The organism is Stenotrophomonas sp. Steno-Z2 (assembly GCF_056393235.1).
The window spans coordinates 395,635-451,698 of record NZ_JBWJOY010000001.1 but is presented as its reverse complement, the minus strand read 5'-3'; the positions used below and the strand labels follow the sequence as shown (position 1 = coordinate 451,698).

The window sequence follows — 56,064 nt, the reverse complement described above, 5'->3', positions numbered from 1 at the left end:
TGTGGGTCAACCTGTCCAGCAACACCACTCTGCGCCTGGGCGGCCAGCCGCTGGCGATGCAGGACGACCTGGCCAACTTCCCGCTGCCGTTCTTCGACCCGCGCGACAGCGCGCGGCTGGAACTGCCGGTGGTGTTCGCCGGCTCGCCGTCGGTGGCGCAGCAGCGCGCGGCCGCGCTGATGGCCTCGTACTTCGGCAGCATGGCCGGCTGGTGGCGGCAGGCGCGGTTCCCGGTCAGCTTCGACCGGCTGCCGGCGCAGGGCCACGCGGTGGTGATGGCGGTCAACGGCAGGTTCCCGTCGGTGATCGCCCGGCACGCGCCGGTGCAGGGGCCGGTGATCGAGCTGATGTCGCTGCCCGAGGACCCGCAGCGCAAGCTGCTGCTGGTGCTGGGCCGCAACGACGAGGACCTGCAGACCGCGGTGTCGGCCATCGCCGCCGGCAACGTGCTGTTCCGCGGCACCCGCGTGCAGGTGGACGAGGTCAAGCCGCTGGCGCCGCGCAAGCCCTACGACGCGCCGAACTGGGTGCGCACCGACCGCGCCGTGCGCTTCGGCGAACTGCTCGACTACCCGCAGCAGCTGCGCGCCAGCGGCATCGCGCCGCAGCCGATCGTGCTCAATCTCAACCTGCCGCCGGACCTGTTCATCTGGCGCAACCAGGGCATCCCGCTCAACCTGCGCTACCGCTACACGCCGCCGTTCAGCAGCGACGAGTCGCGGCTGAGCGTGGGCATCAACGACCAGTTCATTTCCAGCTTCCCGTTGATCCGCCGCTCCGGCAAGCAGGGCCTGGAGGAAATCCGCCTGCCGGTGCTCAGCGGCGATGCCGGCGCCGGCGACGGCAAGCTGCTGATCCCGGCGCTGAAGATCGGTGACCGCAACCAGCTGCGCTTCGACTTCAACTTCGCCAGCGTCATGGGCAGCGCCCAGCGCGACCACTGCCAGACCGTGCTGCCGCCCAACCTGCAGGCGGCGATCGAGGAAGACTCCACGATCGACTTCTCCGGCTTCCACCACTACATGGGCCTGCCGGACCTGTCCGCGTTCGCGCTGAGCGGCTTCCCGTTCACGCGCATGGCCGACCTGTCCGAAACCGTGGTGTTGATGCCGCCGCGCGCCAACGAGGCGCAGGTCGGGCTGCTGCTGAACCTGATCGGCGGCCTCGGCGTGCAGAGCGGCTACCCGGCCTACGGCCTGCGCGTGAGCGAGGACTGGAAGCAGGCCGCGCGCCTGGACGCGGACGTGCTGATGCTGGGCGAGCTGCCGCAGGAACTGCGCGGCAGCGACAGGCTGTCGCTGATGATCGACAACCAGCGCACCACGCTGCGCAACGGCCGGGTGAACTCGCCGCAGGAAGCGGTGATCGAGGCGCGCCTGGGCAATACCGGTGGCGATGCGGCGATCAACCGCGTCGGCGTCACCGCCGATGCGCCGTTCGCCGCCATCATCGGCATGCAGTCGCCGCACCACGCCCAGCGCAGCATCGTGTCGCTGGCCGCCAGCAAGGACGCGGACTACGCGCTGCTGGACGAAGCGCTGAGCGACATCGGCAAGCGCGAGGCCATCGCCGGCTCGGTGTCGATCCTGCGCAGCTCCGGCATCCACAGCCAGTTCGTGGGCGAGCACTACTACGTCGGTTCGCTGCCGTGGTGGCTGCTGCTCTGGTACCACCTGGCCGACCACCCGGTGCTGCTGGCGGTGCTGGCCACGGTGGTGGTGCTGATGGTGGCGTTCCTGCTGTGGCGCGCGCTGCGCTGGGTGTCGCGGCGCAGGCTGGAAGCGGCCGAACACTGATGCCGCGCCGTCTTCCCCTGTCGGTGGCGCTGCTGGTCGGCCTGGCCGGAGTCGGCCAGGCTGCCGCGCAGGCGCTGCCGCCCACGCCGGCCGGCAGCGTCGCCTCGCAGCGGCAATGGCTGCTGCAGCAGGTGCGCATCGGCGAGGCCACCGGCCGCCAGCGGCTGATCGAGGACGCGCTGGCGCGGCTGCGCCTGCTGGCCCCGGACGACCGCGCCACCATGGTGGCGATCCTGGAAGTGCAGCTGTCGCAGCAGAAGCTCGACGACGCCAGCGAAACCCTGCGGCGCCTGCGCCAAGCCGGCGCCGGCAGCCGCGAACTGGCCGCCGGCGAGCGGCTGTGGGCGGCCTACCGCGGCGACATGCAGGCCGAACTGCAGCAGGCGCGCATGCTGGCCACCGGCGGGCGCAACGCTGAGGCGCTGGCGATCTACCGGCGCCTGTTCAACGACGACCCGCCGGGCATGCAGCTGGGCCTGGAATACTGGCGCCTGCGCGGCGCCGAACCCGCCGGCCGGGCGTTGGCGATCCGCCGCCTCGCCGCGCTGGACAACGACTACCCCGGCAACACCGTGCTGCTGCAGACGCTGGCGCAGTTCCTGTTCGCCGCCGGCCGCGACGGCGAGGCGCTGGCGGCGCTGCAGCGCATGGGCAACAACCCCGAAGCGCGCACCTACGCCGCCGACGCGGAGTGGGACTACCTGTCCTCGCGCCAGGCCGATGCCGCCAACGTGCGCCGCCTGCAGTCCTTCATCGCCCGCTATCCCGGCTGGGTGCACATGGACGATGCGCGCAGGCTCTACGACGAACAGCGCGGGCGCGTGGGCAACCCGGCCTGGCGGGCGGGACTGCGCGGCGCGCAGCTGCTGGACGCCGGCCGCAACGCCGAGGCCGAAGCCGCCTTCCGCCAGGCCCTGCGCGGTTTCCCGGGCGAGGCCGATTTCCAGGGCGGGCTGGGGCTGGCGCTGATGCGCCAGGGCCGCCGCGCGCAGGCGCTGGAACAGTTCCAGAAGGCCGTGCAGCTGCAGGCCGATACCAGCAACAGCGACAAGTGGCGCGACCTGGTCGCCAGCACCCGCTACTGGCTGCTCATCGAACAGGCCGACGCCGCGCTGGAAACCGGCGAACTGGAGCGCGCGCAGTCGCTGTACGCGCAGGCGCGGCGCCAGCAGCCGCGCGAGATCAACGCCCGGCTCGGCCTGGTCGACGTGGCGGTGGCGCGCGGCGATGATGCCGCCGCCGGCCGCGAGCTGCAGGCCGCGCGGCGCATCGCGCCGAACGACGCCAACCTGATCCGCAAGCTGGTGCAGTTCTACGGACGCACCGACCCGGCGCAGCTGGAAAGCTACATCGCCGGCCTGCCGGCGGCGCAGCGCGGGCTTTACGCCGGCGAGCTGCGCAACCTGCGCCTGGCGCGGCTGCGCGAACAGCGCGAGCGCGCGCTGGCCGCGGGCGACACCGCCGGCGCGATCGAACTGGGCCGCGAACTGCGCCGCGAGCAGCCCGGCGACCCGTGGCTGGCCTATTCGCAGGCCAACGCGCTGCGCGCCAGCGGCGCGGCCGAAGAGGCCGACGCGGTGATCGCCGACATGGCCGCCAGGGCCGGCAACACGCCCGAGTCGCGTTACGCGCAGGCCCTGTACCTGTCCGGCTCGGACCGCCTCGGGCCGGCGCTGGCCGCGCTGGACGAGCTGCCCGCCGCGCAGTGGGACGAGGACATGCGCGCGCTGGCCGTGCGCCTGCGCCGCCAGCAGGCCACCACGCGCGCCTGGGAACTGCGCGCCGCCGGCCGCGAGGACGAGGCCATCGCCCTGCTGCGGCAACTGCCGCAGGACACGGACATCCAGCTGACGCTCGCCGACTGGGCGCGCCTGCGCGGCGACCATGCCCAGGCGCTGCAGCTCTACGACCAGGTGCTGGAAGCGCAGCCCGGCAACGTCGACGCGCAGCTGGGCAGCGTGCGCACGCTGATCGACAGCGGCGACCTGGCGGCCGCGCGCGCGCGCATGGCCGCGGCGCCGCCGGCGGTGGAACCGGGCGACATCGGCCAGCAGCGGCAGCTGGCCGCGATCTGGTCCGGCCTGCAGGACGATGCCAGGGCGCTGGAAATCCTGCGTGGCGTGCTGGCCGCCAAGACCGGGCCGGACCCGCAGGCCTGGCGCGATGCCGCGCGGCTGCTGCGCGCCGGCGATCCGGAACAGGCGCTGGACATGTACGCCCGCGCCATGGAGGAGAACGGCCTGCTCGCACCGCAGCAGGCGCAGCCGCGCGACAACCGCGCGCTCACCCGCGCCAGCCGCGAGACGGCCGGCGACGACTGGCTGCGGCGCAGCCTGCGCAGCGACGTGGAGACGCTGTACCAGCAGCAGAACCCCACGCTGACGGTGATGCAGGATTCGGGGCGGCGCAGCGACGGCACGCCGGGCATCTCCAGGCTGTCGCGCGACACCCGCATCGCCCATCTCGACGCGCCGTTCGCCGGCGGGCTGGGCTGGGCGCGGCTGGAGCAGGTGCGGCTGGACGCGCGCCGTTTCGAGACCGACGCCAACGGCTTCCACGACCAGGACTTCGGCAGCTGCGAGCTGTACCTGCTGCGCGAGGACGGCAGCCGCCTGCAGGCGCCGGGCTGCAATACCCGCCTGCACCAGCGCATGGATTCCGGTGCCGGCCTGGCGGTGGGCTGGCGCGCGCTCGACGACCGCTGGAACTTCGATATCGGCCATACGCCCGCCGGCTACGCGGTCGGCAACTGGCTCGGCGGCGCCACCGTCAACGGCGACCTGGGCCGCTTTGGCTGGGGCGCCACGCTGTCGCGGCGGCCGATGACCAACTCGCTGCTGTCCCAGGCCGGCGCGGTCGATCCGCGCAGCGGCATCGCCTGGGGCGGGGTGACCGCCAACGGCGTCACCTTCAGCCTCGGCTACGACCAGGGCGGCCGCAACGGCATGTGGTCGAACTGGAGCTGGCACCGCCTGACCGGCCGCAACGTGCTGGACAACACCCGCGCGCGCGCGATGGCCGGCTGGTACCACAAGCTGGTGCAGCGACCGGACCTGCGCGTGGACGTCGGCCTGACCGGCATGTACTGGCGCTATGCGCACGACCTGGGCGGCTACTCGCTGGGGCAGGGCGGCTACTACAGCCCGCAGCGCTATGCCTCGCTGAGCGTGCCGGCGAGCCTGGCCTGGCGCAACGACGACTGGTCGGTGCGCGTGGATGCCTCGCTGAGCGTGTCCCGCGCGCGCAGCGCCTCGATCAGCCGCTTTCCCGAGCAGTCGCTTGTCGAGCGCGTGATCGAGCAGCTGCAACCGCTGTATGGCCCGCTCACGCTGGACCCGGCCGGGCTGCATACCGCCGATTCCAGCAGCAGCGGAACCGGCCACCGCCTGTACATGGCGGTCGAGCGCCGGCTCGGCGACCACCTGGTGCTGGGCGCCGCCGGCACCCTGCAGCGCAGCCAGGACTATTCGCCCAACACCTTCCAGCTCTACCTGCGTTACACCCTGGCACCGTGGCAGGGCAACCTGCCGCTGCCGGTCGCCCCGCTGGTGCCCTATGGCGAGTTCCGCTGACCCCGCGCGCCGCGCGCTGCTGCGGGCGCTGGCGGCCGCGCCGCTGCTCGGCGCGCTGCCGGCCGCCGGCGCGGCGGACGGCTGGCCGCGCTGGCGGGTGCTGGTGGACAGCAGCCTGAGCGCCGACGGGCGCATGATCGACCGCAGCCAGGACGACCTGCGCTCGACCTCGGAAGGCCAGTCCTACGCGCTGTTCTTCGCCCTGGTGGACAACGACCAGGCGCTGTTCGACCGCATCCTGGCCTGGACGGTGGACAACCTCGCCGACGGCGACATGGGCCGGCGCCTGCCGGCGTGGCTGTGGGGGCGCAGCGCCGGGGGCGGATGGGGCGTGCTGGACGACAACCCCGCCTCCGACTCGGACCTGTGGCTGGCCTACGACCTGCTCGAAGCCGGCCGCCTGTGGCATCGCCCGGCGCTGACGCGCATCGGCCAGGACATGCTGGCGCAGGTGCGGCGCACCGAGATCGTCGACCTGCCCGGGCTCGGCCCGATGCTGCTGCCCGGCCCCCAGGGCTTCGTCGAGGACGACGCGACCCGGGTCAATCCCTGCTACCTGCCGCTGCCGCTGCTGCGCCGTTTCGCCGCGGTCGATGGCCAGGGGCCGTGGGCGGCGCTGGCCGCCAACACCGTGGAACTGCTGCGGCAGACCGCGCCGCACGGCTTCGCCCCGGACTGGGCGGCGTGGCGCGATGGCGCCTTCGTCGTCGATCCGGTCAGGGGCGCGACTGGCAGCTACGACGCGATCCGCTGTTACCTGTGGGCGGGGCTGCTGTCGCCGCGCGACCCGCTGTTCCGCGCGCAGCTGCAGGCGCTTTCCGGCCCGCTGCGGCGGCTGCGCGACGGCGCGCCGATGTGGGAGAAGGTCGACACCCGCAGCGGCGCGGGCGAAGGCGAGGGCGGTTACGGATTCCGCGCCGCGCTGGTGCCGTACCTGCTGGCGCAGGGCGAGCGCACGCTGGCGCAGGCATTGCAGTCCAGCCTGCCCACGCACGAGCAGCAGCGCGGCGACGCGCCCGCCTACTACGCGCAGATGCTGACCCTGTTCGCCGACGGCTGGGCGGAAGGGCGCTACCGCTTCGCCGCCGACGGCCGCCTGCAGCCGCGCTGGCGCTGACCGCGGCGCGTCCGTGGCGGGGCGGGGCCCGGTGCAGCGTCGTGCCCCGCTTCCCCGCGCCCTCCTGCGGCGCCGCGCCCGGCGATGGTCGCCGCCGGCGGCGCCGTTCTAGAATGCCTGCCTTCCACGGGGGCGAGGCATGGGGATGCACGACAACAGCCACTGCATCAACTGCAGCCTTGCCGTGGCCGGCCCCGGCCAGAAGTTCTGCCCGGGCTGCGGCCAGCCCACGCCGGCCCATCGCATCGACTGGCATTTCCTCGGCCATGAGCTGGAGCACAGTGTGCTGCACATGGACCGCGGCATCCTGTATTCGCTCAGGCAACTGATGCTGCGCCCCGGCAGGCTGATGCGCGACTACATCGACGGGCGTCGCGGCAATCACGTCAAGCCGTTGCTGCTGATCATGGTGAGCGCGGCGGCCGTCGTGCTGTTCAACCGTTTCTTCGTCGGCGGCATGGTGATGGGCGCGGGCACGCCGGTGGGCGCCGCCGGGCCCCTCGAGCCGGGCCTGGCGGCATCGGCCGTGGCGGCGCGTTACGTCGCTGCCAGCCAGGCCGTCGCCGGCTGGGTCGACGCGCATTTCGCCGCGTTCACGCTGGCGCTGCTGCCGCTCGAGGCATGGGTGCTGCGGCTGGTGTTCGGCCGCTACGGCCGGCTGAACTATCCCGAATGGCTGGTCGTGACCGCGCTGCTGACGGTGCAGGTGTTCGTCATCTGGATGGTGCTGATTCCGTTCCACCGCTGGATCCCGCACACGCAGTTCTGGGCCGGACTGGTCGGGGTGGCCTATGCGGTGTATTCGCTGCTGCAGTTCTTCGAGGGGCGCCCGGCGTGGTCGACGATCTGGCGCAGCCTGGTGGGCTACGGCGTGTTCTCGGTGCTGAGTTCGGTGGCGGTGGCCGTCGCCGTCTTCGTGGTGATGCTCGCGACCTGACGTGCCGCAATGCCGGCCGGTGGCTGGCGGCGGCCCACGCTCACTCCAGCGCGAAGCGCAGCACGAACAACCCCGCCACCAGCCACAGCGCCGGCCGCGCCTCGCGCCAGCGGCCGGTGCCGGCCTTGAGCGCGGCGTAGGCGATGAAGCCGAACGCCAGGCCGTTGGCGATGGAGTAGGTGAAGGGCATCGCCAGCGCGCACAGCGCGGCGGGCACCGATTCGGTCAGATCGCTCCATTCCACGTTGACCAGTTCGCGCAGCATCAGCCCGGCCACGAACAGCAGCGCCGGCGCGGTGGCGTACGCCGGCACCATCGCCGCCAGCGGCGAAAACAGCAGCGCGGCCAGGAACAGCGCGGCGACCACCAGCGCGGTCAGGCCGGTGCGGCCGCCGGCCTGCACGCCCGAAGCGCTCTCGGCGAAGGCGGTGGTGGAACTGGTGCCGAGCAGCGAGCCGGCGACGATCGCGCTGCTGTCGGCCAGCAGCGCGCGGCCGAAGCGTTTGCGACCGTCGGCCAGCTCCAGCAGGCCGGCGCGGCCGACCACGCCGTACAGCGTGCCGGTGGCATCGAACACCTCCACCAGCACGAACACCAGCACCACCTGCAGCAGCACCGCCAGCGGCGTGCCGCCGTCGTGGTGCAGCAGGCCGGGCAGGTCCAGCTGCAGGAAGGTCGGCGCCAGGCTCGGCGGCAGCGATACCAGCCCGTGGTACTGCACGTCGCCGGCCAGCCAGCCGGCGGCGGTAACAGCCAGGATGCCGATCAGGATCGCGCCGCGCACGCGCCGCGCTTCCAGCACCGCGATCAGCAGGAAGCCGGCCAGCGCCAGCAGCGGCGGCACGGTGTCCAGCGGCCCCAGCGCCAGCATCGTGTCCTCGTTGGCGACGATCACGTTCGATTTCTGCAGCGCGATGATCGCCAGGAACAGGCCGATGCCGGCGACGATGGCCGAGCGCAGCGACGCGGGGATGCCGGCCACCAGCCAGGCGCGCACGCCGCTGAGCGACAGCACCAGGAATACGACGCCGGAAATGAACACCGCCGCCAGCGCCTGCTGCCACGGCAGCCCGGCCGAGCCGACCACGGTGAAGGCGAAGAAGGCGTTCAGGCCCATGCCCGGCGCCATGCCGACCGGGAAGTTGGCCGCCAGCGCCATCACCGCCGAGCCGATCGCCGCGGCCAGGCAGGTGGCCACGAACACCGCGCCCGGGTCCATGCCGGTGGTGCCGAGGATGTCGGGGTTGACGAAGACGATGTAGGACATCGTCAGGAAGGTGGTCAGCCCGGCCAGCACCTCGGTGCGGACGTCGGTGCCGTGCTGGCGGAGCTTGAACAGGCGGTCGAGCAGGGGCATGGCGGAATTCGGGATGCTGGGGAAGTAACCCTTCTGCCATCGGGAGAAGGTGCCCGAAGGGCGGATGAGGGGAGAACGGAGTCCATGATGGTTGAACCAACGGGACTCCATTGCCCCTCACCCCAACCCCTCTCCCGATGGGAGAGGGGCCAAAGCAGGGTGGGAGGCGCTTTGAAAAGCGGACGGCCGCATCGCTGCGGCCGTCCGGGTGCTGCTTACTTCAGCGCCTTGAAACGCAGGCGCTTGGGACCGGCGTCGTCGCCGAGGCGGCGCTTCTTGTCCTCCTCGTACTCGCGGTAGTTGCCCTGGAAGAACTCCACGTGCGAGTCGCCCTCGAAGGCGATGATGTGCGTGGCGATGCGGTCCAGGAACCAGCGGTCGTGCGAGATGACGAAGGTGTTGCCCGGGAACTCCAGCAGCGCGTCTTCCAGCGCGCGCAGGGTCTCGATGTCCAGGTCGTTGGACGGTTCGTCGAGCAGCAGCACGTTGCCGCCCTGCAGCAGGGTCTTGGCCATGTGCAGGCGGCCGCGTTCGCCGCCGGACAGCGAGCCGACCATCTTCTGCTGGTCCTGGCCCTTGAAGTTGAAGCGGCCGATGTAGGCGCGCGACTGGATCTCGATGCCGTTGATGTTGAGGATGTCCAGGCCTCCGGAGATTTCCTGGAAGACGGTGTGGTTGCCTTCCAGCTTCTCGCGGCTCTGGTCCACGTAGGACAGCTGCACCGTCGGGCCGATCACGATCTCGCCCGAATCCGGCTTCTCCTGGCCGGTGATCATCTTGAACAGGGTCGACTTGCCGGCGCCGTTCGGGCCGATGATGCCGACGATGGCGCCCGGCGGGATGATCATCGACAGGTTGTCGATCAGCAGGCGGTCGCCGAACTTCTTGGAGACGTTCTTGAACTCCATCACCGAGTTGCCCAGGCGCTCGCCCGGCGGGATGAAGATTTCATTGGTCTCGTTGCGCTTCTGGTAATCGACCGACTGCAGCTCTTCCAGCCGCGCCAGGCGCGCCTTGCCCTTGGAGCGGCCGCCCTTGGCGTTCTGCCGCGACCACTCCAGTTCCTTGGCGATCGCCTTCTGGCGGGCCTTTTCCTGGTTCTCTTCCTGCTTGAGCCGCTCTTCCTTCTGCTCCAGCCACTGGGTGTAGTTGCCCTTCCACGGAATGCCGCGGCCGCGGTCCAGTTCCAGGATCCACTCGGCGGCGTTGTCCAGGAAGTAGCGGTCGTGGGTGACGGCCACCACGGTGCCGGTGTAGCGGTGCAGGAACTGCTCCAGCCATTCCACCGACTCGGCGTCCAGGTGGTTGGTCGGTTCGTCGAGCAGCAGCATGTCCGGCTTCTGCAGCAGCAGGCGGCACAGCGCCACGCGGCGCTTTTCGCCGCCGGACAGCTTGCCGATCACCGCGTCCCACGGCGGCAGGCGCAGCGCGTCGGCGGCCACGTCCAGCTGCTGTTCGACGGTATGCGCGTCGCCGGCGGCCAGGATCGCCTCCAGGCGCTCCTGTTCCTTGGCCAGCGCGTCGAAATCGGCGCCTTCCTCGGCGTAGGCGGCGTAGACCGCTTCCAGCGCGGCCTGCGCCTGCAGCACGTCGCCCACGCCTTCCTCGACGGCCTGGCGCACGGTGTGCTCGGGGTTCAGCTCCGGCTCCTGGGCCAGGTAGCCGACCTTGATGCCGGGCTGCGGGCGGGCCTCGCCCTCGAAATCGGTGTCCACGCCGGCCATGATCTTGAGCACGGTGGACTTGCCGGCGCCGTTCAGGCCCAACAGGCCGATCTTGGCGCCCGGGAAGAACGACAGCGAGATGTCCTTGATGATCTGCCGCTTGGGCGGGACCACCTTGCTGACGCGGTTCATGGTGTAGATGTATTGCGAGGACATGACGTCTCCGTAGCGCACGCCCGCGCCCGGTCCGCAAGGCGGACGAGCCCGAGGCAAAAGGGAATGGGCGATTATAGCGGGAAGCCGCCCGGCGCCGGCGGCCGCGCGCGGCTGGCCGCTGGATGAATGGCGCCGGCGGTAAGCGTTTCCAGCCGGAAACCGTTCAGATCGCGTGAGCATGATGGAAACCGTCCATCAACACCGCGAGGGCCACCATGAAGATGCACCGACTTGCAGTCGCCGCGATGACCACCCTGCTGGCCTTCGGCGCCGCCGCCCCGGCCTTCGCCGCCGGCGACCGCGACCATGACCGCGGCCGCCACGGCTGGGACGACCGCGGTCGCGGCCACGGCCACGACCGGGGCTGGCGGGGCGACCGCCGCGACTGGCGCGACGACCGCCGCCATTACAACGCCGGCTACCGCGAGGGCTACCGCGACGCCCGCCACAACGACCGCCGCTACTACGCCCCGCCGCCGCGCGTGGTCTACCGCCCGTACGGGTTCGAGCGCGGCTACCGCTACAGCAACTACTACGGCGGCCCGGTCTACGTGGTCAACGACTACGACCGTTATCACCTGCGCCGCCCGCCGCATGGCCACCGCTGGATCCGCGACGACCGCGGCAACCTGCTGATGGTGGCCATCGCCACCGGCATCATCGCCGACATCGTGTTCAACCACTGAGCCGGCGAAGTGTCCGCGACGAAGGCGCCCCAGGGCGCCTTCGTCGTTTCCGCGCGCCTGCGGGGGGCGGGGTGGGGCGGTGAAGGAAGCGCTACAATCGGCCCTTCCCCCCGCCCCCTTCCAGGAGCCGAGATGTTCCCGCGTGACGCCCGTATCGAGTCCTACGACCCCGAGTTGGCCCAGGCCATCGCCGCCGAATGCCAGCGCCAGGAAGACCATGTCGAGCTGATCGCCAGCGAGAACTACGCCAGCCCGCGGGTGATGGAAGCGCAGGGCAGCCAGCTCACCAACAAGTACGCCGAGGGCTACCCGGGCAAGCGCTACTACGGCGGCTGCGAGTACGTGGACATCGCCGAGAAGCTGGCCATCGACCGCCTCAAGCAGCTGTTCGGCGCCGATTACGCCAACGTGCAGCCGCACAGCGGCTCGCAGGCCAACCAGGCCGTGTACTTCGCGCTGCTGCAGCCGGGCGACACCATCCTGGGCATGAGCCTGGCCCATGGCGGCCACCTGACCCACGGCGCCAAGGTCAATGCCTCGGGCAAGATCTTCAACGCCGTGCAGTACGGGGTGAACGAGCAGGGCCTGATCGACTACGACGAAGTCGAGCGGCTGGCGCTGGAACACAAGCCGAAGATGGTGGTGGCCGGTTTCTCGGCCTATTCGCAGATCGTCGACTGGGCGCGCTTCCGCGCCATCGCCGACAAGGTCGGCGCCTACCTGTTCGTGGACATGGCGCACGTGGCCGGCCTGGTCGCCGCCGGCGTCTACCCCAACCCGATCGAACACGCCCACGTGGTCACCTCGACCACCCACAAGACCCTGCGCGGCCCGCGCGGCGGCATCATCATCGCCAAGGGCGCCGGCGAGGAGATCGAGAAGAAGCTGCAGTCGATCGTGTTCCCCGGCATCCAGGGCGGCCCGCTGATGCACGTCATCGCCGCCAAGGCGGTGGCCTTCAAGGAAGCGCTGGAGCCGGAGTTCAAGGCCTACCAGCAGCAGGTGGTGAAGAACGCGCAGGCGATGGCCGAGACGCTGATCGCGCGCGGCTACAAGATCGTCTCCGGCGGCACGCAGAACCACCTGATGCTGGTGGACATGATCGGCAAGGACGTGTCCGGCAAGGACGCGGAAGCCGCGCTGGGCAAGGCCCACATCACCGTCAACAAGAACTCGGTGCCCAACGACCCGCGCTCGCCGTTCGTGACCTCGGGCCTGCGCCTGGGCACACCGGCCATCACCACCCGCGGCTACAGGGAGCCGGACTGCGTGGCGCTGGCCAACTGGATCGCCGACGTGCTGGACAACCCGAACGACGAGAACGTCATTGCCGGCGTGCGCGAGAACGTCACCCTGCAGTGCCGGCAGTTCCCGGTTTACGGCTGAAGAGCCGGGAGCGGGGAAGTGGGAACAGGGAATGACAGGCCGCAGCGGCCTGTCGGTGGCGACAGGGAGTTGTCATGGCGGCGGATTTCCGTGAATTGAGGGTCTGGGAAGAAGCGATGGTGATGGTCGAGAAGGTCTACGCGCTTGCCGCTGCATTTCCGGTCGAGGAGCGGTTCGGTCTGGGCAGCCAGATCAAGCGTGCGGCCGTTTCCGTCCCCTCCTGCATTGCCGGAGGCAATGCAAGGCATTCGACACGCGATTACCTGCGTTTCCTTTCGATGGCCTCCGGTTCGATGGCGGAGGTGTTGACCCAGGCGTTGTTGGCCGCGCGGCTGGGATTCGCAGGGCAGGTTGCGGTCGACGCGTTCCTGGCGCAGCATCGGGCCGTTTCCCTGCAGTTGCAGGCATTACGGAAGTCGCTGCAACGCAGGAGTGCGCAAAGCGCGGGGAATTCGTGTTCCCCGTTCCCCGTTCCCTTCTCCCCGCTCCGCTGATGCACTGCCCGTTCTGCCAGCACACCGACACCCGCGTGATCGATTCGCGCGTTTCCGAGGATGGGGCGACCATCCGCCGCCGGCGCGGCTGCGAGGCCTGCGGCGAGCGTTTTTCCACGCTGGAAACCATCGAGCTGAAGCTGCCGGTCATCGTCAAGAGCGATGGCGGGCGCGAGGCGTTCGACGCGCGCAAGCTGCGGGTCGGTTTCGACCGCGCGCTGCAGAAGCGGCCGGTGGCGGAGGAGCGGATCGAGGCGGCGGTGCGCGCGGTGGTGCACCAGCTGCGCATGAGCGGCGAGCGCGAAGTGCCGTCGATCCGCGTCGGCGAATTCGTGATGGACGAACTGCGCAAGCTCGACCACGTCGCCTACGTGCGCTTCGCCTCGGTCTACCGCAGCTTCGAGGACGTGGCCGATTTCCGCGACGAGATCGAGAAGCTGGAGCGCGACCACCCGGCCGGCGACGACCAGCTGTCGCTGCTCGACGCCGGCGCCGCGCGCCGCGGGCGCAAGGCGCCGCGCTGAAGCCGTTGCGTTTCGTCGGCCTGCAGGCGCGGCCTGCGCTGCTGCCCGCCCTGGCGCGGGCGCATGTGCAGGCATTCGGCGCGCTGCTGCCGGAGTGGACCTGCGAACAGGCCGAAACCGAGCTGCGCGCGCAGCGCGACGACACGATTCCCTGCACCTGGATCGCCGAGGACGACGCCGGCTGGCTGGGCTCGGTGAGCCTGCTGCACGACGACCACGAGCAGATCCGCGGCTGGTCGCCGTGGCTGGCCTCGCTGTACGTACGCCCGCAGGCCCGCGGTCAGGGCGTGGGCGAGCGGCTGGTCGGGCATTGCGTGGCGCGCGCCGCGCGGCTGGGCGTGCCGCGCCTGTATCTTTACTGCGAGGCGGCGATGGTGCCGTGGTACCGCGCGCTGGGCTGGGAGGAACACACCCGGCTGCAGCTCGGGCCGCTGGCCGTCACCGTGATGCGGATCGACCCGCCGCCGCCCTGAGCGGGCGCGGCCGCTGTTTCCACGAGGTTTTCCATGCAGGAATTCACCGCCACCGACCACCAGATGATGGCGCGCGCGCTGCGCCTGGCCGAGCGCGCGGCATGGACCACGCGCCCCAATCCGATGGTCGGCTGCGTCATCGCCCACGGCGAGGAGATTGTCGGCGAGGGTTTCCACCAGCGCGCCGGCGGCCCGCATGCGGAGGTGTTCGCGCTGCGCGCGGCCGGCGCGCGTGCGCGCGGCGCCACCGCCTACGTCACCCTGGAGCCCTGCGCGCATTACGGGCGCACGCCGCCCTGCGCGCTGGCGCTGATCGAGGCCGGCGTGGCGCGGGTGGTGGCGGCGATGGGCGATCCGTTCCCGGATGTCGATGGCGGCGGCTTCGCGCTGCTGCGCCAGGCCGGGATCGAGGTGGCGGTGGGGCTGATGGCGGACAAGGCGCGCGAACTCAACCGTGGTTTCCTGTCGCGCATCGAACGCGACCGGCCGTGGGTGCGGGTGAAGCTGGCCGCCAGCCTGGACGGGCGCACCGCCATGGCCAGCGGCGAGTCGAAGTGGATTACCGGCGCGGCCGCGCGCGCCGACGTGCAGCTCTGGCGCGCCCGCGCCGGCGCGATCCTGACCGGCGCGGCGACGGTGCTGGCCGACGACCCGGCGCTGACCGCGCGCCCGGAGGCAGGCGAGTTCCTGCCGCCGCTGCGGGTGGTGCTCGACGCGCGGCTGCGCACGCTGGCCTGCGCGCGGGTGCGCGAAGGCGGGGCACCCACGCTGTACCTGCACGATCCGGCGGTGGCGCCGCCCGCGCTGGAAGGCGCGCAGTTCGCCCCCGCGCCGCTGCAGGCCGATGGCCGCTTCGACCTGGCGGCGGTGATGGCGCTGCTGGCCGCGCGCGGCATCAACGAGGTCCACGTCGAGGCCGGACCGACCCTGTGCGGGGCGCTGCTGCGCGCCGGCCTGGCCGACGAGCTGCTGCTGTACATGGCGCCGCTGCTGATGGGCGAGGGCGCGCGCCCGCTGCTGGCCGGGCTGGGCATCGAGACGATGGCGCAGGCGCGGCCGCTGGAGGTGCGCGACCTGCGCATGGTCGGCAGCGACCTGCGCCTGCTGCTGCGCCCGGCCACCGCGTAGGTGCGGGGCCCCCGCCCGGCGCGTTCCTGCCGTGGTGCGCGGCAGACCATGCCGGGCAAACGCGGCGCCTGCGGGGCGCCACTGCTGCAACACTGCTGTCCATCCGCCAGACAGGTCCGCCGGGACCCGGCTGGTACAATGCGCCGGCCGGTTCGCCGGCAACCACGAACGTCTTCAGGGCGGGGTGTAATTCCCCACCGGCGGTAGGTGCGCGGTTCCCCCGGGAGCCCGCACGAGCCCGCGAGCGCCGAGGCCGGCACGCGAGGTCACTCGCGGGAACCGCACACCCCGTGTGGATTCCAGCGGCCGAGGGTCAGCAGATCCGGTCCGATGCCGGAGCCGACGGTTGGCGATGCCGCGCACGCGGTGCCGCCTAGAGTCCGGATGAAAGAAGACGGCCCGCGCGCGGCCCCGCCGTGCGTGCGCCTGTTTGCCTTGTGGCGTTTTTCGCTCTCCAACCGCGGGAAACGTTCATGAAAACCCTCTGCAGTTCCCTTCCGGTCGCCCGGCTCCTGTCCATGCGGGAGGCGCGCTGATGTTTACCGGCATCATCGAAGGCGTCGGCCGCCTGGCCGCGCACGAGCCCGTCGGCGGCGATGTCCGCTTCAGCTTCGAGGTCGGCAGCCTGCCGTTCGACAACGTGCAGCTGGGCGAGAGCATCGCGGTCAACGGCGTGTGCCTGACCGTGATCGCGTTCGACGCCACGTCCTTCCAGGCCGACGCCTCGACCGAAACCCTGGGCCTGACCACGCTCGGCCGGCTCGCCGTGGGCGCGGCCATCAACCTCGAGCGCGCCATGCGCCCGACCGACCGCCTCGGCGGCCACCTGGTCAGCGGTCACGTCGACGGCATCGGCACGGTGCTGTCGATCGTCGATGACGCCCGCGCGCAGCGCTGGCGCTTTGCCGCGCCGGCGCCATTGCTGAAATACATCGCGAAAAAGGGCTCGATCTGCGTCGACGGCGTCAGCCTCACCGTCAACGAGGCCGATGGCGAAGGCTTCGAGGTGGCGTTGATTCCGCACACCGTCGCCCACACCCGTTTCGCCCACACCGGCGTCGGCGACGCCGTCAATCTGGAAATCGACCTGGTGGCGCGCTATGTCGAGCGCCTGCTGGGCCAGGGAGCCACCGCATGAACTTCGCCCCCGTCCCCGAACTGCTGGAAGAAATCCGCGCCGGCCGCATGGTGGTGATCGTCGACGACGAGGACCGCGAGAACGAAGGCGACCTGATCATGGCCGCCGAGCTGGTCAAGCCGGCGGACATCAACTTCATGGTCACCCATGGCCGCGGCCTGGTGTGCCTGCCGCTGACCCGCGAGCGCGCCGGCCAGCTCGGCCTGGCGCCGATGGTGCGCGCCAACACCGCGCAGTTCCAGACCAACTTCACCGTCAGCATCGAGGCCGCCGAAGGCGTGACCACCGGCATCTCGGCCGCCGACCGCGCCCATACCATCCGCACCGCGGTCAGGGCCGATGCCAAGCCGTCGGACCTGCACCAGCCGGGCCACATCTTCCCGCTGATCGCCCAGCCCGGCGGCGTGCTGACCCGCGCCGGCCACACCGAGGCCGGCGTCGACCTGGCGATGCTGGCCGGGCTGGAGCCGGCCGGCGTGCTGGTGGAGATCCTCAACCCCGACGGCACCATGGCGCGGCGCCCCGAGCTGGAAGTGTTCGCGCGCGAGCATGGGCTGAAGATGGGCTCCATCGCCGACCTGATCGCTTACCGGCTGGCCACCGAGCACACCGTCGAGCGCGTGGACGAGCGCGAGGTCGACACCGAGTTCGGCGCGTTCACGCTGGTCACCTATCGCGACCGCATCGCCCACGACCTGCACTTCGCGCTGGTCAAGGGCCAGCCGGACCGGGACACGCCGACCCTGGTGCGGGTGCAGGTGGAGAACCCGCTGGCCGACCTGCTGCATTGGCGCCGCGACGATTTCGGAGTGGCCGCCACCGACGCGCTGCGCGCCATCGCCGCCGAAGGCCAGGGCGTGATGGTGGTGCTGTCGGCCCCGCGCGATTCCGACGCGCTGCTGGCGCGCCTGCGCCGCGAGCCGGAGGTGCGCCCGGCCGGCAAGGACAAGGACGTGGGCCAGTGGCGCCGCAACGGTGCCGGCGCGCAGATCCTGGCCGACCTGGGCCTGGGCCGGCTGCGCGTGCTCGGCACCCCGCGCCGCCAGATCGGCCTGGCCGGCTACGGCCTGGAAATCGTCGAGACCGTCCAGCCCTGAGCGCCGCGGCCGGGGGGCGGCCTGGTTCCGCCCCCGTCGCGCCGCCGCGTGCGGGGCAGGCCCCGCACCTACACGGTAAACTGACCCACCTTTTGCATCGCTACGCCCCATGAGCCACTACGAAGGCGACCTCCGCCCGGCCGGATCGGCCCGTTTCGTCATCATCGCCAGCCGCTGGAACGCGCGCATCACCGACGTGCTGGTGGCCGGCGCGCGGCAGAGCCTGGCCGGCAACGGCATCGGCGAGGACGCCATCGACGTGGTGCGCGTGCCCGGCGCCTGGGAGATCCCGCTGGTCGCCGCCCGCCTGGCCGCCGCCGGCCGGCACGCGGCCATCATCACCCTGGGCTGCGTGATCCGCGGCGACACCCGCCACTACGAACACGTGGCCGACCGCTGCGCCGAAGGCCTGATGCGCGTGCAGCTGGATTTCGGCGTGCCGGTGCTCAACGGCGTGCTGGCGGTGGAACGCGTGGAGGATGCCGAGGCCCGCGCCGGCGGCAGCCACGGCAACAAGGGCGAGGAAGCCGCGCTGGCGGCGTTGGAAATGGTCAATCTTCTGGAGCAGCTGCCATGAGCAACAAGAACCACGGCAAGCCTGCCGGCAAGCCCTTCCGCCGCGACGGCGTCGATCCGGTGCTGCGTTCGCGCGCGCGCCGCCGCGCGCTGCAGGCGATCTACGCGTGGCAGATCTCCGGCGGCAACGCCGAGTCGCTGCTGGCCCAGTTCGCCCACGAGCAGGCGCACGAAGTCGCCGACCTGGCCTACTTCGAGAACCTGCTGCGCGGCGTGCTCGACCACCGCCGCGAACTGGACGAGGCGCTGGCGCCGTTCGTGGACCGCCCGGTGGAAGAGGTCGACGCGATCGAGCGCGCGGTGCTGCGCGTGGCCGCCTACGAGCTGCGCCACCGCCTGGACGTGCCGTACCGCGTGGTGATCAACGAGGCCATCGAGACCGCCAAGCGCTTCGGCTCCGAGCACGGCCACACCTACGTCAACGGCGTGCTGGACCGCGCCGCCGTGGAATGGCGCAAGGTCGAATCGGGCCAGTAATGCCGCCGCCGGCGTGCGACCGCGCCGGCCGGTTCCACCACGACGCCGGGGCCGGCTGCATCGGCACCGGCGTTTTCGTTCCAGGACTGCCTGCCCATGAGCCTTGACGAGTTCGCCCTGATCGAACGCATCGCGCGCCGCACCCGTGCGCGCGCCGACATCGCGCTGGGCATCGGCGACGACGCGGCCCTGCTGCGGCCGGCGCCGGAACAGCAGCTGGCGGTCACCGCCGACACGCTCAACGCAGGCGTACATTTCCCCGTCGAGAGCATGCCGGCCGACATCGGCTGGAAGGCGCTGGCGGTCAATCTCTCCGACCTGGCGGCGATGGGCGCGGCGCCGGCGTGGTGCACGCTGTCGCTGTCCCTGCCGCAGGCCGACGCCGCCTGGCTGGATGCGTTCGCCGACGGGCTGTTCGCGCTGGCCGACGCCAGCGGCATCGCCGTGGTGGGCGGCGACACCACGCGCGGGCCGCTGTCGATCGCGATCACCGCGATGGGGCAGGTGCCGGCCGGGCAGGTGCTGCGCCGCGACGGCGCGCGGCCGGGCGACGACATCTGGGTCAGCGGCCACCCCGGCGAGGCGGCCGGCGCGTTGCGGCTGTGGCAGCAGGGGCGGCTGGACGTGCGCGTGGCCGCGGCCGACGCCGGCCACGAACGGCTGCGCCAGCGGCTGCAGCGGCCAACCCCGCGGCTGCAGCTCGGCTTGGCGCTGCGCGGGCTGGCGCATGCGGCGGCCGATGTGTCCGATGGCCTGTTGGCCGACCTCGGCAACATCGCCACGCGTAGCGGCGTGGCGGCGGTGGTGCAGGCCGATGCCGTGCCGTTGTCGCCGGCGCTGCGCGCCGCGCTCGGCGCCGATGCCGCGCTGGACTGCGCGCTGCGTGGCGGCGACGACTACGAACTGTGCTTCACCGCCGCGCCGGAACGGCGCGAGGCCCTGGAAACCCTGTCATCGACCCTCGCGCTGCCGCTGACGCGCGTCGGCACCATCGCCGGAGGCCGCGGCGTCCGCTGCGCAGGCGATGCGGGCGAGGGGCGCGCCGGCGGCTACCGCCACTTCGTCGAATGAGCGGCCGCGCCGGTCAGCGCGCGCCGGTCGGGTTGTGCGCGTCGGCCGGATAGGTGCCGTGGCCTTCGATCACCCGGTCGCCCGAGAAGCGCAGCACCTCGCTCACCCGCACGCCTTTCTGGTTGGTGTAGGCGATGACCACGGTATCGATGCCGGCGAACACCGCATCGACATGGAAACGCAGGTCGGGAATGCGTGCCAGCCCCGCGCTCCAGTAGGCGCCGATGGCGGCCTTGCCGCGCAGCACGCCGCCGGTTTCCGGCAGGAGCTGGCGGGCGAACGGCGAGGTGAACACCGCATCGTCATGGAAGTGCGCCAGCACCGCGTCCACGTCGTGCGCGTTCCAGGCCGCGGCCCAGTGCGCGGCGAACTGCGAGGGGTCGATGTCCATGGTCCGTGCTCGCTCGGTGGTGGAGGGGCAGGCTAGCCGGCCGGCGGCAGCACCTTGCCCGGGTTGAGGATGCCGTCCGGGTCCAGCGCCTGCTTGACCGCGCGCATCGCCGCCAGCGTCGCCGGGGTGAAGGCCTGGGCCATGAAATCGCGCTTGGCCAGGCCGATGCCGTGCTCGCCGGACAGCGTCCCGCCCAGCGCCAGGGTCAGCGCGAACACCTCCGGCAGCGCCGCATGGGCGCGCGCGTTCTCGCCGGCATCGTCGGGGTGGTAGAGGATGTTCACGTGCAGGTTGCCGTTACCGGCATGGCCGAAAGTGACGATGGGCAGGCCGAAACGCGCCGACAGCGCCTGCACGCCGGCCACCAGCTGCGGAATGCGCGAGACCGGCACCACCACGTCCTCGTTGATCTTGCCCGGCGCGATGCTCTTCAGCGCCGGCGACAGCGCGCGCCGCGCCGCCCACAGCTGGTCGCACGCGCTGCCGTCCATCGCCACGTCCAGCGCCAGCAGGCCCTCGCCCTCGGCGGCCTGGGCCAGCGCATGCAGCACGCTGGGCAGGGTGTCGTCGTCGCCATCGGCGTCGATCAGCAGCATCGCCCCGGCGTCGGGCACCTGCGCGCCGTTGCGGCGCAGCAGCGCCAGGCTGCGCGCATCCATGAATTCCAGGGTGGTGGGCGTGGCCGGCTGGGTCATCACCCGCGCCACCGCCGCCGCGGCGCTCTCCGCGTCGCGGTACAGCACGCGCAGCCCGGCCTGCGCGCGCGGGCGCGGCGCCAGCTTGAGCGTGGCTTCGACGATCAGTGCAAGGGTGCCTTCGCTGCCGACGATCAGGTGGGTGAGGTCGTAGCCGGTGGCATCCTTGGTCCACGGGCCGCCGCATTCGATGAGTTCGCCGGCGCCGGTCACCGCCACCAGCCCGAGCACGTTGTCGCGGGTGGTGCCGTACTTCACCGCGCGCGGGCCGCCGGCGTTGGTGGCCAGGTTGCCGCCGATGCTGCAGATCTCGAAGCTGGACGGGTCCGGCGGCCAGAACAGGCCATGCGGCTGCAGCGCCTGCTGCAGGTCGCCGTTGAGCACGCCCGGCTCGACCACCGCGCAGCGGTCGCCGGGGCGCAGCGCGAGGATGCGGTTCATGCGCGCGAACGACAGCACGATGCCGCCGGCAACGGGCACCGCCGCGCCGGTGGTGCCGGTGCCGGCGCCGCGCCCCACCAGCGGCACGCCATGCGCGCGGCAGGCGCGCACGATGGCCTGCACCTGTTCGCGGCTTTCCGGCAGCGCCACGCCCAGCGGCAGCGCATGCCGCCAGGAGTTGTCCTGCGCGTGCGCGGCCAGCGCGGCGGCGTCGGTGCGCCAGTGCGCGCCCAGCAGGTCGGAAAGGGTCCGGTCGAAAGCGGTGGGGAGGGTGGGGTCCATCACCGCATTCTAGGGCGAGGACGCGTTGTGGGCCGGCCGGTTGCGGACCTCGTCGGGCAGCAGGGCGACGATTTCCTCCATGAAACCGGGCAGCGCATCCACCGAATAGCCCACGTGGATCGAGGCGACGCGGCCCTCGCGGTCGAGCACGAGCATGCGCGGCACCGCACGCACGCCGTAGCGCGCGGCGGTTTCGCCCTTGCCGTCGAACACGTATTCCAGGTCGAGTTTGTTGTTGCGGCGTGCGAAGGCCACCACGTCCGCGCGCGGTTCGCCCCAGTTCACCGCGATCACTTCCAGCGCGTCCTTGCCCACCACCTTCTGCAGCTGCGCCAGCATCGGCAGTTCGCGCATGCACGGCCCGCACCAGCTGGCCCAGAAGGTCACCACCACGATCCTGCCGCGCCGTTCTTGCAGGTCGACTCTCTCGCCCTGGCGGTTGTTGCCCAGCAGGGGCGGCGGGAATTCGCCCACCTGCGGCAAGGCGGGCGCTTCATCGGCGGCGTGGGCAAGCGGTGCGAGCAGCGTCAGCAGACAGCACAGCAGCAGCCCGCAGGGCCGCCAAATGCGACATTCCATATGTCCTCCCCCGTGCGGCTCAATCCGGGGCGCGGCCGCTTGCGCCTGGCGGCGATTGGATCATCCTCCAGCCCAGTACCGCCAGTGCCAGCGGCAGCCACACCCAGCGCAGTTCGGACAGCACGGTCTGCAGGCCGCGCGCGCTGAAGAAGGCATTGGCGAAGGGCGAAACGCGGATCGGCCGCCATGGCGCGAACAGCCGCGCGTCGCTCCACGGCCACCACAGCGCCACGCCGAGGCCGCCGGACGTCAGCGCGTCGAGCAGCGGATGCGAGAGCGCGCAGGCGAACACGAAGACCAGCGCCTGCAGCCTTCCCGCATGCAGCGGCCGGTGCAGCAGCAGGGCCAGCGCCGCCAGCAGGGCGGCGAACAGCAGCGAGTGGCTGGCGCCGCGGTGGCCGAAGGCGTCGGCGTAGGGCACGTGCAGGGCGAAGGCCAGCACGTCGGCGTCGGGCAGCATCGCCGCGACGACGCCGGCGCCGAGCAGGCGCGTGGACACGCGGCCGCGTTCGCTGGCGCACCACAGCGCCAGCGGGACCGCGGCATGGGTGAACACGCTGGGCATCAGTCGTCGGCGCGGAAGGCGTCGCGCAGCCAGTGCAGCCGCGGTGGCTCGCCGCTGGCCTCGACCACGTCGAAGCGGCACGGGGCCTGGGCGTGGGCGGGGTGCGCCGACAGATAGAGCTGCGCGGCCAGCAGCAGGCGGCGGCGCTTGCCGGCATCGACCGAAGCGGCGCCACCGCCGAACGCGCCGTCGCGGCGGTAGCGCACCTCCACGAAGACCAGGCTGGTGGCGGCCGGGTCGAACATCACCAGGTCGAGCTCGCCGCCGCGGTAGCGGACGTTGCCGGCCAGCCAGCGCAGGCCGGCGTTTTCCAGGTAGCGGCGTGCGGCGGCTTCCACCGCCGCGCCGCGTGCGGCCCTGTCAGCGGCCATCACCGGTCGGCACCGGCTGGCCGCCGCTGAAGGTGGACCAGGCGGGCCGGCGCAGCACGTTGCCGAAGCCGTCCAGGTGCAGGGAGCCGGTGGCGCCGGCCAGGCCGCCCTGGGTGCTGTTGGCCAGCTTTTCCAGGTAGGCGGTGATCTTCCAGGCGTCGTAGCCGAAGGCGAACAGGCGCGCGGCGGCGCCGCGCGCGGTCGGCAGGGTGGTGGCCAGCTCGCTGGCCGCGGGCAGGCCCGGGGCGCCGCGCACGGACCAGGTTTCGCTCGGGAAGGCGATGCCGTCCAGCGCCATGTCCTCGTCGGCCTTGCCGGTGCCGGACACCAGCTGCGAGGTGCCCACGCGCGTGGCGCCGCCCAGTCCGGCCAGCGCCAGCTGCGGCGCCAGCGCGCGCGCCTGCGGGCCCTTGACCGCCAGGAACACCGCATCGACCGCGCCGGCCTGGCGCAGGCGCGCACCCAGGTCGCCGGGGGCGTCGCCGACGCTGAGGCTGGCGGCGACCTTTCCGCCGCGCTCGGCGAAGCGCTCGGCGAAGGCGGCGGTGGCACGGCGGCCGGTGTCGTCGTTGCTGCCGATCACCAGCGCGTTGCCGCGCTCGCGGGCCAGCAGGTATTCGGCGGCCATGATGCCGTCGTCCTCCGGCGCCAGCGAAAAGCCGGCGCTGCCCGCCGGGGGCGTGTCCTTGCCGCGGTTGAGCGCCAGCAGCGGCACCTGCAGCTGCGCGCGACCGAACAGCGCGTCGACTTCGTCGCGGCCCAGCGGCCCGACCACGAAATCGACGCCGCCGGCCACGGCCTTGTCGTAGGCGGCGATGGCGCCGGCCGGGGTGCCGCGGGTGTCGATGAAGTCGACCTGCGGGCGGCGGCGCGATTCGGCGTAGTAACCGGCGAGCAGGCCGTCGCGCACCGGCGCGGCGGCGGTGGCCAGGTTGCCGGACAGCGGCAGCAGCACCGCCATCTTCACCGGTGGGCGGTAGCCGTCGGCGTCCGCGGGCGGGCGTTTGCCGGTATCCAGCTGCCAGGCGGCGTCGCGGTCGAACGGGCGCGGCAGCGGCAGGCCTCGGCCGATCAGGGCGCGGCCGGCGTGGTTGTAGAGCGGGTCGCCGGCCGCCAGCGCGGCGCTGCGGCTGGCGAGGGTGGCATCGTCCAGCCCCGCCAGCAGGCGGGTGATGGCGCGCTGGTTGTCGGTGCGGGCGCTGCCGGACAGCAGCACGCCGGCGCGGGCGCGGGCGGCGGCCGCGGCGAAGGCGTCGCCATCGGCCTCCAGCGCCTGGCCGTGGGCCAGGTGCCAGCGCGCCTGCTGGGCGGCGGGCAGCAGGTCCGGCTGCTGCGCGCCCAGCGCCTGCAGCACGGCCGCAGGCTGTTTGTCGGCCAGGGCCAGTTCCGCGACCAGCAGCGCATGGCGCTGGCGGCTGGCGCCGGCCAGCTGGCGTACCTGCACCTGCGGCAGCAGCATGCGCGCGCGCGCGTCGTCATTGGCTTCATGCCAGGCGAAGGCGGCGTCGGCCAGCAGCTGCGATTTGGCGGCGCCGCGCGCCAGCGCGGCCTCGGCTTCCAGCTGCTGCGCGGCTTCGCGCGGTTTGCCCTGTTCGAGCAGGGCGATGGCCGCCTGCTGCCCCGGCGAGGTGGTCGGCGCCACGCCGGTGGTGGCGCAGCCGGCGAACAGCAGGAGCGACAGTGACAGGGCGGTGATCCGTGCGGCGGGCTTGTTCATTCGGGATCCGTTCAACGGCATGCGGCGGCGCCGGGTGGGGGACACGGTAGGATTCTAACCTTGCCCATGGAAAAGCCGATGATGCCCGCTGCCCCCGCCACCCTGTACGTCGTCGCCACGCCGATCGGCAACCTGGCCGACCTGAGCCCGCGCGCGCAGGAGGTGCTGCGCACGGTGGCGGCGATCTGCGCCGAGGACACGCGCCACACCGGCCAGCTGCTGTCGCATTTCGGCATCAGCAGGCCGCTGGTGGCGCTGCACGACCACAACGAGGAGGCGATGGCCGAGCGCGTGGTGGCGCGCCTGCTCGGCGGCGAATCGATGGCGGTGGTCAGCGATGCCGGCACGCCGCTGGTCAGCGACCCCGGTTTCCGCCTGGTGCGCGCGGCGCGGGCGGCGGGGGTGAAGGTGAGTCCGGTGCCCGGCGCCTGCGCCGCGATCGCGGCGCTGAGCGTGGCCGGCCTGCCGAGCGACCGTTTCGTGTTCGAGGGCTTCCTGCCGGCCAAGGCCGCCGCGCGGCGCGAGCGCCTGCAGCGGCTCGCCAGCGAAACCGGCACGCTGGTGTTCTACGAGTCCTCGCACCGCATCGCCGACTCGCTGGCGGACATGGTCACGGCCTTCGGCGCCGCGCGCCCGGCGGTGGTCGCGCGCGAACTGACCAAGCTGTTCGAGACCGTGCTCGACGGCAGCCTGGAGCAGCTGCTCGCCGCGGTGCAGGCCGACGACAACCAGCGCAAGGGCGAGTTCGTGGTGATGGTGCAGGGCGCGGCCGACGACGAGGACGCCAAGGTCGCCGAAGGCCGCCGGCTCTACGCCAGGCTCAACGAACATCTGCCGCCATCCACCGCCGCCCGGCTTGCGGCCGAACTGAGCGGCGCGCCGCGCAAGGCGCTGTACGGCGGCTGAGACCGGCCGGCGGATGAGCGGAATCCGGGGCGGCGCCCGCAAAGCGGGCGCTACCCCGTACAATGCGCGCGGCGGAGTCGGCCGGACAGTCGCGTCGTTCCTTCGGGAACGCCGAGGAAAGTCCGGGCTCCACAGGGCAAGGTGCCAGGTAACGCCTGGGCGGCGCGAGCCGACGGAAAGTGCAACAGAAAGATACCGCCTACGTCTCTTTCGGGAGGCCGGTAAGGGTGAAATGGTGCGGTAAGAGCGCACCGCGAGTCCGGCAACGGACCGGCACGGCAAACCCCACCTGGAGCAAGACCAAATAGGGACCTAATGGCGTGGCCCGCGTCGGGTCCGGGTAGGTTGCTCGAGCGTCACGGCGACGTGGCGCCTAGAAGAATGACTGTCCACGACAGAACCCGGCTTACAGGCCGGCTCCGCCGCTTTTCCCGCCTGCTGGGCGGGAAAAGCCCCACAATTTTGTACCGCGGAGGCGGTACAAAACTGTGGGCCCCGGGCCCTTTGCCTTCCACAACCCCGCGCCTGTCGGCGCGCCCCCCTTTACTAAAGGGGGCTGTTCTCCAGATGGATGGCTTGGCTCGCTTCGCGTCGCGCGTTGGGGAGGCCTGCACAGGCGTCCGGGTCGGTCGTTTTCGTGGATCGGATGTTCTTTGCCTTCCATGCCCCTGCGCCTGTCGGTGTGCGCCCTTTGCTAAAAGGGCTCTGCTCCAGATGGGTGGCTTGGCTCGCTTCGCATCGCGCGTTGGGGGAGGCCTGCATGGGCTTCCGGGTCGGTCGTTTTCGCGGGTCGGATGTCCTTGCCTTCCATGCCCCTGCGCCTGTCGGCGTGCGCCCTTTGCTAAAAGGGCTCTGCTCCAGAGGGATGGCTTGGCTCGCTTCGCATCGCGCGTTGGGGAAGGCCTGCACGGGCTTCCGGGTCGGCCGTTTCTGCGGGTCAGATATCTATGCGGGTGTGGCCCAGGAAGACGCCTTGCGGGCCGAAGCGGCGTTCGGCGATGAAGCCGTGGCCGTCATGATCGATCGCGAGCAGGGTGCTGGCCCGGGTGCCGTAGTCCTCGCCGCGGATGAAGGCCGCCGACAGGTGCCGTTCCAGCGGCAGCGCGATGCCGGTCGCCGGCAGGTCGGCGTCGGCCGGCCGCCATTCGTCGGCGAGCGCGGCCCACAGGCCGTCCAGCGGCGCATCGCCCTGCGCCAGCCAGTTTTCCAGCGCGGCCATCAGCCGGCGCGTCTTCGGCCAGGGCGCGTCGAGCGCGCCGTTGGACATGCCGTGCACGCCCGGCGCCAGCGTCTGCCGCGCGGGCGGGTGGTTGCCCAGGTAATGGCAGCCGCCGGCATCGGCCAGCAGCAGGTTGAACGGGGCGTAGTCGCTGGCGTGCGCCGCCAGTTGCCCGATCCGGTCGGCGGCGGAGGTTCCGGCGCCGGCCAGGTAGTCCGCGACCAGGGCGCCGCGCGAGGGGCCGCCGCTGGCGGCGGTCGGGTCGCGCACGTTGGTGATCACCGCCGCGCGCCCGCTGCCGTCGATCCCCATCCAGGTGCCGCCCGAACGCAGGTCGCGGCCGGCGATTACCTCTTCCTGCGGCGGCGCCCAGCGTTCCAGCGCGGCGGTGGGGCGGGTGTGGAACTCGTCGCGGTTGCCCGCCATGAACAGGCGCCAGCGGGGGTGGGATTTCCAGGCGAGAGCAACCAGGCACATGCCCGCCAGTGTGCCTTCCTGCGCGGTCGGCAGCCAAGGCTGGCTGAATGGCGGCCCGGATGAACCGTCGCTTTCACGCTGCGTCTACACCGCTGAATTTCATCGAAATCTCAAAATTTGAGACGAAACAGCAACTTGTGGATAAAGTTTGAACAAGTCTCTAAAGATTGGCGCAAACCCTTGATGCGAATGACGATTTTGCCCGCGAAAAATTGTTGACAAGCCTTCGGTCGCTGCTAAGGTGGGCATCCGAGGGAAAACCGGGTTTTTTGTGGTTTTCCGTGGTTCAATGACCGCCCAGGCGACATCAGGCACTGACAGGTAGAGACGGCGTGTTTCAAGGCGAGACGGCCATCACGGTTGACGACAAGGGACGCATGGCGGTGCCCACCGCCTACCGCGACCTTGTCGCGCGTGCGAGTGGCAACCGCCTGGTGCTGACCTACAACCCGTTCGAAGCCGGGTGCCTGTGGCTGTACGCCGAGCAGGAATGGGAGCGGGTACGCGACGACGTGATGGCCAAGCCCAACACCCAGCGCGTGGTGCGCACCCTGCAGCAGAAACTTGTCGGCTCGGCCGCCCATCTGGAACTGGATGGCAATGGCCGCATCAGCCTGCCGTCCAGCCACCGCAACGCGGTCGGCATCGAAAAGAAGGCGGTGCTGATGGGCATGGGCGACAAGTTCGAACTATGGAGCGAGCAAGCGCATCGCGCACTGATCCAGCAGACGCTGTCTGACGAGGATCTGGGCGATGGGCTGCTCGACCTGAAGTTGTGAGCCGGGGTGCCCGGGTGCGCGGTCAAGCGCAGGCCGGTCACCCTCCGGTGTCGCAGCCGCCGGCGGCTCACCTGCCGGTGCTGTACACCCAGGTCCTGCAGGGCCTGAGGGTGATCGAGGACGGTACCTATCTGGACGGCACGTTCGGCCGTGGCGGCCACGCCGGCGGCGTGCTGCGCCAGCTCGGCCCCGATGGCCGCCTGCTGGTGATGGACAAGGACCCGGAAGCCATCGCCGTGGCCCAGCGCGATTTCGCGCCGGACCCGCGCGTGGCGATCCATCGCGGCAGCTTCGCCGACCTGCTGGCCTGGAACGAGACCGCCGCCGGCCTGGACGGCGTGCTGTTCGACCTGGGCGTGTCCTCGCCGCAGCTGGACGTGGCCGAGCGCGGTTTCAGCTTCGGCAAGGACGGCCCGCTGGACATGCGCATGGACCCGGACTCGGGCGAAAGCGCGGCGCAGTGGCTCAACCGCGCCGAGGAGCGCGAGATCGCCGACGTGCTGTGGACCTATGGCGAAGAGCGCCAGAGCCGCCGCATCGCCCGCGCCATCGTCGCCCGCCGCGCCAGCCAGCCGTTCGCGCGCACCGCCGAACTGGCCGACCTGATCGCCTCGGTGATGCCGCGCGGCAAGGACAAGATCCACCCGGCCACGCGCAGCTTCCAGGCCATCCGCATCCACATCAACCGCGAGCTGGCCGACCTCGAGGCCGGGCTGGACGCGGCGCTGGCGCGGCTCAAGCCGGGTGGCCGGCTGGCGGTGATCAGCTTCCACTCGCTGGAAGACCGCATCGTCAAGCAGTTCATGAACCGCCACGCCAAGGCGCCGCCGGCCAACCGCCGCCTGCCCGAGACGGTCGCGTTCGTGCCGGTGCTGGACCTGGTCGGCGGTGCCATCAAGGCCAAGGACGACGAACTGGCGGTCAATCCGCGTTCGCGCAGCGCGGTGCTGCGGGTGGCGGAGAAGCGGGGAAGCGGGATCGGGGAGGCGGGAGTGAAGTTTCCCCACGATCCGTCATTCCCCGCTTCCACGGGAGGGGCCCCATGAGCCGCCTGCTGCTGGTGGTGCTGCTGGCCTGCACGATCGCCTCGGCGATCGGCGTGGTGTTCATGCGCCACCGCCATCGCCAGCTGTTCGTCGAGCTGTCGCGGCTGGAGCACGCGCGCGACGAGCTCAACATCGAATTCGGCCGCCTGCAGCTGGAACAGGCCACGCTGGCGCAGGCCACGCGCGTGGACCAGGAAGCGCGCGGCCGCCTGGGCATGAAGTTCCCGGAAGCCGGCGACATCGTGGTGGTGCGGCCATGACGAGACGGCAGGACAGCCGTTTTGCACGGCGAAGCCGCCCGCAGGGTGGCGCACAGGGATGTGCGCCATGAACGCGCCACGCCGCAACCGCAACCGCAGTCAGTTCAACCTGCGCAGCCGCATGCTGATGGTCGGCGCCGGGCTGGGCCTGTGCGCGGTGACCCTGGTCGGCCGCGCCGCCTACGTGCAGCTGATCAACAGCGATTTCTACCAGCGCCAGGGCGAGGCGCGCTATCTGCGCGAAGTGCCCATCGCCACCTCGCGCGGCATGATCACCGACCGCAACGGCGAGCCGGTGGCGGTGTCCACGCCGGTGGCCTCGATCTGGGTCAACCCGCAGGAGCTGCTGCGCGCGCCCGAGCGCATCCCCGAACTGGCGCAGTCGCTGTCGCTGCCGGTGGACGAGCTGACTGCCCGGCTCACGCAGAAGGCCGACAAGGAATTCATGTACCTGCGCCGCCGGATGAACCCGGACGTGGCCGAGCAGATCGTCGCGCTGAAGATCCCCGGCGTGTTCGCGCAGCGCGAGTTCCGCCGCTATTACCCGCAGGGCGAGGCGATGGCCCACGTGCTGGGCTTCACCAACATCGACGACCACGGCCAGGAAGGCCTGGAACTGGCCTTCGACGAATGGCTGCGCGGCAAGCCCGGCGCCAAGAAGGTGATCCGCGACCGCAAGGGCGCGATCGTGGAGAGCATCGACCTGGTGCGTCCGGCCGAACCCGGCAAGGACCTGACCCTGAGCATCGACCGCCGCATCCAGTTCCTGGCAATGCGCGAGCTGCGCAACGCGGTCACCGCGAACCAGGCCGCCGGCGGTTCCATCGTGATCATGGACGTGGCCACCGGCGAGGTGATGGCCATGGCCAACCTGCCGACCTACAACCCGAACTCGGTCAGCGGCGCCACCCCGGACGCGCGCCGCAACCGCGCCGTGACCGACCTGGTCGAGCCGGGTTCGACGATGAAGCCGCTGACCGTGGCCACCGCGCTGCAGAACCACGTGGTCACCCCGGACACCATCATCGACACCAATCCGGGCTACCTGACGCTGGGCCGCTACACCATCCGCGACGTGCCGCGGAACAACGGCGTGCTCAACGTCACCGGCGTGATCACCCGCAGCTCCAACATCGGCGCGGCCAAGATCGTGGCGCGCCTGCCGGACCAGGCCTTCTACGACTCGGTGCGCGCCTTCGGCTACGGCGTGGCGCCGCACAGCGGCTTCCCCGGCGAATCGGCCGGCGTGGTGCCCTCGCCGGGCAGCCCGGGCTGGTACGGCACCACCAAGACCACCATGTCCTACGGCTACGGCCTGTCGGTGACGCCGCTGCAGATCGCGCAGGCGTACTCGGCGCTGGCCAACGGCGGCCGCGTGATCCAGCCCACCTTCGTCAAGGGCCAGCACAACGAGGCGCGCCAGGTCATCGACCCGGAGGTCGCGCGGGAAGTGGTGCGGATGATGGAAACGGTGGTGACCCAGGGCGGCGCCAAGCAGGCGGCGATCCTTGGCTACCACGTCGCCGGCAAGACCGGCACGGCGCGCAAGAACGGCCCCAACGGCTACGAGCGCGGCCACTACAACCTGCTGTTCGCCGGCGTGGTGCCGGCCACCAACCCGCGCTTCGCCGCGGTGATCGTGGTCAACGACCCGCGCGGCTCGCTGCAGTACGGCGGCCTGGTGTCCGCGCCGGTGTTCCACCACGTGATGGAGGGCACCCTGCGGCTGATGGACGTGCCGCCGGACGACATCCAGTCGTGGCTGGCGGCGCAGGCGGCCGGCAAGGTCGGCGGCAACCCGGTCACCAATCCGGCCGTGCTGCCGGTTCCGCAGGACCCGGCCGAGCCCAACATCGACGCCGAATTCAACGCGGCCATGCCGACCGCCACCGCGCCGCAGCCGGCCACGCCGGAGGTGCGCCAGTGAGCCGCACCATGAAACTGTCGCAGCTGCTGCCCGACCTGACGCTGCCGGCCGACCCGCAGATCGGCGGGCTGGTGCTGGACTCGCGCCAGGTGCGCCCGGGCGATGCCTTCGTCGCCATCGCCGGTTTCGGCGCGCATGGGCTGGGTTTCGTCGCGCAGGCCAGGGCCGCCGGCGCCAGCGCCATCCTGTTCGATCCGCCGGCGCCGGCGCATCTGCCGGCGCCGGCCGACGCCATCGCCGTGCCCGGCCTGCGCCAGCGCATGGGCACGATGGCCGACCAGTTCCACGGCCATCCCTCGCGCGCGATGACCATGGTCGGCGTGACCGGCACCAACGGCAAGACCTCGACCGTGCAGCTGCTGGCCCAGGCCTGGCACCTGCTGGGCACCCGCAGCGGCAGCATCGGCACGCTCGGCGTCGGCCTGTACGGCGACGTGGTGCCGACCGGTTTCACCACGCCGCTGGTGCTGCAGATGCATGAAGTGCTCGCGCAGCTGCGCGATGCCGGCGCGCAGGCGGTGGCGATGGAAGTCAGCTCGCACGCGCTGGACCAGGGGCGCGTCGATGCCGTGCATTACGACGTGGCGGTGTTCACCAACCTCACCCGCGACCATCTCGACTACCACGGCGACATGGCCAGCTACGGCGCGGCCAAGGCGCGCCTGTTCCATCGCGATGGCCTGAAGGCGGCGGTGATCAACCTGGACGACGGGTTCGGCCGCGAACTGATCGGCACTCTGGCCGCGGGCGTGCAGGCCATCGGCCTGAGCTCGACCGGCCAGGCCGGCGCCACGGTGCGCGCCGAAGCCCTGGTGCTGGACGGGCAGGGCATCGGCTTCGAGCTGGTGATCGGCGCCGAGCGCCATGCGCTGCGTTCGCCGCTGCTGGGTCGCTTCAATGTCGACAACCTGCTGGCCGTGGCCGGCGCGCTGCACGCGCTGGGCCAGCCGGCGGCGACCGTCGCCGGGGTGCTGGGCCGGCTGCAGCCGATCCGCGGCCGCATGAACCGCCTCGGCGGGCAGGGCGAGCCGACCGTGGTCATCGACTACGCGCACACGCCCGACGCGCTGGAACAGGCGCTGCGCAGCCTGCACGGTCATCTCGACGGCCGCCTGCTGTGCGTGTTCGGCTGCGGCGGCGAGCGCGACACCGGCAAGCGCCCGCAGATGGCGGCCATCGCCGAGAAGCATGCCGACGTGGTGTTCGTCACCGACGACAACCCGCGCGGCGAGGATGGCGACACGATCGTCGCCGACATCATCGCCGGCTTCGCCGCGCCGTCGCGGGTGAACGTGCAGCGCGACCGCGCGCGCGCCATCGGCGCGGCCGTCGCGCTGGCCGGCCCCGGCGACATAGTGCTGGTCGCCGGCAAGGGCCACGAGCCCTACCAGGAGATCGCAGGCATCAAACACCCCTTCGACGACACCGACGTCGCCTCGCGCGCGCTGGCCGGCCGGCATGCAGGCGCGTGCGCCGCGGCAAACGGAGGCGCGGCATGAAGCGCACCCCGCTGTCGCTGATCGCGCACTGGGCCGGCGGCGAGTTGCATGGCGAGGATGCGAGCATCGACGCCATCGGCAACGACAGCCGCACCCTGGCGCCGGGCAGCCTGTACCTGGCCCTGCGCGGCGAGCGCTTCGACGGCCACGACTTCGCCGCCAGCGCGGTGGCGAACGGCGCCGGCGCGCTGCTGGTCGAACGCCTGCTGCCGCTGGACGTGCCGCAGGTGGTGGTCGCCGACGCCGAGCGGGCGCTGGCGAGGATCGCCAGCGCGATGCAGCAGGGCCGCGCCACGCGTGTGTTCGCCATCACCGGCAGCAACGGCAAGACCAGCGTCAAGACGCTGCTGCTGGCGATCCTGCAGCACGTGGCCGCGGTCGAGGGCCGCCAGGTCTACGCCACGCCGGGCAACCGCAACAACGAGATCGGCATGCCGCTGGCGGTGATCGACGCGCCGGAAGACGCCGATTTCGCCATCTACGAGATGGGTACCGGCAAGCCGGGCGACATCGCCTACCTCACCGCCATCGCCGCGCCGGACGTGGCCCTGGTCAACAACGTCGCGCCGGCGCACCTGGAACGCATGGGCAGCCTGCTGGAGATCGCCAACACCAAGGCGGCGGTCTACGACGACCTGCGCGAGGGCGGCGTGGCGGTGGTCAACGCGGACGACGCGTTCGCGCCGTTCTTCGCCGACCGCGCCGGTACGCACCGGGTGATCCGCTTCGGCCTGGAAGCCAGCGCCGAGGTCACCGCCACCGGCATCGCGCTGGCCGAAGCCGGCTCGCGCTTCCGTCTGCGCACCCCGCAGGGCGAGGCCGAGGTGGCGCTGCAGCTGCCGGGCCGGCACAACGTGCTCAACGCGCTGGCCGCCGCGTCGCTGGCGCTGGCCGCCGGCATCGCCCTGCCGCACGTCGCCGAAGGCCTGGCGCAGGCGCGCCCGGTCGCCGGCCGCCAGGTCGCGCACGTGCTGCCCAGCGGCGCGGTGCTGGTGGACGACAGCTACAACGCCAATCCGGGCTCGCTGGCCGCGGCGATCGCCGCGCTGGCCGCGGGCCGCGAAGAAGGCTGGCTGGTGCTGGGCGACATGCGCGAACTCGGCCCCGACGCGCAGGCGCTGCACGCGCAGGCCGGCGTGCGTGCACGCGAGGCCGGGCTCAAGCGCCTGTACGCGCTGGGGCCGCTGAGCGCCGCCGCCGCTGCCGCGTTCGGCGAGGGCGGTCGTCATTTCGACAGCCACGCCGCGCTGGCCGCGGCGCTGGATACCGAACTTCATGCTGGCGTGCGCTGCCTGGTCAAGGGCTCGCGCGGCAGCGCCATGGACAAGATCGTGACCGCGCTGCTGGGGCGCGGCGAGGACACACCGCATGTTGCTTGAACTGGCCCGTTGGCTGCAGCAGCTGGACGACCTGTTCCGGTTGTTCAACTACCTCACTTTCCGCGGCATCCTCGCGGCGCTGACCGCGCTCGGCCTGTCGCTGTGGCTGGGGCCGGCGGCGATCCGCCGCCTGGCCCAGCTCAAGGGCGGCCAGCCGATCCGCAAGGACGGCCCGCAGTCGCACTTCTCCAAGGCCGGCACCCCGACCATGGGCGGCGGCCTGATCCTGCTGTCGGTGCTGCTGGCGGTGCTGCTGTGGGGCGACCTGCGCAACCGCTACGTGTGGCTGGTGATGGCGGTGATGCTGTGCTTCGGTGCCATCGGCTGGTACGACGACTGGATCAAGATCGCAAAACGCGACCCCAACGGCCTGAAGTCGCGCTGGAAGTACCTGCTGCAGTCGATCTTCGGCCTCGGCGCAGGCCTGTTCCTGTTCTACACCGCCGACGTGCCGGCGGCGCTGACCCTGTACATCCCGATGTTCAAGGCCATCGCGCTGCCGCTGGCCGGGATCAGCTTCGTGGCCATCGCCTACTTCTGGATCGTCGGCTTCTCCAACGCGGTCAACCTGACCGACGGCCTGGACGGCCTGGCGATCATGCCGACGGTGATGGTCGCCTGCGCGCTGGGCGTGTTCGCCTACGCCTCGGGCAACGCGGTGTTCTCCAGCTACCTGCAGATCCCGCAGATCCCGGGCGCGGGCGAACTGGTGATCATCTGCGCGGCGATCGCCGGCGCCGGCCTCGGTTTCCTGTGGTTCAACACCTATCCGGCGATGGTGTTCATGGGCGACGTCGGCGCGCTGGCGCTGGGCGCGGTGCTGGGCACCATCGCCGTGATCGTGCGCCAGGAACTGGTGCTGGTGGTGATGGGCGGCGTGTTCGTGATCGAGACGCTGTCGGTGATGATCCAGGTGGCCAGCTTCAAGCTGACCGGCAAGCGCGTGTTCCGCATGGCCCCGATCCACCACCACTTCGAACTCAAGGGCTGGCCCGAGCCGCGGGTGATCGTGCGTTTCTGGATCATCTCGGTGGTGCTGGTGCTGATCGGCCTGGCGACGCTGAAGGTGCGCTGATGGACGATACCGCGCGCCAGGCAACCCGGCTCGAAGCGATCGGCGGCCACTACGACAAGTGGCTGCTGGGCGCGGCCGTGGCGCTGGCGTCGCTGGGCATCGTGATGGTGGCGTCCAGCTCCATCGCCCTGACCCAGAGCCCGTTCTACTACCTGACCCGCCACCTGGTGTTCATCGGCATCGGCGTGGTGCTGGCGGTGGTGGCCATGCGCGTGGAGCTGCGCGAGGTGGAGAAGTACAACCACCTGCTGCTGCTGGGCTGCTTCGCGCTGCTGGTGGTGGTGTTCGTGCCCGGCCTGGGCAGCACCGTCAACGGCGCGCGCCGCTGGATCAACCTGGGCTTCTCCAAGTTCCAGACGGTGGAAGCGGTGAAGGTGCTGTACATCGTCTGGCTGTCCAGCTACCTGGTGCGCTTCCGCGACGAGGTCAACGCCACCTGGCAGGCGATGCTCAAGCCGGTCGGCGTGGTCGGCGTGCTGGTCGTCCTGCTGCTGCTGCAGCCGGACTTCGGCTCCTCGATGCTGCTGCTGGGCATCACCACCTGCATGCTGGTGCTGGGCGGCGCGCAGCTCAAGCGCATCATCCTGCCGGTGCTGCTGATGCTGCCGGCGCTGGTGCTGCTGGTGATCTTCGAGCCGTACCGCATGCGCCGCGTCACCTCGTTCATGGACCCGTGGGAAGACCAGCTGGGTTCGGGCTACCAGCTGTCCAACGCGCTGATGGCGATCGGCCGCGGCGAATGGACCGGCGTGGGCCTGGGCGCGTCGATCCAGAAGCTCAACTACCTGCCCGAGTCGCATACCGACTTCATCTTCTCGGTGATCGCCGAGGAGCTGGGCTTCGCCGGCGTGTGCACCATCGTCGCGCTGTACGCGCTGCTGGTCGGCCGCGCGTTCTGGCTGGGCATGCGCTGCATCGAGATGCGCCGCCACTTCTCCGGCTACATCGCCTTCGGCGTGGGCCTGTGGATCGGCCTGCAGACCTTCGTGTCGATCGGCGTGAACCTGGGCATGCTGCCGACCAAGGGCCTGACCCTGCCGCTGATTTCCTCCGGCGGTTCCAGCGTGATGATGACCTGCGTGGCGATCGGCGTGCTGCTGCGCGTGTCGTGGGAGTACAACCGCGCGGTGCGCCGCCAGGAAGTGCGCGGCGATGCCGACCCGGCCGACGCGCCGGCCGCCGACGCGGCGCAGCCGGTCGAGCCGGCCACCGCCAGCGCGATCGCCACGGCCATGCAGGCCGGCGCGGCGCGCGGCACCAGCCGCATGCAGCAGCGGGTCGAGCCGACCTTCGGGAGGATCGCGTAATGGCCGCCTCCAGGACGAATGGCGACGCGCGCCCGGTGCTGATCATGGCCGGCGGCACCGGCGGGCATATCTTCCCGGGCCTGGCCGTCGCCCGGGTGCTGCGCGAGCGCGGCGTTCCGGTGACCTGGCTCGGTGCCGATGGCGCGATGGAAACGCGCCTGGTGCCGCAGCACGGCATCGCCATCGACACGCTGGCCATCTCCGGCCTGCGCGGCAAGGGCAGGCTGGCGCTGCTGGGCGCGCCGCTGCGGGTGCTGCGCGCGATCCGCGCCGCCGGCTTCGTCCTGCGCGAGCGCAACCCGCGCGCGGTGGTGGCCTTCGGCGGCTTCGCCTCCGGCCCCGGCGGCATGGCCGCGCGCCTGCATGGCCTGCCGCTGCTGGTGCACGAACAGAACCGCGCGCCGGGCATGACCAACCGCATCCTGTCGCGCTTCGCGCGGCGCCTGCTGACCGGCTTCCCGGGCAGCTTCGCCGGTGGCCGCGAGGAAGTGGTCGGCAACCCGGTGCGCGCCGAGATCGCCGCGCTGCCGGCGCCGGAGCAGCGCCTGGCCGGCCGCGACGGCCCGATGCGGGTGCTGGTGCTGGGCGGCAGCCAGGGCGCGCGCGCGCTCAACAACGCGGTGCCCAGGGCGCTGGCCGCGCTGGGCGGCGGCGTCGCCATCGAGGTCTGGCACCAGTGCGGCGAGAAGCTGCACGGCGAGGCGCAGCAGGCCTACCGCGACGCCGGCGTCGACGGCCGCGTCGATGCCTTCATCCAGGACATGGCCGCGGCCTATGCCTGGGCCGACCTGGTGGTGTGCCGCTCCGGCGCCTCGACCCTGGCCGAGCTGTGCGCGGTGGGCATCGGCAGCGTGCTGGTGCCGTTCGCCGCGGCGGTGGACGACCACCAGACCCGCAACGCCGAATACCTGGTCGAGCGCGGCGCCGCCGAACTGCTGAAGCAGGACGACGCGCTGGCCACCAACCTGGAAGGCGTGCTGCGCGCGCTTGCCCACACGCCCGCCCGCCGCATGCAGATGGCGCAGGCCGCGCGTGCGCTGGCCAAGGTCGATGCGGCCGAACGCATCGCCGACATCATTCTCGAGGAAGCAGCATGAACACGGCACCGCGCACCCGCGCCCGCCACACCGGAGGCCGCGCATGATCCGCCGCCTCCACGACACCACCGACCTGGTCCGCGCCTTTCCGCGCGTGCATTTCGTCGGCATCGGCGGCACCGGCATGAGCGGCATCGCCGAAGTCATGCTGACCCTGGGCTACGAAGTCTCCGGTTCGGACAACGCCGACAATGCCGCCACCCGCCGCCTGGCGCGGCTGGGCGCGCGGGTGATGCGCGGGCACTCGGCCGCCAACGTGCTCGGCACCGACTGCGTGGTGGTGTCCAGCGCGATCCGCGAGGACAACCCCGAGCTGATGGAAGCGCGCAGCCAGCGCATTCCGATCATGCCGCGCGCGGCGATGCTGGCCGAGCTGATGCGTTTCCGCCGCGGCATCGCCGTGGCCGGCACGCACGGCAAGACCACCACCACCTCGCTGACCGCCGCGGTGCTCAGCGAAGGCGGGCTGGACCCGACCTTCGTGATCGGCGGGCAGCTGCTGGCCGCCGGCGCCAACGCCAAGCTCGGCGGCGGGCAGTGGCTGGTGGCCGAGGCCGACGAGAGCGACGGCAGCTTCCTGCGGCTGAACCCGCTGGTCGCGGTGATCACCAACATCGACGCCGACCACCTGGAGAACTACGGCAACGACTTCGCCCGCGTGCAGGCGGCGTTCGCCGAATTCCTGCAGCGCCTGCCGTTCTACGGCCTGGCGGTGCTGTGCATCGACGACCCGGAAGTGGCCGCGCTGGCCACGCAGACGCCGCGCCACGTCATGACCTACGGCATGAGCGGCAACGCCGACGTGCGCGCCGAGGATGTGGAGCAGGACGGCGCGCGCATGCGCTTCACCCTGCGCCTGCCCGAAGGCAGCAGCGTGCCGGTGACGCTGGCGCTGCCGGGCCGCCACAACGTGCTCAACGCGCTGGCCGCCGCCGCCATCGGCTGGCAGCTGGGCGTGGCGCCGGAAACGATTGCTGCCGCGCTGGAGAAGTTCGAGGGCGTGGGCCGCCGCTTCAACGACCTGGGCGTGGTCACCACCGCCAGGGGCGCGAAGGTGCGGCTCATCGACGACTACGGCCACCACCCGCGCGAGCTGGCCGCGGTGTTCGCCGCCGCCCGCGGCGGCTGGCCGGAGCAGCGCCTGGTGGTGGCGTTCCAGCCGCACCGCTACAGCCGCACCCGCGACCAGTTCGACGCCTTCGCCGCGGTGCTGTCGGAGGTGGACGCGCTGGTGCTGAGCGAGGTGTACCCGGCCGGCGAGGCGCCGATCCCGGGCGCCGATTCCAGGTCGCTGGCCCGCGCCATCCGCGCGCGCGGCCGCAGCGAGCCGGTCGTGGTCGGCCATGCCCACGACCTGGTGTCGGTGCTGCCGGACGTGCTGCGCGACGGCGACCTGCTGCTGATGATGGGCGCCGGCGATATCGGCCACGTCGCCCAGCAGATCGCCAGCGGCGGTTTCCAGGGGGCGCGCGAGGAATGAAGGCCCGCCTGCTTCCGCTGACGCGCACCACCGCCCCGGCCGGAAACGGCCGCGGTGCGGCGCCGTCGTGCGGAACCGGCAGGACGGACGGGGGGCGCGCATGAGCGCGGTGCTGCGCATGCTCGCCTGGCTGCTGGCCATCGCGCTGGTGGTGCTGCCGGTGGTCGCGGTGCTCAATGGCTGGGTCGGCGCCGAGCGCTGGCCGCTGGCCAAACTGCGCGTGCACGGCGAGTTCAAGCGCGTGCCCGGCGAGGACCTGCGCCGGGTGCTGCTGCCGTATGCGCGCGCCGGCTACTTCGCGGTGAAGCTGCAGGACGCGCAGCACGCGGTGGAGCAGCTGCCGTGGGTGGAAAGCGCGCAGGTGCGCAAGCAGTGGCCGGACGTGCTGGAAGTCAGCGTCGTCGAACACAAGCCGTTCGCGCGCTGGGGCAAGGACCGGCTGCTGTCCGAGCAGGGCCGCCTGTTCGCCACCCCGCACGGCCTGGAGAACGCGCCGCTGCCCGAGCTCGACGGCCCGGACAGCAAGACCGCCGAAGTGGTCGAGCTCTACAACGATTCGCGCGCGCTGTTCGCGCCGGCCGGCGTGGACGTGCGCCGGGTGGCGATGGACGCGCGCGGCAGCTGGTCGCTGGCGCTGGACAACGGCACCGAAGTCATCGTCGGCCGCGACGACGCGCGCTCGCGGCTGGGCCGCTTCGTGCGCGTGCTGCCGCAGCTCACGCGCACCCAGGTGCCGATCGTGCGCGCCGACCTCCGCTACACCAACGGTTTCACGCTGAGCTGGGGAACCCCGCCGCCGGCAGCAAAGCAGACGCAGGACAGGACATGAATCGCAAGGGTGACAAATCGCTGATCGTCGGCCTCGACATCGGCACCTCCAAGGTGGTGGCGCTGGTGGGCGAGTACTCGCCGGGCAGCCCGATCGAGGTGATCGGCATCGGCTCGCACGAATCGCGCGGGCTCAAGCGCGGCGTGGTGGTGGACATCGAATCGACGGTGCAGTCGATCCAGCGCGCCATCGAGGAAGCCGAGCTGATGGCCGGTTGCGAGATCCGCTCGGTCTACGCCTCGATCTCCGGCAACCACGTGCAGTGCCGCAACTCGCAGGGCATCACCCCGATCCGCGAGGGCGAGGTGACCTGGGGCGACCTGGACCGCGTGCTGGAAGCGGCCAAGGCGGTGGCGATCCCGGCCGACCAGAAGATCCTGCACGCGATCCCGCGCGAGTACGTGCTGGACGATTCGCAGGAAGGCATCCGCAACCCGGTCGGCATGACCGGCGTGCGCCTGGAGGTGCACGCGCACCTGGTGGTGTGCGCGCAGTCGGCCGCGGCCAACATCAGCAAGTGCGTGCAGCGCTGCGGCCTGCAGGTCGACGACCTGGTGCTGTCCTCGCTGGCCTCGTCGGTGGCGGTGCTGACCGCCGACGAACGCGAGCTGGGCGTGGTGATGGTGGACATCGGCGCCGGCACCACCGACATCGCGGTGTTCGTGCAGGGCGCGATCTGCCACACCGCCTCGCTGCCGATCGCCGGCGACCACGTCACCAACGACATCGCGCACATGCTGCGCACGCCGACCCCGGAAGCCGAGCAGATCAAGGTGCGCTACGCCTGCGCGCTGGCGCAGCTGGCCACCGCCGAGGAAAGCATCCAGGTGCCGTCGGTCGGCGACCGCCCGCCGCGGCGCATGCCGCGCGCCTCGCTGGCGCAGGCGGTGCAGGGCCGCTACGAGGAGATCTTCGAAATGGTGCAGGCCGAACTGCGCCGCTCGGGCTTCGAGGAGATGGTGCGCGCCGGCATGGTGCTCACCGGCGGCGCCTCGAAGATGGAAGGCGTGGTCGAGCTGGCGGAGGAAATGCTGCAGATGCCGGTGCGCGTGGGCATCCCGCAGCACGTCACCGGCCTGGGCGAGGTGGTCGGCAACCCGGTGCACGCCACCGGCGTCGGCCTGCTGCTGATGGGCAGCCAGATCGAACACCCGCGGCGTCCGTCGCTGCCCACCGGGCGCGCCGGCACGCTGTTCAACAAATTGAAGAACTGGTTCCGCGGCGAGTTCTGACGCGGAACAGGCGGTAGCGCCGGCTCCGCGGCCGGCGATTGAAGCAGGGCAGTACCCCGGAGTGGCGCAGGCCACGATGGATTCCAACGACAACTGCCGCAACGACGGCGCGGTACGCAAGGGCAGGACGCCCGCACGGCCACGCCAACGGAAGCGGTTATAACGAGGACATGGACATGGCACATTTCGAACTGATCGAGAAGATGGCACCCAATGCGGTGATCAAGGTGGTGGGCGTGGGCGGCGGCGGCGGCAACGCCGTGGCGCACATGGTCAACTCCAGCGTGGACGGCGTTGAATTCATCACCGCCAACACCGACTCGCAGGCCATCAAGAACTGCGGCGCCAAGCTGCAGCTGCAGCTTGGCACCAACGTCACCAAGGGCCTGGGCGCCGGCGCCAACCCGGAAGTCGGCCGCCAGGCCGCGCTGGAGGACCGCGAGCGCATCATGGACGCCCTGCAGGGCGCGGACATGGTGTTCATCACCGCCGGCATGGGCGGCGGCACCGGCACCGGCGCCGCGCCAGTGGTGGCGCAGCTGGCCAAGGAAATGGGCATCCTGACCGTGGCCGTGGTCACCAAGCCGTTCCCGTTCGAAGGCCGCCGCCGCATGCAGGTGGCGTTGAAGGGCATCGAGGAACTGAGCCAGCACGTCGACTCGCTGATCACCATCCCCAACGAGAAGCTGATCACCGTGCTCGGCCGCAACGCCACCATGGTGCAGGCCTTCCGCGCCGCCAACGACGTGCTGCAGGGCGCGGTGCAGGGCATCGCCGACCTGATCGTGCGCCCGGGCCTGATCAACGTCGACTTCGCCGACGTGCGCACCGTGATGTCGGAAATGGGCCTGGCGATGATGGGCACCGGCACCGCCCGCGGCGACGACCGCGCCCAGGCCGCCGCCGAGGCCGCCATCCAGAACCCGCTGCTGGACGACGTGAACCTGGCCGGCGCCAACGGCATCCTGGTCAACATCACCGCCGGCCCGGACTTCACCATGAGCGAGTTCGACGAGATCGGCCGCACCATCGACGGCTTCGCCTCGGAAGACGCCACCGTCGTGGTCGGCACCGTGCTCGACCCGGACATGCAGGACGAAGTGCGCGTGACCGTGGTCGCCACCGGCCTGAACCGCGCCGCCGCCAAGAGCGCGCAGCGCCCGGGCGAGCGCGCGCCGATCAAGCTGGTGCGCAACGCCACCACCGGCCAGGCCGAGTTCGGCGGCGACTACGAGAGCCCGGCCGACGCGGTGGCCAAGGCCGTGGGCAGCTCGCTGGGCATGGGCCTGCGCCGCCCGAGTTCGGACACCGTGGCCGCCTCGGCCCCGGCGGCCGCACCTGCCGCCGCCGAGCTGCCGAGCGACTACCTGGACATCCCGGCGTTTCTGCGCCGCCAGGCCGACTGACCGCGCGGCCACCGTTCCGCCGGGCGCCCTGAACGGGACACCGGCGGTGGACGGCGGGCCGGACGGTCAAAGGTCGTTGTGACAGACACCGGGGTTGTCCTCCCCGGTGGCAGCATCCATGTCCTTGCTGCCGGGCCAGGATCGGCCCGGCGGCATCTTCGCCTCCCCGGAGGAGGCGGGCCTGCGCCGCGCGCCAGGGTCGGATGTTGATGCGTGTTATTCTTGTTTGGCTATGGCCGCGCTCCGGGCGGTCCCTCCTGAACCCATCCGATGATCCAGCAGCGCACCCTCAAGAACACGATCCGCGCCACCGGCGTCGGCCTGCACAGCGGCGACAAGGTGTACATGACCCTGCGCCCGGCCCCGGTCGACCATGGCATCGTGTTCCGCCGCGTGGATCTGGACCCGGTGGTGGAAGTGCCGGCGCGCGCCGACCTCGTCACCGAGGTGACCCTGTGCACCGGCCTGACCTGCGAAGGCGCCAAGATCCAGACCGTCGAACACCTGATGTCGGCCATGGCCGGCCTGGGCGTGGATAACGCCATCGTCGAGCTGTCCTCGGCCGAACTGCCGATCATGGACGGTTCCTCCGGCCCGTTCGTGTTCCTGCTGCAGTCGGCGGGCATCGCCGAACAGCCCGCGCCCAAGCGTTTCCTGCGCATCCTCAAGACCGTGGAAGTGCGCGACGGCGACAAGATCGCCCGCTTCGAACCGCATGAAGGCTACCGGCTGGGCTTCACCATCCAGTTCGACCACCCCATGATCCCGGCCAGGCAGTCGCGCGTGGAGATCGATTTCTCCACCGCCGCCTACATCAAGGAAATCTCCCGCGCGCGCACCTTCGGTTTCATGCGCGACCTGGAGTACATGCGCGAGCGCAACCTGGGGCTGGGCGGTTCGATGGACAACGCCATCGTGCTGGACGAGTTCCGCGTGCTCAACGACGACGGCCTGCGCTACGCCGATGAGTTCGTGCGCCACAAGATCCTCGACGCGATCGGCGACCTGTACCTGGCCGGCGGCCCGGTGCTGGGCGCCTACGAAGGCTACAAATCCGGCCACGCGCTCAACAACAAGCTGGTCCGCGCCCTGCTGGCCGACGCCAGCGCCTGGGAGTGGGCCAGCTTCGACTCGCCGTCCGCCGCCGATCCCATCGTCTACGGGGCGGCTGCCTACGCCTGAATGGGCGGTGCGCCGATTGGCGTAGACAAAATGTGAATCCAGGCGCCATTCCGGCCTGAATTTAACTTTCTCTTAACAAAAGACTAACTCCTGCACGGCAAGTCGCGGCTAGGATTCCTGCCGGCTTGGTGCTGGGGTCCTTCGGGATGCCCGGATGCGGTGGAGGAACTCCGCCCGCATTCAGGAACGGGTACCCTTTACATCCGCCAGACAAGCCAGGGCGTCGCGCAGGCCTTTGTGCGTGGCGGCCGTTACTGCGTGAGTGCTGCGCTGGTCGTTGCGCACCGGGGAGGGTGCAGGCGCGGTTGCAGTCTTGACGGTCACCCGGGTGGCCTTCAGCCCGATGGATCGGGCCGCGTCGAGCAGCTGGTTTTCGGCAAGCCTGACCTTGGCGTGCCAGACCGGCGATTCGACGAGAAAAACGAGGTGTTCGCCGTCCACATTGGCCAGCCGGCAACGGCTCGCCAGCGCAGGCGGCAGATGGGGGCGCAACTGCCGGTCCAGCGCATCGAGCCACAGGGCTCGCCGCAACGGGTTCCCTGCTTTGTCCGCCATGACCGCTTCCAGCGCCTGTTTGGGCGCGGTGCGGGAACGAACGCTGGATTTCGGCTCAGACATAAGAATTCTTCGATGGCATTCAAAAAGATCGTAATCAAAACACGGGGGCAGCAGGCGAAAACGCCGTTGGCGCGCCTGCAGGTGTTTTTCGAGGATAGGCCAAAGGCGCTGTTCGGCACCGTGATGGGGCTGGGCTGCCTGGTCGGCGTGGGGCTCACCCTGGGCGTCGGCGCGGCTGGCGACGCGGCGCTGCGCGCCAAGGTCGAGCGCCAGGAGCAGGAGCTCGCCAGGGTGCAGGCCGACGCGCAGACCCAGGTCAACGCGCTGGCCGCGCGGCTGGGCGAGCTGCAGGCCCAGGCCACGCGCCTGAACGCGCTGGGCGAGCGCCTGACCCAGATGGGCAAGCTCGAGGACGGCGAGTTCGATTTCAACGAGACGCCCGGCCTGGGTGACGGCGACGCCGGCCCGGCCCAGGACATCCCGCTGAGCGCGGTCAACAGCGACTTACAGGTGCTGGAGCAGCGCTTCGCTGCTTCAGGCCGCCAGTTGTCGGTGCTCGAGTCGCTGCTGTTCGACCACCAGCTGGAGCAGAACGCCGTACCCTCGCGCATGCCGATCCGCAACAGCTACGTGACCTCCGGTTTCGGCACCCGCGCCGACCCGTTCGGCCGCGGCGCCGCCACCCACAAGGGCATGGACTTCCACGCCCGCGTCGGCGACCCGGTGATGGCCGTGGCCGAGGGCGTGGTCAGCTTCGCCGGGGTCAAGGGCGGCTACGGCAACGTCGTGGACATCGACCACGGCAACGGCTACGTCACCCGCTACGCGCACAACTCGCGCCTGAGCGTGCGCCAGGGCGACCTGGTGCGCGTCGGCCAGGAAGTGGCCAAGGCCGGCTCCACCGGGCGCTCCACCGGCGCGCACGTGCATTTCGAGGTGTGGCAGGACGGCCGCGTGGTCAACCCGCGCAAGTTCCTCGGCGACGGCGGCAACACCCCGGTGGGCCGCATCGGGCGGGGCTGAGCGCCAGCGGCGGGCGCTTGAATCGCCAGGCGCCCGCCCCAAGCTACAATAGGCGTTGCCATCGACAGGGCGCATTGCGCCCTGTTTCGTTTGTGCCCGGCTGGTCCCGCTTGGGGTGGGGCCGCGCACGGCATTCCATTCAAACCGGTTCCTTCAATGATCAACAGCCTGCTTACCCGCGTTTTTGGCAGCCGCAACGAGCGCCAGCTCCGCCAGCTCAACCGTATCGTCGCCAAGATCAATGCCTTGGAGCCGGAAATCCAGAAGCTTTCCGACGACCAGCTGAAGGCCAAGACCCCGGAGTTCCGCGAGCGCATCGCCGCCGGCGAGACCCTGGACAAGGTGCTGCCGGAAGCCTTCGCGGTCTGCCGCGAAGCCTCGCTGCGCGTGCTGGGCATGCGCCACTACGACGTGCAGCTGATCGGCGGCATGGTGCTGCACCTGGGCAAGATCGCGGAAATGCGCACCGGCGAAGGCAAGACCCTGGTGGCGACCCTGCCGGTCTACCTCAACGCCCTGGAAGGCAAGGGCGTGCACGTGGTCACCGTCAACGACTACCTGGCGCGCCGCGACGCCGCGCAGATGGGCCGGCTGTACAACTGGCTGGGGCTGAGCGTGGGCGTGGTCTACCCGGGCATGCCGCACGGCGACAAGCGCGAGGCCTACGCCGCCGACATCACCTACGGCACCAACAACGAGTTCGGCTTCGATTACCTGCGCGACAACATGGCGCTGACCCGCGCCGACCGTTACCAGCGCGGCCTGCACTACGCCATCGTCGACGAAGTGGACTCGATCCTGATCGACGAGGCGCGCACCCCGCTGATCATTTCCGGCCCGGCCGACGATTCGCCGGAGCTGTACATCCGCGTCAACCGCGTGGTGCCGCAGCTGGTCAAGCAGGAGACCGAGGAAGGCGAGGGCGATTTCTGGGTCGACGAGAAGGGCAAGCAGGTGCACCTGTCCGAGGCGGGCATGGAGCACGCCGAGGAGCTGCTGCGCCAGGCCGGCATCATCGACGCCGACAACGACGGCGGCCTGTACGCCGCGCAGAACCTGACCGTGGTCCACCACCTCAACGCCGCCCTGCGCGCGCACGCCATCTACCAGCGCGACGTGGACTACATCGTGCGCGACGGCGAAGTGGTGATCGTGGACGAATTCACCGGCCGTACCCTGGCCGGCCGCCGCTGGTCCGACGGCCTGCACCAGGCGGTGGAGGCGAAGGAAGGCGTGCCGGTGCAGCGCGAGAACCAGACGCTGGCCAGCATCACCTTCCAGAACCTGTTCCGCATGTACAGGAAGCTGTCCGGCATGACCGGTACGGCCGACACGGAAGCCTACGAGTTCCAGAGCATCTACGGCCTGGAAGTGGTGGTGATCCCGACCAACAAGCCCACCATCCGCAAGGACCACCCGGACCAGGTGTTCCTCAACCGCAAGGGCAAGTTCAACGCGGTGCTGGCCGACATCGAGGAATGCGCCAGGCGCGGCCAGCCGGTGCTGGTCGGCACCACCTCGATCGAAACCTCGGAAATGCTGTCCGAGCACCTGCGCAAGGCCGGCGTGAAGCATGAAGTGCTCAACGCCAAGCAGCACGACCGCGAAGCGACCATCGTCGCCAACGCCGGCCGCCCGGGCTCGGTGACCATCGCCACCAACATGGCCGGCCGCGGTACCGACATCGTGCTCGGCGGCTCGCTGGAAACCGAGCTGCAGGAGCTGGGCGAAGACGCCAGCGCCGAGCAGAAGGCCGCGCTGAAGGCCGCCTGGCAGGAGCGCCACGACGCGGTCAAGGCCGCCGGCGGCCTGCACATCGTCGGCACCGAACGCCACGAATCGCGCCGCATCGACAACCAGCTGCGCGGCCGTTCCGGCCGCCAGGGCGACCCGGGTTCCTCGCGCTTCTACCTGTCGCTGGAAGACAACCTGATGCGCATCTTCGCCTCGGACTGGGTGCAGAAGGCGATGCGCCTGATGGGCATGAAGGAAGACGACGTCATCGAGGACCGCCTGGTCAGCCGCCAGATCGAGAAGGCGCAGCGCAAGGTCGAGGCGCACAACTTCGACATCCGCAAGAACCTGCTGGACTTCGACGACGTCAACAACGACCAGCGCAAGGTGATCTACGCCCAGCGCGACGAACTGCTGGACGCCGAGTCGGTCAAGGACAACATCGACGGCATCCGCGGCGACGTGATCTACGACCTGGTGGCCCGCTTCGTGCCGCCGAACTCGGTGGACGATCAGTGGGACCTGCCGGGCCTGCAGGCCACGCTGGAATCGGACCTGGGCGTGCAGATGGACCTGGTGGGGCTGTTCAAGCAGCACGAGGAGCTGGACGCCGAGGGCATCGCCCAGGCGGTGGCCGAGCACCTGGACCAGCACTTCGCGCAGAAGGAAGCGGCGGTCGGCGCCGAGACCATGCGCGCGCTGGAGAAGCACGTGATGCTGACCGTGCTCGACCAGAGCTGGAAGGAGCACCTGGCGCGCATGGACTACCTGCGCCAGGGCATCTACCTGCGCGGCTACGCGCAGAAGCAGCCCAAGCAGGAATACAAGAAGGAAGCCTTCGAGCTGTTCTCGGAGATGCTGGAGAACGTCAAGCGCGAAGTGATCCAGCTGCTCTCGCGCGTGCGCATCCGCAGCGAGGAGGAAGTGGCGGCGATGGAGGCGCTGGAGCGCCAGCAGGCCGAGGCGCGGCTGCAGATGTCGCAGTTCCAGCACCAGGGCAACGGCGGCTACGGCGCCGACGAGGAAGCGGCCGACGTGCAGGCCGCGCTCGCCGAACCCAAGGTCGGCCGCAACGATCCGTGCCCCTGCGGCAGCGGCAAGAAGTACAAGCATTGCCATGGTCAACTCAACTGAAAGTTGAGTTGACCATGGCGTAGCCCGCGAAGCGGGCTACGCACCCATGATCCGTGCCACGGATCATGGGTGCATGGTCTTTATCCCCGATCCCCCGCGCCTTCGGCGCGCCCCCCCTTACCAAGGGGGGCTTTCCTTCGGCCGGATAGCCGCAACATCGGCTGTTGGCCACGACGTGCCGTTGCTGCGCGCTGTTACCCCACGGTTGCGCCGCAGAGCGCGGCCATGCGTTCTCTCTTCTTCCCCGGCCGGGTGCGGGCACCGGGCGTGCGCGGCGTTGTCGCGCAGGCAGGTCCCCCTCATCCCGCGCCTTGACTCGCCGCACGCGGCTCGCCCTTCGGGTCGGCTTTGCCATTCGCGCTTTGCGCACGGGGGCGCCCCGGCGCAGGGGGTTCCTCCGGAGGCGATCCGGTGGGAGCCGACCGTTGACCGGCGCCGCTGCGTCCTTCGGTCCAGTGACAGTGGGTGTGGAACTTGTCCGCACTGCGCCTCCGATGACCGCCCTGCCCGGGAAGCGCGCAGGCAGGCGATTGCGTCGGCCCTCGGGTTTTCGGCATTCTCGACGCATGACACCTCCCCTGCGTTCCATCCATGTCGTGGCCGCCGTCATCACCGACGCCCGCGGCCGCATCCTGCTCAACCGCCGTACCGGCAACAGCGACATGGCCGGGCTGTGGGAGTTTCCCGGCGGCAAGCGCGAAGCGGGGGAGACGTCCGAGCAGGCGCTGGTGCGCGAGCTGCGCGAGGAGCTCGGCATCGAGGCAGAGGTCGGGGACTGGGTGATGGAGGTGCCGCAGCTGTACCCGGACAAGCGCCTGCGCCTGGAAGTGCGGCTGGTGCCGCGCTGGAAGGGCACGGCGCGGGGGCGCGAGGGGCAGGCCATCACCTGGGTGACGCCGGACAGGCTCGGCCGCTATTCGATGCCGCCGGCGGACCTGCCGGTGGTGGCCGCGCTGCGCCAGGCCGACCGCTACCTGGTCACGCCCGAGCCCTTGGCCGGCGCCGCCGCCTGGCTGGACGGGCTGGCCGCCGCGGTCGAGGGCGGCATCCGCCGGGTGCAGCTGCGCACGCCGCAGGCCGGCGCGCGCGCGGTGCTGGCGCGCGATGCGGTGGACCGCGTCGGCCGCCAGGCCGAGCTGCTGCTCAACCGCGACATCGCGCTGGCCAGGGAACTGGGCGTGGGCGTGCACCTGGGCAGCGAGCAGCTGCTGCAGCTGGAGCGGCGCCCGCTGCCCGACAGCGTGCGGGTCGGCGCGTCCTGCCACGACCTGCCGCAGCTGCAGGCCGCGCAGCGCCTGGGCTGCGACTTCGCCGTGCTCGGCCCGGTGCAGGCCACCGCCAGCCATCCCGGCGCGACGCCGCTGGGCTGGGAGGCGTTCGAACGCCTGCGCGAGCAGGTATCGCTGCCGATCTACGCCATCGGCGGCCTGGGCGCGGCGGACATCGGCACCGCGCGCCGCCACGGTGCGCTGGGCGTGGCCGCGATCCGCGCCCTGTGGCCGCAGTCGCCTACAGGCTGATCCAGAAGCAGTTGTACTGCCGGCGCAGCTTCAGCAGCGTGCGCGACGGCGTGGCGCTGCGGCCCAGGGTCTGTTCCAGCCGCAGCGCGACCGGGCGCGGGCGCAGGGCCGGCACGTTGCTGATCATGATCGGATCCTCGCCAACCTCTTCGTCATGGCCTTCCCCCGGTTCCAGCTGCGGGTCGCGCGGGAATACCGGCGCGATGTCGACCAGCGGGCGCTGCACGATCGCATCCAGCCGGTCCATCACCCGCGTGGCTTCGGCGCTGGACAGCCCGCTCCAGGCATAGATGCCGGACAGGCGGTTGGGGTCGCGCGCGTCCACCGCCGAGCGGATCTGCGCCACCACTTCGCTGAGCCGGCGCGCGCAGGTGTCGCGGTACAGGCCGCTGCTGCCGGCGGCGCGCGCCTCGGGCAGCAGGCGCGCGTGCGCGCCCATCGCCTCGCAGGACTTGTCGCCGTACACCGTGCGGCCCTGCGCGTCGGTGCAGCGGTTGACCTGCTGCGCCTGCACGGCGCCGGCGCACAGGGCGGTGGAAAGCAGCAGGAGCGGCAGGCAGCGCATCGGCCAAGCCTAACGCGCCGGGCGTACCGTGGTGTGTGATGCGGGTTTGCTCCGCAGCGACCAGAGCATCCGTGCGGGTGATCCAGCGCGAACGCCCCATCGCGCACCGGAGTGCGCCCATGCGGCGGCTCAGGTGCGGCCGAGGCGTTGCAGCACCGCGTTGGTCGGCCTGGCCAGGTTGAGCGTGTAGAAGTGCAGCGACGGCGCGCCGCCGGCGATCAGCCGCTCGCACAGCGCCGCCACCACGTCGGCGCCGAACGCGCGCACCGAATCGGCATCGTCGCCGTAGGCCTGCATGCGCTTGGCGATCCAGCGCGGTATCTCCGCGCCGCACTGCTCGGAGAAGCGGCGCAGCTGGCTGAAGTTGGAGATCGGCATCACCCCGGGGATGATCGGCACGTCCACGCCCAGCCTGCGCGTGGCGTCGACGAAATGGAAATAGGCGTCGGGATTGTAGAAGTACTGGGTGATGGCCGCGTCGGCGCCGGCGTCGATCTTGGCCTTGAAGTGGCGCAGGTCGGCCAGCGCGTCGCTGGCCTGCGGGTGGGTCTCCGGGTAGGCGCCGACCTCGATGCGGAACGCGTCGCCATGCTCGGCGCGGATGAAGGCGATCAGCTCCGAGGCATAGCGCAGGTCGCCGGGAAACCCCATGCCCGAGGGCAGGTCGCCGCGCAGGGCGACGATGCGGCGCACGCCGATGGCGCGGTACAGCTTGAGCAGTTCGCGGATCTCCTCGCGGGTGCCGCCCACGCAGGACAGGTGCGGCGCGGCCTGCAGGCCGTGGTGCTGGTTGAGGTGGCGCACCGTCTCGGAGGTGTAGCTCAGGGTCGAGCCGCCGGCGCCGAAGGTGCAGGACACGTATTCGGGCGCATGCACCTTGAGTCTGCTCGCGGTGCGGTCCAGCTGCGCGCGCTGGTCGTCGGTCTTGGGCGGATAGAACTCGAAGCTGAGCGGGGTCATGGCGGGCCATGGGATGGATTTGGTCCGGATTATATCTCTCCATCAAGATGGATGTGCAATCGTTTCGGTTGTGATGGGGCGCGCGGCTGCGTCCGGGCCTTCAATGCGCCTGCCGCGCCGCCCGCTGCGGCAGCAGCGCGACGCAGGCGACGATGGCCAGCAGCAGCACCAGCGAGCCTGCGTAGCGGTCCAGGGCGAGCCCGCCATGGTCGAGCGGTTTGTCGAGGAAATCGCCGACCACCGCGCCCAGCGGCCGGGTGAGGACGAAGGCGGCCCAGAACAGCAGGGTCCTGGACAATCGGGTGCCGAAGTGCAGCGCCGCGACCAGCGCCAGCAGGCCGCCGAACAAGACGATGCCGCCGCCGTAGCCCAGCCCCTGGGTATCTGCCGCCCAGTCGCCCAGGGCGGTGCCCAGGGTCTGCGAGAAGGTGATGGTCAGCCAGTAGAACAGCTCGCTGCGCCGCGAGCGGATGTCGACCACCGACACGCTGCCGGTGCTGTGCCGCCAGCAGAACAGCGTGCCCAGCAGCAGCGCCAGCAGCAGGCTGCTGCCGCCGCCGTAGCCGATGCCCAGCGAGCGGTCCACGTAGTCGGCCAGGGTGGTGCCGACCGTGGTGCTGGCGATGATCGCCGCCCAGTACAGCCAGGGACGGAAGCCGCTGGCGCGGATCTGCGCCGCCACCGCGATGGCGAACACCGCGGCGAACAGCACGGTGCCGAGCAGATAGCCCAGGTCCATCGACATGGTGACCGCATCGCCGCCGACCTCGCCCAGCGTGGTGGCGAGGATCTTGGTGATCCAGAAGGCGAGGGTGACTTCGGGAACCTTGCTGTCGCGCAGGGCGGCGCTGGAGATCATGGCGGCGATCCGATCCGGGAAGGAGCGCGGCCACGATGCGCAGGCGCGGGTCGGAGGCGTGTCGGAACCGCGTCTTCGTCACGCAGCGGCGCGCCGCCCGCTGGATCGCCGTTCAGTTGGCGGGGGCCAGCGCCTGGCGGCCAGGCGCATCGCCAGGCAGTGCCGCGTGGCGATGCGATGTCCTCGACGATGGCCGGCGGCACTGTGTCGCGGCCGCAAGACACCACCGGGCATGGCGCGCATCGGCCGACGGTGCACGAGGCCGGCAACACGCCGGGGCAACGGAAGACAGTGGAAAATGTGGCGCGATGCCTCCCGGCCACGCGGCGTTCACGCCCCGGCGTGCCATAGGTGGGGCTGACTGCCGGGTCCCGCGTTGTCCCCCTCGTTTCCGTGCCGGCCGCCGGCACGCTGCCTGCCGGAGCCACCATGAATCCTCCCAGCGCCCTGCGCCGCGACGTCGGCCCCTTCGCCCTGATGCTGACCGGGCTGGGCTCCATCATCGGTTCGGGCTGGCTGTTCGGCGCCTGGCGCGCCGCCGGCCTGGCCGGGCCAGGGGCGATCTGGGCCTGGGTGCTGGGCGCGGCCATCATCCTCACCATCGCCCTGACCTATGCCGAGCTGGGCGCGATGTTCCCCGAATCCGGCGGCATGGTGCGCTACAGCCACTATTCGCACGGCTCGCTGGTGGGCTTCATCGCCGCCTGGGCCAACTGGATCGCCATCGTCTCGGTGATCCCGGTGGAGGCCGAGGCCTCGGTGCAGTACATGGCGTCCTGGCCGTGGCAGTGGGCGCAGGACCTGTACGTGCAGGCGCCCGGTGGCCACGGCGAGCTGACCGCGCCGGGGCTGGGCATCGCCGCGCTGCTGGTGGTGGTGTATTTCCTGGTCAACTACTGGAGCGTGAAGCTGTTCGCGCGCTCCAACAGCACCATCACCGTGTTCAAGCTGGTGGTGCCGGCGCTGACCGCGGTGGCGCTGATCGCCAGCGGCTTCCATGCGCGGAATTTCTCGGTGGGCCTGCATGGCGCCGGCAGCCCGGTGCTGGATTTCTCGGCGATCCTCACCGCCATCGCCACGGCCGGCATCGTCTTCAGCTTCAACGGTTTCCAGAGCCCGGTGAACCTTGCCGGCGAAGCGCGCGACCCCGGGCGCAGCATCCCGCTGGCGGTGGTCGGCTCGATCCTGCTGGCGACGGTGATCTACGTGCTGCTGCAGGTGGCCTACCTGGGCGCGGTGCCGCCGCACATGCTGGAACAGGCCGGCTGGCACGGCATCGATTTCCGCTCGCCGTTCGCGCAGCTGGCGCTGATCGCCAACCTGCACTGGCTGGCGATGCTGCTCTACATCGACGCCTTCGTCAGCCCCAGCGGCACCGGCATGACCTATACCGCCACCACCGCGCGCATGATCTACGGCATGCAGCGCAACGGCACCGCGCCGGACATCCTCGGCCGCGTGCACGCGCACTGGGGCGTGCCGCGCCCGGCGATGTGGCTGAACCTGATGGTCTCGTTTCTGTTCCTGTTCTTCTTCCGCGGCTGGGGCACGCTGGCGGCGGTGATCTCGGTGGCGACAGTGATCTCCTACATGACCGGCCCGGTCAGCGCGATGGCGCTGCGCCGCACCGCGCCCGGCCTGCACCGGCCGCTGCGGGTGAAGGCGCTGCCGGTGCTGGCCGGCGCCGCCTTCGTGATGGCCACCGAGCTGCTGTACTGGGCGCGCTGGCCGCTGACCGGGCAGATCATCGTGCTGATGCTGGTCGCATTGCCGATCTACTTCTACTACCAGGCCCGGTCCGGCTGGCACGATTTCGGCCGGCAGCTGAAGGGCGCGGGCTGGCTGGTGTGCTACCTGCCGACGCTGGCGCTGGTGTCGTGGCTGGGCAGCAGCACCTTCGGCGGCCGCGGCTACCTGGCCTATGGCTGGGACCTGGGGGTGGTGGCGCTGATCGGCATCGCGTTCTACGTGTGGGGCGTGCAGGCGGGCTGGCGCACGCCGTCGGTGGAGCAGGCCGAGCGCATCCCGCATCCGGAGCAGGCGCAGGCCTGAGCGCGGCGTGCGCCGCCACGGCGCGATGGCCGACAATGGCCGGGTTTTCCGAACGACCCGGCCATGTCCATCTTCCTCACGCCCTTCGCCCGCACCCGCCTGTTCCCGCGCACGCCGCGCCCGAACACGATCCGCGACTGCACGCCCGAGCAGTTCGAGCGCCACCTCAACGAACACGAACCGCTGAAGGTGCTCGACGGCTATGCGCCGTTCTGCAGGCTGCACGTGCACCGCAACTGGACTTCCACGCGCTGCCTGACCGTGCCGGTCACCGACGGCAACCGCCACCTGCTGCGCTCGGCCTACGAGGCGCGCACGCGCGAGGAACTGCCGGTGCTGGTGCGCTGGTTCGAGGGCGTGGAGCCGCCGGTGGCCGATTACCTGGTGGTCATCCTCTACAGCCGCGAACAGCTGGCGAAGGAAGGCGCGCCCATCGACGCCGACTGGGGCGTGGTCGGCTGCCTGTACACCGCCGAGCCGGCGGAAATCCCGATGGCGCCGATCACCATGATGCGCAATGCGCTGGGCGTGGAGGAAGGCGGCTCGGGCGTGCCCATCGACCGCGACGCCTACCGCCGCGCGGTGGAGTTCTGGGAAGCGAACGCGAACTGGCGCTGAGCGCTCAGCGCTCCTGCCGGTAATCGATGGCCAGGCGCAGCATGTCGCGGTGCTGGATGCCGTCCTCGACGATCGCCTCGTCGTAGTGGCGCAGGAAGAAGTCGCGCTCCACCTGGAACACGCGGAAGCCGTGCCGCTGGTAGAAGGCCAGCTGGTAGCCGAAGGCGCCGGTGCCGACTTCCAGCCGCGCCGCGCCTTCGCGCCGGCAGGTGTCGATCACGTGGGCCAGCAGCCGCGTGCCGATGCCGCGCTGCTGCCGCGCCGGATCGACGGCGATGTTCATCAGTTCGTGGCGGCCCGGACCCAGCGGCACGACCGCGCAGATGCCGGCGATGCCGCCGTCCAGCAGTGCGGCGAAGCAGCGCGCGGCGGGCAGGTAGCCGCGCACCTTCCGTTCCGAGGGATCGGCCAGCAGGAGCAGCGCCATCGGCGCTTCGGTGGGCGGTATTTCGATGATCGATGCGGACATGGCTGGGTTGCGTTTGCCGTCGCCGCAGGGCCTGCGGCGGGTGCCGTCGGGTGATGGATCAGCGATCACCGTCGCCGGCAGCGGGTGCGGCCGGATACATGCGTTCGATCGCCATCGTTTCCAGTGCGGTGTAGATGGTGTCGTGGCGCAGGTCCGGGCGCGGCATGGCCTGCCATTGCAGGCCGGGCAGGGCGGCGCGCTCCACCGTGTCCGACAGCGCCTGCGCGTGCGGGCCGATGGTGTCCTCGTCGCCCCATGCCAGCAGCACGCGGCCCCGCAACCCGGGCATGCCCCGCAGCCGCTCGCCGGCGCTGCGGGTGAGCGCCGCGTCGTTCCACCACAGGCTGGGGCTGAAGGCGATCCAGGTATCGAACAGCGCCGGCTGCTCGAACAGGGTCTCGACGATGAACAGCCCGGCCAGCGATTCGCCGATGATGCCGCGCGAACCGGTGGTGCGGTAACGGCGTTCGATCTCGGGAACCAGCTCTTCGGCGATGAAGGCGCGGAACGCGGCCGAGCCGCCGACCACCGGCGCGATGCGGCGGTCGCTGTCCACCTCGGTCGGGCCGGTCATGTCGCGGCGGCGCTGGGTGTTCTCGATGCCGACCACCAGCAGCGGCGCGATGCGGCCGGCGCGGATGCCGGCATCGACCGTGGCGGCCACGTGCGGGAAGTCCTCGGCGACGCCGCCATCGGGCATGTACAGCACCGGATGCGCCGGC

Annotated in this window: 50 protein-coding genes and 1 other RNA gene (2 of these 51 cut by a window edge); 36 read left to right on the top strand and 15 right to left on the bottom strand. The window is 71.0% G+C overall.

Translation table 11 applies throughout. The annotated features are described in order from the left end of the window. From bcsB to AC06FP_RS01965, 4 genes are all read left to right on the top strand, one after another. Positions 1–1,796: the 3' portion of a cellulose biosynthesis cyclic di-GMP-binding regulatory protein BcsB gene (gene bcsB / locus AC06FP_RS01980; RefSeq protein WP_478074288.1), read on the top strand. The gene continues 559 nt to the left of window position 1, outside the view; 1,796 of the gene's 2,355 nt are visible here — the last part of the coding sequence; its start codon lies beyond the left edge, outside the window; its stop codon occupies positions 1,794–1,796. Then, positions 1,796–5,368, top strand: coding sequence for a cellulose synthase complex outer membrane protein BcsC (gene bcsC, locus AC06FP_RS01975; RefSeq protein WP_478074287.1), 3,573 nt, complete (start codon positions 1,796–1,798; stop codon positions 5,366–5,368). The genes bcsB and bcsC overlap by 1 nt, the downstream gene beginning before the upstream one ends. Then, positions 5,352–6,485 (top strand): cellulose synthase complex periplasmic endoglucanase BcsZ, encoded by a 1,134-nt coding sequence (gene bcsZ, locus AC06FP_RS01970; RefSeq protein ID WP_478074286.1) that lies wholly within the window; start codon positions 5,352–5,354, stop codon positions 6,483–6,485. The genes bcsC and bcsZ overlap by 17 nt, the downstream gene beginning before the upstream one ends. Before the next feature lie 145 nt (positions 6,486–6,630). After that, positions 6,631–7,422, top strand: coding sequence for a DUF3667 domain-containing protein (locus AC06FP_RS01965; protein ID WP_478074285.1), 792 nt, complete (start codon positions 6,631–6,633; stop codon positions 7,420–7,422). 40 nt (positions 7,423–7,462) lie between these two features. Here the strand turns inward: AC06FP_RS01965 and AC06FP_RS01960 are convergent, their stop codons facing one another. Together AC06FP_RS01960 and ettA are read right to left on the bottom strand one after the other, a co-directional pair. Beyond that, positions 7,463–8,779 carry an NCS2 family permease gene (locus AC06FP_RS01960; protein ID WP_478074284.1) on the bottom strand — a complete coding sequence of 439 codons (1,317 nt, stop codon included), beginning with the start codon at positions 8,777–8,779 and terminating at the stop codon, positions 7,463–7,465. Between the two features lie 215 nt (positions 8,780–8,994). Further along, the gene (ettA, locus tag AC06FP_RS01955) at positions 8,995–10,659 is read right to left on the bottom strand and encodes an energy-dependent translational throttle protein EttA (RefSeq protein WP_456117105.1); all 1,665 of its coding nucleotides are present in this window, start codon (positions 10,657–10,659) and stop codon (positions 8,995–8,997) included. 215 nt (positions 10,660–10,874) lie between these two features. Between ettA and AC06FP_RS01950 the strand changes: the two genes are divergently transcribed. The 11 genes from AC06FP_RS01950 (at position 10,875) to thiL (ending at position 19,709) form a co-directional block, all read left to right on the top strand. Beyond that, positions 10,875–11,345: an RcnB family protein gene (locus tag AC06FP_RS01950; RefSeq protein ID WP_478074283.1), complete on the top strand. Its 471-nt coding sequence runs from the start codon at positions 10,875–10,877 to the stop codon at positions 11,343–11,345. Positions 11,346–11,477: 132 nt separating this feature from the next. Next, the gene (gene glyA / locus AC06FP_RS01945) at positions 11,478–12,731 is read left to right on the top strand and encodes a serine hydroxymethyltransferase (RefSeq protein ID WP_456117103.1); all 1,254 of its coding nucleotides are present in this window, start codon (positions 11,478–11,480) and stop codon (positions 12,729–12,731) included. A 74-nt stretch (positions 12,732–12,805) separates the two neighbouring features. Continuing rightward, complete coding sequence (locus AC06FP_RS01940) at positions 12,806–13,225, top strand: four helix bundle protein (protein WP_478074282.1); 420 nt, start codon at positions 12,806–12,808, stop codon at positions 13,223–13,225. Further along, positions 13,225–13,749, top strand: coding sequence for a transcriptional regulator NrdR (gene nrdR, locus AC06FP_RS01935; RefSeq protein WP_456117101.1), 525 nt, complete (start codon positions 13,225–13,227; stop codon positions 13,747–13,749). Before AC06FP_RS01940 ends, nrdR begins: the two co-directional genes overlap by 1 nt. Continuing rightward, positions 13,746–14,222 (top strand): GNAT family N-acetyltransferase, encoded by a 477-nt coding sequence (locus tag AC06FP_RS01930; protein WP_478074739.1) that lies wholly within the window; start codon positions 13,746–13,748, stop codon positions 14,220–14,222. The genes nrdR and AC06FP_RS01930 overlap by 4 nt, the downstream gene beginning before the upstream one ends. Before the next feature lie 33 nt (positions 14,223–14,255). Continuing rightward, entirely contained in the window at positions 14,256–15,350 is a 1,095-nt protein-coding gene (ribD, locus tag AC06FP_RS01925; RefSeq protein ID WP_478074281.1) for a bifunctional diaminohydroxyphosphoribosylaminopyrimidine deaminase/5-amino-6-(5-phosphoribosylamino)uracil reductase RibD, read from the top strand. A gap of 535 nt (positions 15,351–15,885) precedes the next feature. Further along, entirely contained in the window at positions 15,886–16,488 is a 603-nt protein-coding gene (locus tag AC06FP_RS01920; RefSeq protein ID WP_478074280.1) for a riboflavin synthase, read from the top strand. Further along, positions 16,485–17,585, top strand: a complete 1,101-nt coding sequence (gene ribB / locus AC06FP_RS01915; protein ID WP_478074279.1) for a 3,4-dihydroxy-2-butanone-4-phosphate synthase — start codon at positions 16,485–16,487, stop codon at positions 17,583–17,585. Before AC06FP_RS01920 ends, ribB begins: the two co-directional genes overlap by 4 nt. Positions 17,586–17,694: 109 nt before the next feature. Next, on the top strand, positions 17,695–18,162 hold the full coding sequence (gene ribH, locus AC06FP_RS01910) for a 6,7-dimethyl-8-ribityllumazine synthase (RefSeq protein ID WP_478074278.1): 468 nt from the start codon (positions 17,695–17,697) through the stop codon (positions 18,160–18,162). Next, positions 18,159–18,638 carry a transcription antitermination factor NusB gene (gene nusB / locus AC06FP_RS01905; protein ID WP_456117098.1) on the top strand — a complete coding sequence of 160 codons (480 nt, stop codon included), beginning with the start codon at positions 18,159–18,161 and terminating at the stop codon, positions 18,636–18,638. Before ribH ends, nusB begins: the two co-directional genes overlap by 4 nt. Positions 18,639–18,734: 96 nt before the next feature. After that, positions 18,735–19,709, top strand: coding sequence for a thiamine-phosphate kinase (thiL, locus tag AC06FP_RS01900; protein ID WP_478074277.1), 975 nt, complete (start codon positions 18,735–18,737; stop codon positions 19,707–19,709). Positions 19,710–19,722: 13 nt separating this feature from the next. Here thiL and AC06FP_RS01895 read toward each other — a convergent pair whose 3' ends face one another. From AC06FP_RS01895 to AC06FP_RS01870, 6 genes are read right to left on the bottom strand one after another with little or no spacing between them, the layout of a single operon-like run. Beyond that, positions 19,723–20,100 carry a nuclear transport factor 2 family protein gene (locus AC06FP_RS01895; protein ID WP_478074276.1) on the bottom strand — a complete coding sequence of 126 codons (378 nt, stop codon included), beginning with the start codon at positions 20,098–20,100 and terminating at the stop codon, positions 19,723–19,725. Positions 20,101–20,132: 32 nt separating this feature from the next. Continuing rightward, positions 20,133–21,518, bottom strand: coding sequence for an FAD-binding oxidoreductase (locus AC06FP_RS01890; RefSeq protein ID WP_478074275.1), 1,386 nt, complete (start codon positions 21,516–21,518; stop codon positions 20,133–20,135). A gap of 9 nt (positions 21,519–21,527) precedes the next feature. Continuing rightward, entirely contained in the window at positions 21,528–22,097 is a 570-nt protein-coding gene (locus tag AC06FP_RS01885) for a TlpA disulfide reductase family protein (protein ID WP_478074274.1), read from the bottom strand. 19 nt (positions 22,098–22,116) lie between these two features. Beyond that, entirely contained in the window at positions 22,117–22,662 is a 546-nt protein-coding gene (locus AC06FP_RS01880; protein WP_478074273.1) for a metal-dependent hydrolase, read from the bottom strand. Then, positions 22,662–23,033 carry a YraN family protein gene (locus AC06FP_RS01875; RefSeq protein WP_478074272.1) on the bottom strand — a complete coding sequence of 124 codons (372 nt, stop codon included), beginning with the start codon at positions 23,031–23,033 and terminating at the stop codon, positions 22,662–22,664. The genes AC06FP_RS01880 and AC06FP_RS01875 overlap by 1 nt, the downstream gene beginning before the upstream one ends. Further along, a complete protein-coding gene (locus AC06FP_RS01870) occupies positions 23,023–24,750 on the bottom strand; it encodes a penicillin-binding protein activator (protein WP_478074271.1) in 1,728 nt (575 codons plus the stop codon). The genes AC06FP_RS01875 and AC06FP_RS01870 overlap by 11 nt, the downstream gene beginning before the upstream one ends. Positions 24,751–24,831: 81 nt before the next feature. Here AC06FP_RS01870 and rsmI point away from each other — a divergent pair, with 81 nt between their 5' ends. Both rsmI and rnpB read left to right on the top strand, forming a co-directional pair. Further along, positions 24,832–25,656 (top strand): 16S rRNA (cytidine(1402)-2'-O)-methyltransferase, encoded by an 825-nt coding sequence (gene rsmI, locus AC06FP_RS01865; protein WP_478074270.1) that lies wholly within the window; start codon positions 24,832–24,834, stop codon positions 25,654–25,656. 73 nt (positions 25,657–25,729) lie between these two features. Beyond that, an RNA gene (gene rnpB, locus AC06FP_RS01860) (RNase P RNA component class A) lies at positions 25,730–26,081 on the top strand. A gap of 512 nt (positions 26,082–26,593) precedes the next feature. Here rnpB and AC06FP_RS01855 read toward each other — a convergent pair. Then, entirely contained in the window at positions 26,594–27,352 is a 759-nt protein-coding gene (locus tag AC06FP_RS01855; protein WP_478074269.1) for an NRDE family protein, read from the bottom strand. A 332-nt stretch (positions 27,353–27,684) separates the two neighbouring features. Here AC06FP_RS01855 and mraZ point away from each other — a divergent pair, with 332 nt between their 5' ends. The 14 genes from mraZ to lpxC all read left to right on the top strand — a co-directional run bounded on the left by mraZ (position 27,685) and on the right by lpxC (position 43,850). Further along, complete coding sequence (mraZ, locus tag AC06FP_RS01850; protein ID WP_054667607.1) at positions 27,685–28,131, top strand: division/cell wall cluster transcriptional repressor MraZ; 447 nt, start codon at positions 27,685–27,687, stop codon at positions 28,129–28,131. A gap of 14 nt (positions 28,132–28,145) precedes the next feature. Then, entirely contained in the window at positions 28,146–29,177 is a 1,032-nt protein-coding gene (gene rsmH, locus AC06FP_RS01845; protein WP_478074268.1) for a 16S rRNA (cytosine(1402)-N(4))-methyltransferase RsmH, read from the top strand. Continuing rightward, entirely contained in the window at positions 29,174–29,437 is a 264-nt protein-coding gene (gene ftsL / locus AC06FP_RS01840) for a cell division protein FtsL (protein ID WP_054667605.1), read from the top strand. The genes rsmH and ftsL overlap by 4 nt, the downstream gene beginning before the upstream one ends. 67 nt (positions 29,438–29,504) lie before the next feature. Beyond that, complete coding sequence (locus AC06FP_RS01835; RefSeq protein ID WP_478074266.1) at positions 29,505–31,364, top strand: peptidoglycan D,D-transpeptidase FtsI family protein; 1,860 nt, start codon at positions 29,505–29,507, stop codon at positions 31,362–31,364. A gap of 8 nt (positions 31,365–31,372) precedes the next feature. Continuing rightward, the gene (locus AC06FP_RS01830) at positions 31,373–32,863 is read left to right on the top strand and encodes a UDP-N-acetylmuramoyl-L-alanyl-D-glutamate--2,6-diaminopimelate ligase (RefSeq protein ID WP_478074265.1); all 1,491 of its coding nucleotides are present in this window, start codon (positions 31,373–31,375) and stop codon (positions 32,861–32,863) included. After that, the gene (locus AC06FP_RS01825) at positions 32,860–34,242 is read left to right on the top strand and encodes a UDP-N-acetylmuramoyl-tripeptide--D-alanyl-D-alanine ligase (RefSeq protein ID WP_478074264.1); all 1,383 of its coding nucleotides are present in this window, start codon (positions 32,860–32,862) and stop codon (positions 34,240–34,242) included. Before AC06FP_RS01830 ends, AC06FP_RS01825 begins: the two co-directional genes overlap by 4 nt. Beyond that, positions 34,232–35,317, top strand: coding sequence for a phospho-N-acetylmuramoyl-pentapeptide-transferase (mraY, locus tag AC06FP_RS01820; RefSeq protein WP_478074263.1), 1,086 nt, complete (start codon positions 34,232–34,234; stop codon positions 35,315–35,317). Before AC06FP_RS01825 ends, mraY begins: the two co-directional genes overlap by 11 nt. After that, positions 35,317–36,624: a putative lipid II flippase FtsW gene (gene ftsW, locus AC06FP_RS01815; RefSeq protein ID WP_456117084.1), complete on the top strand. Its 1,308-nt coding sequence runs from the start codon at positions 35,317–35,319 to the stop codon at positions 36,622–36,624. Before mraY ends, ftsW begins: the two co-directional genes overlap by 1 nt. Then, positions 36,624–37,721 (top strand): undecaprenyldiphospho-muramoylpentapeptide beta-N-acetylglucosaminyltransferase, encoded by a 1,098-nt coding sequence (gene murG, locus AC06FP_RS01810; protein WP_478074262.1) that lies wholly within the window; start codon positions 36,624–36,626, stop codon positions 37,719–37,721. The genes ftsW and murG overlap by 1 nt, the downstream gene beginning before the upstream one ends. A 43-nt stretch (positions 37,722–37,764) precedes the next feature. Next, the gene (gene murC / locus AC06FP_RS01805) at positions 37,765–39,201 is read left to right on the top strand and encodes a UDP-N-acetylmuramate--L-alanine ligase (RefSeq protein WP_478074261.1); all 1,437 of its coding nucleotides are present in this window, start codon (positions 37,765–37,767) and stop codon (positions 39,199–39,201) included. A 100-nt stretch (positions 39,202–39,301) separates the two neighbouring features. After that, positions 39,302–40,030, top strand: coding sequence for a cell division protein FtsQ/DivIB (locus AC06FP_RS01800; protein WP_456117081.1), 729 nt, complete (start codon positions 39,302–39,304; stop codon positions 40,028–40,030). After that, on the top strand, positions 40,027–41,262 hold the full coding sequence (gene ftsA, locus AC06FP_RS01795) for a cell division protein FtsA (RefSeq protein WP_054667596.1): 1,236 nt from the start codon (positions 40,027–40,029) through the stop codon (positions 41,260–41,262). Before AC06FP_RS01800 ends, ftsA begins: the two co-directional genes overlap by 4 nt. A gap of 176 nt (positions 41,263–41,438) precedes the next feature. Continuing rightward, positions 41,439–42,668, top strand: coding sequence for a cell division protein FtsZ (gene ftsZ / locus AC06FP_RS01790; protein WP_433852487.1), 1,230 nt, complete (start codon positions 41,439–41,441; stop codon positions 42,666–42,668). 270 nt (positions 42,669–42,938) lie between these two features. Further along, a complete protein-coding gene (gene lpxC / locus AC06FP_RS01785) occupies positions 42,939–43,850 on the top strand; it encodes a UDP-3-O-acyl-N-acetylglucosamine deacetylase (protein WP_456117080.1) in 912 nt (303 codons plus the stop codon). Positions 43,851–44,030: 180 nt separating this feature from the next. Here the strand turns inward: lpxC and AC06FP_RS01780 are convergent, their stop codons facing one another. Then, positions 44,031–44,468, bottom strand: coding sequence for a DciA family protein (locus AC06FP_RS01780; protein ID WP_478074260.1), 438 nt, complete (start codon positions 44,466–44,468; stop codon positions 44,031–44,033). 12 nt (positions 44,469–44,480) lie between these two features. Between AC06FP_RS01780 and AC06FP_RS01775 the strand changes: the two genes are divergently transcribed. The 3 genes from AC06FP_RS01775 to AC06FP_RS01765 all read left to right on the top strand — a co-directional run bounded on the left by AC06FP_RS01775 (position 44,481) and on the right by AC06FP_RS01765 (position 49,819). Further along, positions 44,481–45,431 carry a peptidoglycan DD-metalloendopeptidase family protein gene (locus AC06FP_RS01775; RefSeq protein WP_456117078.1) on the top strand — a complete coding sequence of 317 codons (951 nt, stop codon included), beginning with the start codon at positions 44,481–44,483 and terminating at the stop codon, positions 45,429–45,431. A 156-nt stretch (positions 45,432–45,587) separates the two neighbouring features. Further along, positions 45,588–48,299, top strand: coding sequence for a preprotein translocase subunit SecA (gene secA / locus AC06FP_RS01770; protein ID WP_478074259.1), 2,712 nt, complete (start codon positions 45,588–45,590; stop codon positions 48,297–48,299). A 494-nt stretch (positions 48,300–48,793) separates the two neighbouring features. Beyond that, positions 48,794–49,819, top strand: a complete 1,026-nt coding sequence (locus tag AC06FP_RS01765) for a Nudix family hydrolase (RefSeq protein ID WP_478074258.1) — start codon at positions 48,794–48,796, stop codon at positions 49,817–49,819. Here AC06FP_RS01765 and AC06FP_RS01760 read toward each other — a convergent pair. The 3 genes from AC06FP_RS01760 to AC06FP_RS01750 all read right to left on the bottom strand — a co-directional run bounded on the left by AC06FP_RS01760 (position 49,809) and on the right by AC06FP_RS01750 (position 52,203). Further along, positions 49,809–50,384: a DUF4124 domain-containing protein gene (locus tag AC06FP_RS01760; RefSeq protein ID WP_478074257.1), complete on the bottom strand. Its 576-nt coding sequence runs from the start codon at positions 50,382–50,384 to the stop codon at positions 49,809–49,811. The two genes, AC06FP_RS01765 and AC06FP_RS01760, sit on opposite strands and share 11 nt — an antisense overlap. Positions 50,385–50,513: 129 nt before the next feature. Then, positions 50,514–51,344: a methylenetetrahydrofolate reductase [NAD(P)H] gene (gene metF / locus AC06FP_RS01755; protein WP_478074256.1), complete on the bottom strand. Its 831-nt coding sequence runs from the start codon at positions 51,342–51,344 to the stop codon at positions 50,514–50,516. A 100-nt stretch (positions 51,345–51,444) separates the two neighbouring features. After that, entirely contained in the window at positions 51,445–52,203 is a 759-nt protein-coding gene (locus AC06FP_RS01750) for a COG4705 family protein (protein WP_478074255.1), read from the bottom strand. Between the two features lie 429 nt (positions 52,204–52,632). Between AC06FP_RS01750 and AC06FP_RS01745 the strand changes: the two genes are divergently transcribed. Both AC06FP_RS01745 and AC06FP_RS01740 read left to right on the top strand, forming a co-directional pair. Further along, on the top strand, positions 52,633–54,255 hold the full coding sequence (locus AC06FP_RS01745) for an APC family permease (protein WP_478074254.1): 1,623 nt from the start codon (positions 52,633–52,635) through the stop codon (positions 54,253–54,255). Positions 54,256–54,318: 63 nt separating this feature from the next. Beyond that, entirely contained in the window at positions 54,319–54,873 is a 555-nt protein-coding gene (locus AC06FP_RS01740; protein WP_456117071.1) for a DUF3228 family protein, read from the top strand. Positions 54,874–54,877: 4 nt separating this feature from the next. Here the strand turns inward: AC06FP_RS01740 and AC06FP_RS01735 are convergent, their stop codons facing one another. Together AC06FP_RS01735 and AC06FP_RS01730 are read right to left on the bottom strand one after the other, a co-directional pair. Further along, complete coding sequence (locus AC06FP_RS01735) at positions 54,878–55,342, bottom strand: GNAT family N-acetyltransferase (protein WP_478074253.1); 465 nt, start codon at positions 55,340–55,342, stop codon at positions 54,878–54,880. A 58-nt stretch (positions 55,343–55,400) separates the two neighbouring features. Further along, positions 55,401–56,064, bottom strand: the 3' portion of a protein-coding gene (locus AC06FP_RS01730) for an alpha/beta hydrolase (protein ID WP_456117069.1). The gene runs 164 nt beyond the window's last position; only the last 664 of its 828 coding nucleotides appear in the window; the start codon falls outside the window, past its right edge; the stop codon is at positions 55,401–55,403.

What these genes read in the sequence shown, in the direction of transcription:
- bcsC (WP_478074287.1), top strand. Translation starts at nt 1,796, where the DNA reads ATGCCGCGCCGTCTTCCCCTGTCGGTGGCGCTGCTGGTCGGCCTGGCC.
- bcsZ (WP_478074286.1), top strand. Translation starts at nt 5,352, where the DNA reads ATGGCGAGTTCCGCTGACCCCGCGCGCCGCGCGCTGCTGCGGGCGCTG.
- AC06FP_RS01965 (WP_478074285.1), top strand. Translation starts at nt 6,631, where the DNA reads ATGCACGACAACAGCCACTGCATCAACTGCAGCCTTGCCGTGGCCGGC.
- AC06FP_RS01960 (WP_478074284.1), bottom strand. Translation starts at nt 8,779, where the DNA reads ATGCCCCTGCTCGACCGCCTGTTCAAGCTCCGCCAGCACGGCACCGAC.
- ettA (WP_456117105.1), bottom strand. Translation starts at nt 10,659, where the DNA reads ATGTCCTCGCAATACATCTACACCATGAACCGCGTCAGCAAGGTGGTC.
- AC06FP_RS01950 (WP_478074283.1), top strand. Translation starts at nt 10,875, where the DNA reads ATGAAGATGCACCGACTTGCAGTCGCCGCGATGACCACCCTGCTGGCC.
- glyA (WP_456117103.1), top strand. Translation starts at nt 11,478, where the DNA reads ATGTTCCCGCGTGACGCCCGTATCGAGTCCTACGACCCCGAGTTGGCC.
- AC06FP_RS01940 (WP_478074282.1), top strand. Translation starts at nt 12,806, where the DNA reads ATGGCGGCGGATTTCCGTGAATTGAGGGTCTGGGAAGAAGCGATGGTG.
- nrdR (WP_456117101.1), top strand. Translation starts at nt 13,225, where the DNA reads ATGCACTGCCCGTTCTGCCAGCACACCGACACCCGCGTGATCGATTCG.
- ribD (WP_478074281.1), top strand. Translation starts at nt 14,256, where the DNA reads ATGCAGGAATTCACCGCCACCGACCACCAGATGATGGCGCGCGCGCTG.
- AC06FP_RS01920 (WP_478074280.1), top strand. Translation starts at nt 15,886, where the DNA reads ATGTTTACCGGCATCATCGAAGGCGTCGGCCGCCTGGCCGCGCACGAG.
- ribB (WP_478074279.1), top strand. Translation starts at nt 16,485, where the DNA reads ATGAACTTCGCCCCCGTCCCCGAACTGCTGGAAGAAATCCGCGCCGGC.
- ribH (WP_478074278.1), top strand. Translation starts at nt 17,695, where the DNA reads ATGAGCCACTACGAAGGCGACCTCCGCCCGGCCGGATCGGCCCGTTTC.
- nusB (WP_456117098.1), top strand. Translation starts at nt 18,159, where the DNA reads ATGAGCAACAAGAACCACGGCAAGCCTGCCGGCAAGCCCTTCCGCCGC.
- thiL (WP_478074277.1), top strand. Translation starts at nt 18,735, where the DNA reads ATGAGCCTTGACGAGTTCGCCCTGATCGAACGCATCGCGCGCCGCACC.
- AC06FP_RS01895 (WP_478074276.1), bottom strand. Translation starts at nt 20,100, where the DNA reads ATGGACATCGACCCCTCGCAGTTCGCCGCGCACTGGGCCGCGGCCTGG.
- AC06FP_RS01890 (WP_478074275.1), bottom strand. Translation starts at nt 21,518, where the DNA reads ATGGACCCCACCCTCCCCACCGCTTTCGACCGGACCCTTTCCGACCTG.
- AC06FP_RS01885 (WP_478074274.1), bottom strand. Translation starts at nt 22,097, where the DNA reads ATGGAATGTCGCATTTGGCGGCCCTGCGGGCTGCTGCTGTGCTGTCTG.
- AC06FP_RS01880 (WP_478074273.1), bottom strand. Translation starts at nt 22,662, where the DNA reads ATGCCCAGCGTGTTCACCCATGCCGCGGTCCCGCTGGCGCTGTGGTGC.
- AC06FP_RS01875 (WP_478074272.1), bottom strand. Translation starts at nt 23,033, where the DNA reads ATGGCCGCTGACAGGGCCGCACGCGGCGCGGCGGTGGAAGCCGCCGCA.
- AC06FP_RS01870 (WP_478074271.1), bottom strand. Translation starts at nt 24,750, where the DNA reads ATGAACAAGCCCGCCGCACGGATCACCGCCCTGTCACTGTCGCTCCTG.
- rsmI (WP_478074270.1), top strand. Translation starts at nt 24,832, where the DNA reads ATGCCCGCTGCCCCCGCCACCCTGTACGTCGTCGCCACGCCGATCGGC.
- AC06FP_RS01855 (WP_478074269.1), bottom strand. Translation starts at nt 27,352, where the DNA reads ATGTGCCTGGTTGCTCTCGCCTGGAAATCCCACCCCCGCTGGCGCCTG.
- ftsL (WP_054667605.1), top strand. Translation starts at nt 29,174, where the DNA reads ATGAGCCGCCTGCTGCTGGTGGTGCTGCTGGCCTGCACGATCGCCTCG.
- AC06FP_RS01835 (WP_478074266.1), top strand. Translation starts at nt 29,505, where the DNA reads ATGAACGCGCCACGCCGCAACCGCAACCGCAGTCAGTTCAACCTGCGC.
- AC06FP_RS01830 (WP_478074265.1), top strand. Translation starts at nt 31,373, where the DNA reads ATGAAACTGTCGCAGCTGCTGCCCGACCTGACGCTGCCGGCCGACCCG.
- AC06FP_RS01825 (WP_478074264.1), top strand. Translation starts at nt 32,860, where the DNA reads ATGAAGCGCACCCCGCTGTCGCTGATCGCGCACTGGGCCGGCGGCGAG.
- mraY (WP_478074263.1), top strand. Translation starts at nt 34,232, where the DNA reads ATGTTGCTTGAACTGGCCCGTTGGCTGCAGCAGCTGGACGACCTGTTC.
- ftsW (WP_456117084.1), top strand. Translation starts at nt 35,317, where the DNA reads ATGGACGATACCGCGCGCCAGGCAACCCGGCTCGAAGCGATCGGCGGC.
- murG (WP_478074262.1), top strand. Translation starts at nt 36,624, where the DNA reads ATGGCCGCCTCCAGGACGAATGGCGACGCGCGCCCGGTGCTGATCATG.
- murC (WP_478074261.1), top strand. Translation starts at nt 37,765, where the DNA reads ATGATCCGCCGCCTCCACGACACCACCGACCTGGTCCGCGCCTTTCCG.
- AC06FP_RS01800 (WP_456117081.1), top strand. Translation starts at nt 39,302, where the DNA reads ATGAGCGCGGTGCTGCGCATGCTCGCCTGGCTGCTGGCCATCGCGCTG.
- ftsA (WP_054667596.1), top strand. Translation starts at nt 40,027, where the DNA reads ATGAATCGCAAGGGTGACAAATCGCTGATCGTCGGCCTCGACATCGGC.
- ftsZ (WP_433852487.1), top strand. Translation starts at nt 41,439, where the DNA reads ATGGCACATTTCGAACTGATCGAGAAGATGGCACCCAATGCGGTGATC.
- lpxC (WP_456117080.1), top strand. Translation starts at nt 42,939, where the DNA reads ATGATCCAGCAGCGCACCCTCAAGAACACGATCCGCGCCACCGGCGTC.
- AC06FP_RS01780 (WP_478074260.1), bottom strand. Translation starts at nt 44,468, where the DNA reads ATGTCTGAGCCGAAATCCAGCGTTCGTTCCCGCACCGCGCCCAAACAG.
- AC06FP_RS01775 (WP_456117078.1), top strand. Translation starts at nt 44,481, where the DNA reads ATGGCATTCAAAAAGATCGTAATCAAAACACGGGGGCAGCAGGCGAAA.
- secA (WP_478074259.1), top strand. Translation starts at nt 45,588, where the DNA reads ATGATCAACAGCCTGCTTACCCGCGTTTTTGGCAGCCGCAACGAGCGC.
- AC06FP_RS01765 (WP_478074258.1), top strand. Translation starts at nt 48,794, where the DNA reads ATGACCGCCCTGCCCGGGAAGCGCGCAGGCAGGCGATTGCGTCGGCCC.
- AC06FP_RS01760 (WP_478074257.1), bottom strand. Translation starts at nt 50,384, where the DNA reads ATGCGCTGCCTGCCGCTCCTGCTGCTTTCCACCGCCCTGTGCGCCGGC.
- metF (WP_478074256.1), bottom strand. Translation starts at nt 51,344, where the DNA reads ATGACCCCGCTCAGCTTCGAGTTCTATCCGCCCAAGACCGACGACCAG.
- AC06FP_RS01750 (WP_478074255.1), bottom strand. Translation starts at nt 52,203, where the DNA reads ATGATCTCCAGCGCCGCCCTGCGCGACAGCAAGGTTCCCGAAGTCACC.
- AC06FP_RS01745 (WP_478074254.1), top strand. Translation starts at nt 52,633, where the DNA reads ATGAATCCTCCCAGCGCCCTGCGCCGCGACGTCGGCCCCTTCGCCCTG.
- AC06FP_RS01740 (WP_456117071.1), top strand. Translation starts at nt 54,319, where the DNA reads ATGTCCATCTTCCTCACGCCCTTCGCCCGCACCCGCCTGTTCCCGCGC.
- AC06FP_RS01735 (WP_478074253.1), bottom strand. Translation starts at nt 55,342, where the DNA reads ATGTCCGCATCGATCATCGAAATACCGCCCACCGAAGCGCCGATGGCG.